The sequence below is a fragment of the Chitinophaga horti genome (assembly GCF_022867795.2).
In the GTDB taxonomy this organism is placed as follows: Bacteria; Bacteroidota; Bacteroidia; order Chitinophagales; family Chitinophagaceae; genus Chitinophaga; species Chitinophaga horti.
On record NZ_CP107006.1, the window covers coordinates 5,881,686 to 5,939,356 of the forward strand.

At 49.3% G+C, this 57,671-nt stretch carries 53 protein-coding genes and 1 pseudogene (2 of these 54 cut by a window edge); 35 read left to right on the forward strand and 19 right to left on the reverse strand.

Annotation, left to right across the window (positions count from 1 at the left end):
• A protein-coding gene (gene ileS, locus MKQ68_RS23885) for an isoleucine--tRNA ligase (protein WP_264281256.1) crosses the window boundary here: on the forward strand, positions 1-482 show its 3' end. Its footprint begins 2,848 nt before the window's first position; only the last 482 of its 3,330 coding nucleotides appear in the window; the start codon falls outside the window, past its left edge; the stop codon is at positions 480-482.
• Here ileS and MKQ68_RS23890 read toward each other — a convergent pair.
• Positions 466-1,095, reverse strand: coding sequence for a hypothetical protein (locus MKQ68_RS23890; RefSeq protein ID WP_264281257.1), 630 nt, complete (start codon positions 1,093-1,095; stop codon positions 466-468). The two genes, ileS and MKQ68_RS23890, sit on opposite strands and share 17 nt — an antisense overlap.
• Positions 1,096-1,114: 19 nt before the next feature.
• On the opposite strand from MKQ68_RS23890, the gene MKQ68_RS23895 reads away from it, so the two are divergent.
• Positions 1,115-1,558: a TraR/DksA family transcriptional regulator gene (locus tag MKQ68_RS23895; protein ID WP_244845210.1), complete on the forward strand. Its 444-nt coding sequence runs from the start codon at positions 1,115-1,117 to the stop codon at positions 1,556-1,558.
• Between the two features lie 159 nt (positions 1,559-1,717).
• On the opposite strand, the gene MKQ68_RS23900 is transcribed toward MKQ68_RS23895, so the two are convergent.
• A complete protein-coding gene (locus MKQ68_RS23900; protein WP_264281258.1) occupies positions 1,718-3,223 on the reverse strand; it encodes a glycosyltransferase in 1,506 nt (501 codons plus the stop codon).
• A gap of 108 nt (positions 3,224-3,331) precedes the next feature.
• Entirely contained in the window at positions 3,332-5,173 is a 1,842-nt protein-coding gene (locus MKQ68_RS23905; RefSeq protein WP_264281259.1) for an ABC transporter ATP-binding protein, read from the reverse strand.
• Positions 5,174-5,323: 150 nt separating this feature from the next.
• On the opposite strand from MKQ68_RS23905, the gene rbfA reads away from it, so the two are divergent.
• Positions 5,324-5,689, forward strand: coding sequence for a 30S ribosome-binding factor RbfA (rbfA, locus tag MKQ68_RS23910; RefSeq protein ID WP_244845180.1), 366 nt, complete (start codon positions 5,324-5,326; stop codon positions 5,687-5,689).
• A 15-nt stretch (positions 5,690-5,704) separates the two neighbouring features.
• Positions 5,705-6,931 (forward strand): FtsX-like permease family protein, encoded by a 1,227-nt coding sequence (locus MKQ68_RS23915; RefSeq protein WP_244845178.1) that lies wholly within the window; start codon positions 5,705-5,707, stop codon positions 6,929-6,931.
• 409 nt (positions 6,932-7,340) lie between these two features.
• On the opposite strand, the gene MKQ68_RS23920 is transcribed toward MKQ68_RS23915, so the two are convergent.
• Complete coding sequence (locus MKQ68_RS23920; RefSeq protein WP_264281260.1) at positions 7,341-8,177, reverse strand: transketolase; 837 nt, start codon at positions 8,175-8,177, stop codon at positions 7,341-7,343.
• 159 nt (positions 8,178-8,336) lie between these two features.
• On the opposite strand from MKQ68_RS23920, the gene MKQ68_RS23925 reads away from it, so the two are divergent.
• From MKQ68_RS23925 to MKQ68_RS23995, 15 genes are all read left to right on the forward strand, one after another.
• Positions 8,337-9,491: a glycosyltransferase family 4 protein gene (locus MKQ68_RS23925; protein WP_264281261.1), complete on the forward strand. Its 1,155-nt coding sequence runs from the start codon at positions 8,337-8,339 to the stop codon at positions 9,489-9,491.
• A gap of 122 nt (positions 9,492-9,613) precedes the next feature.
• On the forward strand, positions 9,614-10,177 hold the full coding sequence (gene frr, locus MKQ68_RS23930; protein ID WP_264281262.1) for a ribosome recycling factor: 564 nt from the start codon (positions 9,614-9,616) through the stop codon (positions 10,175-10,177).
• Positions 10,178-10,259: 82 nt separating this feature from the next.
• Complete coding sequence (locus MKQ68_RS23935; protein ID WP_264281263.1) at positions 10,260-11,009, forward strand: PPK2 family polyphosphate kinase; 750 nt, start codon at positions 10,260-10,262, stop codon at positions 11,007-11,009.
• Positions 11,010-11,085: 76 nt separating this feature from the next.
• Entirely contained in the window at positions 11,086-11,472 is a 387-nt protein-coding gene (mscL, locus tag MKQ68_RS23940; RefSeq protein WP_264281264.1) for a large-conductance mechanosensitive channel protein MscL, read from the forward strand.
• A 17-nt stretch (positions 11,473-11,489) separates the two neighbouring features.
• The gene (locus MKQ68_RS23945) at positions 11,490-12,428 is read left to right on the forward strand and encodes a DUF3078 domain-containing protein (protein WP_264281265.1); all 939 of its coding nucleotides are present in this window, start codon (positions 11,490-11,492) and stop codon (positions 12,426-12,428) included.
• An 84-nt stretch (positions 12,429-12,512) separates the two neighbouring features.
• Positions 12,513-13,304 carry a segregation and condensation protein A gene (locus MKQ68_RS23950; RefSeq protein WP_264281266.1) on the forward strand — a complete coding sequence of 264 codons (792 nt, stop codon included), beginning with the start codon at positions 12,513-12,515 and terminating at the stop codon, positions 13,302-13,304.
• Positions 13,297-14,217 carry an AraC family transcriptional regulator gene (locus tag MKQ68_RS23955; RefSeq protein WP_264281267.1) on the forward strand — a complete coding sequence of 307 codons (921 nt, stop codon included), beginning with the start codon at positions 13,297-13,299 and terminating at the stop codon, positions 14,215-14,217. The genes MKQ68_RS23950 and MKQ68_RS23955 overlap by 8 nt, the downstream gene beginning before the upstream one ends.
• Before the next feature lie 217 nt (positions 14,218-14,434).
• Complete coding sequence (locus tag MKQ68_RS23960) at positions 14,435-15,307, forward strand: pirin family protein (RefSeq protein WP_264281268.1); 873 nt, start codon at positions 14,435-14,437, stop codon at positions 15,305-15,307.
• Positions 15,308-15,355: 48 nt separating this feature from the next.
• The gene (locus MKQ68_RS23965; RefSeq protein WP_264281269.1) at positions 15,356-15,883 is read left to right on the forward strand and encodes a YceI family protein; all 528 of its coding nucleotides are present in this window, start codon (positions 15,356-15,358) and stop codon (positions 15,881-15,883) included.
• A gap of 11 nt (positions 15,884-15,894) precedes the next feature.
• Positions 15,895-16,524 (forward strand): NAD(P)H-dependent oxidoreductase, encoded by a 630-nt coding sequence (locus MKQ68_RS23970; protein WP_264281270.1) that lies wholly within the window; start codon positions 15,895-15,897, stop codon positions 16,522-16,524.
• 171 nt (positions 16,525-16,695) lie between these two features.
• Positions 16,696-17,106 carry an OsmC family protein gene (locus MKQ68_RS23975; protein WP_244845152.1) on the forward strand — a complete coding sequence of 137 codons (411 nt, stop codon included), beginning with the start codon at positions 16,696-16,698 and terminating at the stop codon, positions 17,104-17,106.
• A gap of 147 nt (positions 17,107-17,253) precedes the next feature.
• Positions 17,254-17,634, forward strand: a complete 381-nt coding sequence (locus tag MKQ68_RS23980) for a pirin family protein (RefSeq protein ID WP_264281271.1) — start codon at positions 17,254-17,256, stop codon at positions 17,632-17,634.
• Positions 17,607-17,975 (forward strand): pirin family protein, encoded by a 369-nt coding sequence (locus MKQ68_RS23985; RefSeq protein ID WP_264281272.1) that lies wholly within the window; start codon positions 17,607-17,609, stop codon positions 17,973-17,975. Before MKQ68_RS23980 ends, MKQ68_RS23985 begins: the two co-directional genes overlap by 28 nt.
• Before the next feature lie 16 nt (positions 17,976-17,991).
• A complete protein-coding gene (locus tag MKQ68_RS23990) occupies positions 17,992-18,468 on the forward strand; it encodes a Dps family protein (protein ID WP_264281273.1) in 477 nt (158 codons plus the stop codon).
• Positions 18,469-18,697: 229 nt separating this feature from the next.
• A complete protein-coding gene (locus MKQ68_RS23995; protein ID WP_244845142.1) occupies positions 18,698-19,066 on the forward strand; it encodes a hypothetical protein in 369 nt (122 codons plus the stop codon).
• Positions 19,067-19,069: 3 nt separating this feature from the next.
• Here the strand turns inward: MKQ68_RS23995 and MKQ68_RS24000 are convergent, their stop codons facing one another.
• From MKQ68_RS24000 to dxs, 3 genes are all read right to left on the reverse strand, one after another.
• Complete coding sequence (locus tag MKQ68_RS24000; protein ID WP_264281274.1) at positions 19,070-20,629, reverse strand: PAS domain S-box protein; 1,560 nt, start codon at positions 20,627-20,629, stop codon at positions 19,070-19,072.
• A gap of 80 nt (positions 20,630-20,709) precedes the next feature.
• Positions 20,710-21,768, reverse strand: a complete 1,059-nt coding sequence (locus tag MKQ68_RS24005; protein WP_264281275.1) for an iron-sulfur cluster-binding domain-containing protein — start codon at positions 21,766-21,768, stop codon at positions 20,710-20,712.
• Positions 21,769-21,801: 33 nt separating this feature from the next.
• Entirely contained in the window at positions 21,802-23,730 is a 1,929-nt protein-coding gene (gene dxs, locus MKQ68_RS24010; RefSeq protein ID WP_264281276.1) for a 1-deoxy-D-xylulose-5-phosphate synthase, read from the reverse strand.
• Positions 23,731-23,943: 213 nt separating this feature from the next.
• Between dxs and MKQ68_RS24015 the strand changes: the two genes are divergently transcribed.
• A complete protein-coding gene (locus MKQ68_RS24015) occupies positions 23,944-24,972 on the forward strand; it encodes a sensor histidine kinase (RefSeq protein WP_264281277.1) in 1,029 nt (342 codons plus the stop codon).
• Positions 24,973-25,112: 140 nt separating this feature from the next.
• On the forward strand, positions 25,113-25,790 hold the full coding sequence (locus MKQ68_RS24020) for a LytR/AlgR family response regulator transcription factor (RefSeq protein WP_264281278.1): 678 nt from the start codon (positions 25,113-25,115) through the stop codon (positions 25,788-25,790).
• An 86-nt stretch (positions 25,791-25,876) separates the two neighbouring features.
• On the opposite strand, the gene MKQ68_RS24025 is transcribed toward MKQ68_RS24020, so the two are convergent.
• Complete coding sequence (locus MKQ68_RS24025) at positions 25,877-26,632, reverse strand: phosphoglycerol geranylgeranyltransferase (protein WP_264281279.1); 756 nt, start codon at positions 26,630-26,632, stop codon at positions 25,877-25,879.
• 321 nt (positions 26,633-26,953) lie between these two features.
• On the opposite strand from MKQ68_RS24025, the gene MKQ68_RS24030 reads away from it, so the two are divergent.
• The 3 genes from MKQ68_RS24030 (at position 26,954) to MKQ68_RS24040 (ending at position 32,738) form a co-directional block, all read left to right on the forward strand.
• Entirely contained in the window at positions 26,954-30,274 is a 3,321-nt protein-coding gene (locus MKQ68_RS24030; RefSeq protein WP_264281280.1) for a vitamin B12-dependent ribonucleotide reductase, read from the forward strand.
• Positions 30,275-31,666: 1,392 nt separating this feature from the next.
• Positions 31,667-32,227, forward strand: coding sequence for a hypothetical protein (locus tag MKQ68_RS24035; RefSeq protein ID WP_264281281.1), 561 nt, complete (start codon positions 31,667-31,669; stop codon positions 32,225-32,227).
• Positions 32,228-32,246: 19 nt separating this feature from the next.
• Entirely contained in the window at positions 32,247-32,738 is a 492-nt protein-coding gene (locus MKQ68_RS24040) for a YcxB family protein (RefSeq protein WP_264281282.1), read from the forward strand.
• Here MKQ68_RS24040 and MKQ68_RS24045 read toward each other — a convergent pair whose 3' ends face one another.
• Both MKQ68_RS24045 and prs read right to left on the reverse strand, forming a co-directional pair.
• Positions 32,739-33,182 (reverse strand): GNAT family N-acetyltransferase, encoded by a 444-nt coding sequence (locus tag MKQ68_RS24045; RefSeq protein WP_264281283.1) that lies wholly within the window; start codon positions 33,180-33,182, stop codon positions 32,739-32,741.
• A gap of 3 nt (positions 33,183-33,185) precedes the next feature.
• A complete protein-coding gene (gene prs, locus MKQ68_RS24050; protein ID WP_264281284.1) occupies positions 33,186-34,100 on the reverse strand; it encodes a ribose-phosphate diphosphokinase in 915 nt (304 codons plus the stop codon).
• Positions 34,101-34,191: 91 nt separating this feature from the next.
• On the opposite strand from prs, the gene MKQ68_RS24055 reads away from it, so the two are divergent.
• Entirely contained in the window at positions 34,192-34,953 is a 762-nt protein-coding gene (locus MKQ68_RS24055) for a carboxypeptidase-like regulatory domain-containing protein (protein WP_264281285.1), read from the forward strand.
• 42 nt (positions 34,954-34,995) lie between these two features.
• Here the strand turns inward: MKQ68_RS24055 and MKQ68_RS24060 are convergent, their stop codons facing one another.
• From MKQ68_RS24060 to MKQ68_RS24075, 4 genes are read right to left on the reverse strand one after another with little or no spacing between them, the layout of a single operon-like run.
• Positions 34,996-35,505: a TolC family protein gene (locus MKQ68_RS24060; protein ID WP_264281286.1), complete on the reverse strand. Its 510-nt coding sequence runs from the start codon at positions 35,503-35,505 to the stop codon at positions 34,996-34,998.
• Positions 35,502-36,320, reverse strand: a complete 819-nt coding sequence (locus tag MKQ68_RS24065) for a TolC family protein (protein WP_264281287.1) — start codon at positions 36,318-36,320, stop codon at positions 35,502-35,504. The genes MKQ68_RS24060 and MKQ68_RS24065 overlap by 4 nt, the downstream gene beginning before the upstream one ends.
• A 46-nt stretch (positions 36,321-36,366) precedes the next feature.
• Complete coding sequence (locus MKQ68_RS24070; RefSeq protein WP_264281288.1) at positions 36,367-39,501, reverse strand: efflux RND transporter permease subunit; 3,135 nt, start codon at positions 39,499-39,501, stop codon at positions 36,367-36,369.
• 24 nt (positions 39,502-39,525) lie between these two features.
• Complete coding sequence (locus MKQ68_RS24075) at positions 39,526-40,602, reverse strand: efflux RND transporter periplasmic adaptor subunit (protein ID WP_255861750.1); 1,077 nt, start codon at positions 40,600-40,602, stop codon at positions 39,526-39,528.
• A gap of 475 nt (positions 40,603-41,077) precedes the next feature.
• Here MKQ68_RS24075 and MKQ68_RS24080 point away from each other — a divergent pair, with 475 nt between their 5' ends.
• From MKQ68_RS24080 to rnc, 3 genes are read left to right on the forward strand one after another with little or no spacing between them, the layout of a single operon-like run.
• A complete protein-coding gene (locus tag MKQ68_RS24080; protein WP_012788038.1) occupies positions 41,078-41,314 on the forward strand; it encodes an acyl carrier protein in 237 nt (78 codons plus the stop codon).
• Between the two features lie 24 nt (positions 41,315-41,338).
• A complete protein-coding gene (fabF, locus tag MKQ68_RS24085) occupies positions 41,339-42,592 on the forward strand; it encodes a beta-ketoacyl-ACP synthase II (protein WP_264281289.1) in 1,254 nt (417 codons plus the stop codon).
• A gap of 4 nt (positions 42,593-42,596) precedes the next feature.
• A complete protein-coding gene (gene rnc / locus MKQ68_RS24090; RefSeq protein WP_264281290.1) occupies positions 42,597-43,328 on the forward strand; it encodes a ribonuclease III in 732 nt (243 codons plus the stop codon).
• A 54-nt stretch (positions 43,329-43,382) separates the two neighbouring features.
• Here rnc and MKQ68_RS24095 read toward each other — a convergent pair whose 3' ends face one another.
• From MKQ68_RS24095 to MKQ68_RS26020, 4 genes and pseudogenes are all read right to left on the reverse strand, one after another.
• Positions 43,383-43,988 (reverse strand): GyrI-like domain-containing protein, encoded by a 606-nt coding sequence (locus MKQ68_RS24095; RefSeq protein ID WP_244845097.1) that lies wholly within the window; start codon positions 43,986-43,988, stop codon positions 43,383-43,385.
• A 66-nt stretch (positions 43,989-44,054) separates the two neighbouring features.
• Positions 44,055-45,014 (reverse strand): helix-turn-helix transcriptional regulator, encoded by a 960-nt coding sequence (locus MKQ68_RS24100; RefSeq protein ID WP_244845089.1) that lies wholly within the window; start codon positions 45,012-45,014, stop codon positions 44,055-44,057.
• A gap of 768 nt (positions 45,015-45,782) precedes the next feature.
• Complete coding sequence (locus MKQ68_RS24105) at positions 45,783-46,334, reverse strand: DMT family transporter (RefSeq protein WP_490715596.1); 552 nt, start codon at positions 46,332-46,334, stop codon at positions 45,783-45,785.
• A pseudogene (locus MKQ68_RS26020) lies at positions 46,308-46,699 on the reverse strand (EamA family transporter); the annotation flags it as partial. The gene MKQ68_RS24105 and the pseudogene MKQ68_RS26020, both read right to left, overlap by 27 nt.
• Positions 46,700-46,909: 210 nt before the next feature.
• On the opposite strand from MKQ68_RS26020, the gene MKQ68_RS24115 reads away from it, so the two are divergent.
• The 6 genes from MKQ68_RS24115 to MKQ68_RS24140 all read left to right on the forward strand — a co-directional run bounded on the left by MKQ68_RS24115 (position 46,910) and on the right by MKQ68_RS24140 (position 54,462).
• Positions 46,910-47,503, forward strand: a complete 594-nt coding sequence (locus tag MKQ68_RS24115; RefSeq protein ID WP_264281293.1) for a response regulator transcription factor — start codon at positions 46,910-46,912, stop codon at positions 47,501-47,503.
• A 4-nt stretch (positions 47,504-47,507) separates the two neighbouring features.
• Entirely contained in the window at positions 47,508-48,812 is a 1,305-nt protein-coding gene (locus tag MKQ68_RS24120; protein WP_264281294.1) for a sensor histidine kinase, read from the forward strand.
• 265 nt (positions 48,813-49,077) lie between these two features.
• Entirely contained in the window at positions 49,078-52,674 is a 3,597-nt protein-coding gene (locus MKQ68_RS24125) for a response regulator (protein WP_264281295.1), read from the forward strand.
• Between the two features lie 11 nt (positions 52,675-52,685).
• A complete protein-coding gene (locus MKQ68_RS24130; RefSeq protein WP_264281296.1) occupies positions 52,686-53,057 on the forward strand; it encodes a response regulator in 372 nt (123 codons plus the stop codon).
• A complete protein-coding gene (locus MKQ68_RS24135) occupies positions 53,057-53,887 on the forward strand; it encodes a CheR family methyltransferase (protein ID WP_264281297.1) in 831 nt (276 codons plus the stop codon). The genes MKQ68_RS24130 and MKQ68_RS24135 overlap by 1 nt, the downstream gene beginning before the upstream one ends.
• Entirely contained in the window at positions 53,866-54,462 is a 597-nt protein-coding gene (locus tag MKQ68_RS24140) for a chemotaxis protein CheB (protein WP_244845043.1), read from the forward strand. Before MKQ68_RS24135 ends, MKQ68_RS24140 begins: the two co-directional genes overlap by 22 nt.
• On the opposite strand, the gene MKQ68_RS24145 is transcribed toward MKQ68_RS24140, so the two are convergent.
• Entirely contained in the window at positions 54,459-56,078 is a 1,620-nt protein-coding gene (locus MKQ68_RS24145) for a hybrid sensor histidine kinase/response regulator (protein ID WP_264281298.1), read from the reverse strand. The two genes, MKQ68_RS24140 and MKQ68_RS24145, sit on opposite strands and share 4 nt — an antisense overlap.
• 281 nt (positions 56,079-56,359) lie before the next feature.
• Between MKQ68_RS24145 and MKQ68_RS24150 the strand changes: the two genes are divergently transcribed.
• Positions 56,360-57,671, forward strand: the 5' portion of a protein-coding gene (locus MKQ68_RS24150; protein WP_264281299.1) for a CshA/CshB family fibrillar adhesin-related protein. The gene runs 1,127 nt beyond the window's last position; the window shows 1,312 of its 2,439 coding nt (coding positions 1-1,312); its start codon is at positions 56,360-56,362; the stop codon falls past the right edge of the window.

Sequence of the window (57,671 nt, forward strand, 5' to 3'; positions counted from 1 at the left end):
TGGGCGCCAGAATGAAAGCAGTTGCAAACGCCATTGCGCAATTTTCCCAGCACGACATTGCTACTATCGAGAAAACAGGTGAATTTGGCTTAATGCTTGACAATGATAGCGTTCAGATATTGTTATCTGACGTTGAAATCATTTCCGAAGATATCCCCGGATGGACGGTAGCCAATAAAGGTCCACTGACAGTAGCCCTTGATATTACCATTACACCCGAATTACAGGACGAAGGAAATGCCCGTGAGTTGGTAAACCGGATACAAAAAATCCGGAAGGACAGTGGTTTTGAACTGACGGACAGGATAGACGTGAAGGTAGCCGCAACGGACCTGCTGCAATCGGCGATTCTTAACTTTAATAACTATATTTGCACGGAAATTTTGGCAGACAGTTTGGAAATTGTGCCGCAATTACAGGAAGGAATAGAAATTGAAGTTAACGAACTGAAATTTAATGTATTAGTTAACAAAAAAAGCTAGTCCCCATGGCAACAAAAAAGAAGGTTGCTACTAAAACTACCAAAAAGGCAGTTCCTGCTAAGAAAGCTACTGCCAAGCCAGCTCCAGTTGCTAAAAAAGCCGCTGCGAAGCCTGCTCCCGCTAAAAAGGCCGCTCCTGCGAAAGCAAAAACGGTGGCTGCGCCTAAAAAAGCGGCTGCGAAGCCGGTAGCCAAAAAGGCTGCCCCGGCAAAGGCTGCACCTGCGAAGACTGTACCTGCAAAAGCGGCTCCTAAAAAGGCGGCGGCCAAGCCTGCTCCGGTTACGAAACCTGCGGCTAAAGCAAAGTCGGCTCCAGTTGTAAAAAAAGGCCCGGTAGTTGCTAAGAAATCAGCACCTGTTGCCAAGGCACCAGCGATAAAAAAGGTTCCTGCAGTTCCGCAGAAGCCTGAAAAGAAAAGCATTCCGGCAGTGAAAACTTCAAAACCGGTAATTTCTAAACCCGTAGAAAAAGAAGATATGCCAGCAAAGAAAGTTGTACAGGAAAAAAAGGAAAAAGAAACGAGCAAGGCAAAGCCGGTAGAATCTCCTAAACCTGTTGAAAAACAACCTGTAGTACGTGCTACCGTAAGGCCTGGTAGGGCATCTGAAAGCAAACCGGCAACTAAAACCGTGATGCAGACAGTATCATACCAGCCAGAATTTACCAAGTCTGTACTCGACCAGCCTGATGCTGCAGTAGGTCCCGTTTACCGCTATAGCGATTCAGAGCTTACTGAGTTCAAAGAGATCATCCTGAAGAAACTGGATGCCGCCAAGAAAGAACTGGTGTACCTGCAAGGCCTCATTACCCGTAAAGACGAAGCGGGTACTGATGATACCGAAAACAAGTACATGAGCATGGAAGACGGCAGCGGATCGCAGGAACGTGAGCAGCTGAACCAAATGGCCAGCCGCCAGATCCAGTTCATCGATCACCTGGAAAAAGCCCTGATGCGTATTGAAAACAAAACTTACGGCATCTGTCGCGTTACCGGTAAACTGATCGACAAAGCGCGCCTGAAAGCGGTGCCGCATGCAACATTGAGCATAGAGGCGAAACTCGCCAAAAGCAAATAGACATCTGAACTTCTTCTAATAAAGAAAGGCCGCCTGATCGCAGGTGGCCTTTCTGTTTTTACTGGCTGCGGAAATAACGCGCCGAAGAGAAAAGTGAAAGTTGAAGTGAGTGACACAACGGCGGCTGCATAGCGCCACACCGCTGGTCCCCCAATGTATTTAACAAACTTGTGGCTCTGGCTCACTCTTAAGTGCACGCACGGCCAGGTATAGCAAGCCCGCAGAAGCCAGGCAAATGAGGCTGCCTACACCAATGCGGCGTGCGCGGGTTTTGACTTTCGGCTTCAACTTATCCGGCCCGGCTTGCGCTATTTCCAGTAAGGGGGCCAGGTGTTCGCCACGAATTACTTTATCGGCCACGGCTACTACTTCCTCATCCTGTGGATCAAAAGCTACACCAATGCCCGATTCGCGCAACATCTCCACATCCATCGCACCATTACCTACATAGATAATATTTTGCGGCGGAATGTGATATTTTGTTTGCACATACGTCAACAGGTGCCGCCTGTCATATACAGGCACTTCATCCTGCGAAAGGAAAAATTCGGGGACGGTCAGTTCGCCGGTGGCCACGCTGTGAAACAGATGCAGGCGATTGGCAAATGCGAAGTCCATTCCCAGTTTGTTTTTCATATGCTGCGCAACACACTCGAATCCGTCAGTCACCAATCCCACTACATAACCACGTTTCTTCAATGCTTTCACCACACTGCGAATATCGCTCGTTACGGGTATGTTGTCCGCCACTTCCAGCAGCTCTGCGAGATTCCGGTCCTGGAACAGAGCGGCACTGCGCGTAAGAATAGACATCGGGTCCTGGTAATGATGTAAGATTTGCACCAGCGATTCTTCCTTATCGAAAACAGCCGCCGCCAGGTAAAGGTAACTTTGCTGGAAAATGGTTTCGTCCAGGTTAAAGATCACCATCTTTTGCAGCTTGTCGATACTCTCCAAAATCGCGTACTCCATTTGCTCGCGGATGATGTTGATGTTGCCGAGCGTTTCGAGGTTTTGCTGCGGAATGCTTTCCGCTTTGTGTAAAATTGTACGTGATACCTCGCGCGACATTTTACTAAGTTGTTCCCACGTTTGCATCGCATTTTCCACCCGACCGATATTTACTTCCGCGATGCGCGCGCCGCTGAGATGCATATCGATCAGGATGCCGATATCCACTCCATAATCATTCTCGAATTTGATTTGCGAGAGAAACGATTTGCGGGCGGCGATCATGCCGCTGAGTGGTTGTTGAAAATGTTCAAGCTCGGGAAAGAGAATGCTTAACAATGGTTTGGCTACCAGTTTAGTTACGCGGCCTGCCTGTCGCTCGAAAAACGATTTACAAAAATCTGCTTCATCATTCACAATCGGATCGGTGAGCAGTTCAACAATGTTATCGGGATAAGTAAGAATGTCTCCATCTACATACGCTACAATGTCATGTTTCGCCGCCATCATCCCTTCGCGCATACTCACACCTTTGCCCCGCTGGCTGCTCGTAATCACCCGCACTTTTTCCTTCAGCGCTTCTTCCACCGAATTGTCGGAGGAGTTGTCGTCCACCACGATGATCTCTATCTTCCTGGATGTTTTCCTGATCGTTCTGATTACCTGCCTGATGGTACTTCCTTCATTGAGCACGGGAATTACAATTGATATCATAGGCCATACAGTTTTAGTTCGCATCAGGCGCCCAAAAATGATACCAGCAAACACAAAAAAAGGAACGGGGAGCGCCCGTTCCTGTTAAATTTATGAGGTATTTTACCGTTACTTAAATTCCTGCATTTCTACCAGTTTTTTGTAGATGCCGTTTTGTTGTAATAATGTTTCGTGCGGGCCACGTTCAACGATCTCACCTTTCTCCATGACGATAATTTCATCCGCATGCTGAATAGTAGATAAACGGTGGGCAATTACAATGCTGGTGCGGTTTTGCATGAGTTTGTTCAATGCGTCCTGCACGAGTTTTTCTGATTCGGTATCGAGTGCTGATGTGGCTTCGTCGAGAATTAAGATCGGCGGGTTTTTGAAGATCGCTCTTGCGATAGTGAGGCGCTGACGCTGACCACCACTGAGTTTCAGGCCGCGATCACCGATGTTGGTATCGTAGCCGTTTTCAAGATCTTTGATGAATTCGTGCGCATTGGCAATCTTTGCTGCCTGCATCACTGCTTCCCGATCTGCATCGGGCTGACCGAAAGCGATGTTGTTAAACACCGTTTCATTGAACAAGATCGCTTCCTGCGATACGATGCCCATCAGCTGACGTAAGTCTGTCAACTTAAGATCACGCACATCTTTTCCATCTATTTTGATGGCGCCTTCCGTTACATCATAGAAACGCGGCAAAAGGTCGACCATGGTGGATTTGCCCGCACCACTACGACCTACAAGCGCAATCATTTTTCCTTTCTTTATATCGAGATTAATGTTGCGTAATACTTCGTGCTGATCGTCGTAGCGGAACGACATGTTCTGGTAAGAAATGCTGTCGGCGAACGATTGCACCGGTTGCGCATTCGCTTTCTCTGTGATCGTAATCGGCTCGTCGAGCACTTCGTAAATACGCTCTGCTGCCACGAGGCCGCGCTGCATCGTCGTAATCGCGTTAGAAATATTTTTAGCAGGCTGCAATATCTGTGAATACAGGGCGAGGTAGGTGATAAATGCGGCCGCGCTAAGTTCACTGGTGTCGCCGGATAAGATCAGGCTACCACCGTACATCACCAATACAACTACTACACCGATGCCTAACACTTCGGACACGGGGGAGGCCATTTCGCGCTGATTGAACATCGAGCGGCTTACACGTGAAAATTGTTTGTTGATATAAGCCAGTTTGCGCTGCATGAATGATTCGGCCGTAAAGCCTTGTACGATGCGGATGCCGCCAATCGTTTCTTCTGATACGTTCAATATTTTACCCAGCATTTCCTGGCTATAACGGCTTTTATTTTTCAGTTGTTTGGATATATAACCGATCAACGCACCGGAGATAGGGAAGAAGATGATCGTGAACAGCGTAAGTTTGGTGGACAGCATAAACAATACGGCGAAGTACCCGATAATGATAAACGGATCCCGCAGGAACACCTGTATAGAGTTTACGACCGAGTTTTCTACTTCCTGTGCATCATTGGTGAGTGTTGATAAAATCTGGCCCTTCTGGCGTTTATGATAGAATGCCAGTGACTGATGAGAGAGCCGCGCGTATACATCGTTGCGCATCCTTTCCAGGATTTTCATTCTCAGCCTACCCATCACCCTCGAAGCCAGGTAACGGGATATGTTTGCGAAGATCGCTGCTACCACAATGATGGCGCATACAAAGCCCAGCGCCCATATGGAGCCATGTTCAGCAGTAATGATATTGTTATAATATTCGAACGTACCTGTGAGGAAGTCTTTGAGATCGCTGACAGAAAACTCCGGCAGCACGGTTACCGGCACCTTATCTTCTTTTGTTTTGAAGATGGCATCCAGCAAAGGGATTAACATGGTGAAGTTCAGCATGCCGAAGATGATGCCGAAAAAGGTATATATCAGGTATTCCGGTAAAAAGTGATGTAAGGGAGTGGCAAATTGCAGCAGCCGCCTGAAAACTTTCATTCTCTAAAATCTTTGTCCGCCCGCAAATTACTACATTTATCCGGTTTGGGCCCCGTGCCTGTTAATCCGCAGGAAATGGTTAATTTCGTGGCTGAACAGGCCCCGGATTGGTACGGAAGTGGGGGTGTTGTTCAGATAAAACCGACAATCATGCAAGAAACTAAAAGGCAGAAACAGGTAGCACAACTGGTACAGGAGGAAATGAGCAGCATTTTTCAACGGATGGGACTCAACGTCGTAAACGGCGGAATGATCTCTATCTCCTCCGTTAAAATGACGCCGGATCTGCTGGAAGCGCGTATCTACTTGAGCCTTTTCAAAATACCCGACCAGGTGGCCATGCTTAATTCGATCAAAGAACGTGGCGGAGAGATCCGCAAGGAATTGGGCAACCGCATGGCTAAACAGCTGCGCCGCATCCCTTACCTGGCATTTTTCGTAGACGATACGCTTGACTACGTGTTTAAGATGGAAGAAATATTCAAGAAGATCAACGACGACGAAAAGAAAGACTAACGTATAAAGCGCAACATGATCTGGCAATTCGCATCCCGTTATTTCTGGGCCAGGAAATCGACCAATGCTATTAATATCATTGCCTGGGTAAGTGTGGGCGCTATCGCCGTTGGTACGGCGGCGCTCATTATCGTGTTGAGCGTATTTAACGGCTTTGAAGGCCTCGTTAAATCCCTGTACTCCTCCTTTTATCCAACGCTGAAAGTGGTACCGGCATCCGGTAAAACGCTCGTGCTTACGCCACAGCAGCTACGGCAAGTGGCTAAAGACCCTGCTGTGGCGCATTACACGCAGGTAATTGAAGAAAAGGCCGTGTTAAGCTACGGCGGCGACCAAACGATCGCGGTGGTAAAGGGTGTGGACGATCACTACATGAAAGTAGCCAATATCCAATCCAAAGTGATCCGTGGTAAGTTCGAAACGGTAGACGATCATGGCTATCGCGCGGTCGTGGGCATTGGCTTGGAAACGGCACTGGGCGTGGATGTAGAGCACAGTGTGGTGCCTGTATCGGTATTCGTACCAAGGCGGGGCGCCGGCGCAGATTTTAGTATGCCGGAGCAGGCGCTGAACAACGGCGATTTCTATCCTGCAGGCACTTTTGCCCTGCAGCAGGATTTCGACAGCAAGTACGTACTCACCCATATCGACTTCATGCGCAGTTTGCTCGACATGAAGCCTGGCGAGATGTCTGGCCTCGAACTGGCGCTCAAGCCTGGTAACAGCGACCTCCGTGTAAAGCGCAGGCTGCAGGAGTTACTCGGCGATCGGGTAGACGTGCAGACGCGTTACGAGCAGAACAAAACCCTTTACAACATCATGCGCACCGAAAAGTGGGTGGTGTATAGTTTCCTGAGTTTTATACTCGTCGTTGCCGCCTTCAACATGCTCGGCTCCCTGTCGATGCTGGTGCTGGAAAAGCGAAAGGACATTACGATTTTAAAGGCCATGGGCAGCACGAACGGCCGCATCCTTCGTATATTCCTGGCCGAGGGGCTGATCATCGCCGTAATAGGCTCTGTTGTGGGCATAGCGCTGGCATTGATCATGCTTGTGTTGCAGCAACAGTTCGGCATCATCAAACTTGGCGGCGATTCGTTTTTGATAGATGCTTTCCCGGTAGAGATGCATGCTGAGGACTTCGGCCTGGTGGCAGGCACCGTCATCGTGATCGGCATCCTGGCGAGCTGGCTTCCTGCCAGGCGGGCCGCAGCGCAGCCGATTGATCTGAAGGCTACCTAATTTCTTCTTTTTTGATCAGCTTGGGGTAATCCTGTTCAGCCGCCGTTGTGTCACTCACTTCAGCGGCAGTTTCGCTATCAGTTAAAGCGAGCAGGAGCATTCATTTTCCTGTTTTATGTAAAAGTTGTAGAGGGGAAGTCCAATGTAAGTCCAATGTAAGTCCAATGTAAGTCCAATGAGAGAGTTATGTGACAGTTATCTGGGTGTGTCACGTCCTAAAATAGGTTTACACTCTTGTGAGATAATCCGGATTAAGGTTTACACCCGTAATCCAAGACAAGACTAAAAGGGGCTGACCAAAAAGCAAAATGAAGGCTTTGATGACGGGTCTCCATCAGGTACCCGAATAAATTAGGGCTGACCAATACTTTTTGGTCAGCCCCACTTCGTTATACGAAAGCGCTACTGGCTAGTAGTCGCCCAGTGTTTCAGGCAATTGTGCCAGGGCTTTGGCCAGCTGCTCGTCATTTGGAGCAATACCGTGCCACTCGTGGGAGCCTTCCATGAAGTCAACCCCTTTGCCCATAGCAGTTTTCATGAGGATACAGATGGGCTGGCCTTTGCCGGTAAGACCTTTCGCTTTTTCGAGCGTGGCTACCACATCGTCCATATCGTTACCGTTCATGTGCAGTACGTTCCAGCCGAAAGCTTTAAACTTCGCTTCCAGGTCGCCCAGGCTCATCACCTTGTCGGTCGGACCGTCAATCTGCTGGCCGTTCCAGTCGATCGTGGAAATGAGGTTGTCGGCCTTATGGTGTGCTGCGAACATAGCTGCTTCCCAGATCTGACCTTCGTTCAGCTCACCGTCACCGTGCAGGGAGTAAACAAGGTGAGAATCTTTGTTCATCTTTTTGCTCAGCGCGGCACCGAGGGCTACGCTCATACCCTGACCCAGTGAACCACTGGCAATACGGATGCCTGGCAGGTGTTCGTGGGTGGTAGGATGGCCTTGCAGGCGGGAGTCAATCTTACGGAAAGTGCTCAGTTCCTGGATGGGGAAGTAGCCAGACCTGGCCAGTGCACTGTAAAATACAGGAGAGATGTGTCCGTTCGAAAGGAAGAAAACATCCTCATTGGTGGCGTTCATATCGAACTTCTCGGGGCGGTGTTCCATTGCCTTGAAATACAAGGCGGTCAGGAAGTCTGTACAGCCCAAAGAGCCGCCAGGGTGGCCACTTTGAACGGCGTGCACCATCCGCACAATGTCCCTCCTGATCTGGGTAGCAATATCTTTCAGTTCTGGCATGATAATTGGCGTTTTATGAGCCGCAAATGTAACAAGTTTTATAGCAATTTTTAGTGCAAAGGGGTAAAAATGGGGGATATGTGGCGAAAGGCCATGATTTTTATAAATTGCTGATACACATTTCACTGAATTTAATATCTTTGTAAGACAACCCCCGATATGGAGAATGTAATTATCGCTACCGTACTTAGTTTTGTTATAACCTATTTTTCAGTCCCCATCCTCATCAGGGTGGCCGATTTGAAGCATCTGTATGATGAACCTGACGAGCGGAAAGCGCACAAACATCGTATTCCAGCATTGGGTGGCGTGGGATTTTTCTCAGGCTTCCTGATCTCAATTGCAGTGTGTATTCCTACGCAAAGTGCATCGCCGCTCCAATATTTCATGGCGGCTTACTTCATTATATTTATGGTTGGGCTTAAAGACGACCTGGTGGGCCTGTCTCCCTTAAAGAAAGTAATTGGCCAGATGGCCGCTTCCTTCGCGATCATTTACCTCGGTAATCTCCAGATACACAACGCTTCAGGACTGTTCGGCATCTACGATATGTCGCCGCACCTGAGTTCTCTGCTGACTTATTTCACTGTACTTGTTATCATCAACGCTTTTAACCTGATCGACGGGGTTGACGGTCAGGCTGGCAGCATCGGTATGTTAGTATCTGCTATCCTGGGTGCTTACTTCCTGCATGTGGGTGAAACAGTGTACGCAGTAATGGGATTTTCACTGGCTGCGGGTCTGGCAGGTTTTCTTATCTACAATATTTCACCAGCAAAAATATTCATGGGCGATACAGGCTCGCTGTTGATCGGCGCTGTTAATGCTATCCTCATCATCAAATTCATTGAAGTAGGTGGCAATCCGGCCAGCAAGATGCCAGTCGGATCTGTTCCTGCTGTAGCTTTCGGTATCCTTATCGTGCCTTTGTTCGATACGCTGCGCGTATTCTCGATCCGTATGATGAGAGGCCGTTCGCCCTTTTCCGCCGACCGTAACCACATTCACCACTACCTGCTTGCATTGGACCTTAACCATAGGCAAACAACCATGACCACGGTACTGGCTAATGCCGGTTTCATCGTAATGGTATTCGCTCTGCAGGGTATGGGAACTACGTCGCTGCTCATCTTCGAGCTGGGACTGGCCACTGGCCTTACTTACACTTTGTATCTCCTTAAAAAGAAACGTGCAGAAAAACTGGTGCGTGTAGCAGCGGAAGCTGCGGCCGCCGCAACAGCAGAAGTAGCGCATGTTAGCAGCAAGGCCAAAATCCTTCGCGTTAGCACCGACGGCGTGCTGGAGAACAAATAGGCTTTTACTCCGCCGAAAACATATTGTCCGCTCATCCTCACCAATTTATACGAATCATCAAACGCCTTTTGATGATTAAAATAATTCATGTAGGTTTGCAAGCACTTTAAGTTTTTATTCTTATGCAAGACGATCTTAACTTAGTTCTGGATGATGCCCGCGATACAATGGATAAAGCCATTGCACACCTCGAAACTGAACTGACGAAAATTCGCGCCGGCAAAGCCAATCCCCAGATACTGGATGGTATCACGGTTGATTATTATGGCGCTCCAACGCTTATCGGTCAGGTAGCTAACGTAAGTGTGGCCGACGCAAGAACGCTCACCATTCAGCCTTGGGAAAAGAATATGTTACAGCCCATCGAAAGGGCAATTATCGCTTCTAATATCGGCCTCAACCCGCAGAATGATGGCCTCATCATTCGCCTGTTCCTGCCGCCACTTACCGAAGAAAGAAGGAAGGAGCTCGTGAAAAGGGTGAATGCAGAAGGTGAACATGGCAAAGTAGCGGTTCGTAACATCCGCCGCGACGCCATCGAATCGATCAAAAAACTGCAGAAAGATGGTTTGAGCGAAGATATCGCGAAAGGCGCTGAAGGTGATGTGCAACAACTTACTGACAAATACATTGCGCTGGTTGATAAACATTGCGCTGCAAAAGATAAAGAGATCATGGCTATCTAAGCCCTGCTAGTCGATTTCATTGTAAGGCGGGACCAACAGGTCCCGCTTTTTTTATTACATTTATCGACATAAAAGTAACCGTATGCCCCCGTTAAAGTTGTCGAAAATAAGCACCAAGGCCCCGGCCAAGCTGGATAAAGAACATACCAAGGCCGATACGGTGAAGATATTGAACGAGTTGGACGAGCTGCAAAATCTCCTCTTCGCCGAACATAAACATTCGCTTTTGGTCGTACTGCAAGGCATGGATGCCAGTGGTAAAGATGGGGTGATCCGTAACGTGTTCGGGAAATTAAATCCGCAGGGTGTGCAGGTGCATTCCTTCAAAGCACCCACCGAAGAGGAGAAGAGCCACGACTTCCTGTGGCGCATCCACCGGGTGGCACCGGGTAAAGGCAATATTTGCCTCTTTAACCGCTCGCACTACGAAGATGTATTGATCCAGCGCGTTCACCAGTGGATCGACAAGGCTACGGTAAAAAAGCGTTTCGCTGCCATCAACGACTTCGAACGACTGCTCACACAACATAACGATACCCATATCCTCAAATTTTATCTCCATATTTCGCCGGAAGAGCAGCAGGAGCGCCTGAGTGAACGCATGCAGGACCCGCGTAAGATGTGGAAGTACAATGCGAACGATTTTGAGGAGGCAAAGCGGTGGGATGATTACCGCAAAGCTTATGAAGACGCGTTTGAACACTGCAACGACGTACCCTGGACCATCGTGCCCGCTGATCAGAACTGGTATAAAGAATATGTAATCGCCAAAGCCGTGAGAGATACCCTGGTAAAGCTGAAGATGCAATACCCTGGCCTTAAAAAGCCATAAAATAATATAGATCGCGAGAACAAAATGTTAATATCGCGTGTTTTTTCGGGAGAACACTAACCTTAAACCATACAACATGTCATTTTTTAAAGAGTTTAAAGAGTTTGCTACGAAAGGGAATGTGATTGACCTTGCAGTCGGTGTAGTAATCGGTGCTGCATTTGGTAAGATCGTAAACGCCCTTGTTGAAAATATCATTATGCCATTGGTCGGTATCCTTATCGGCGGCTTTGATTTCAAAGGCTGGATGATCAAAGTAGGATCTGCCGAAGTGAAATACGGCATCTTCATCCAGGTGTTCATCGAGTTTATCGTTATTGCCTTTGCTATATTCCTGGTAATCAAAACCATCAACAGGTTTAAAAAGAAAGAGGAAGCCGCGCCCGCAGCTCCTGCCGGTCCTACAACTGAAGAGAAATTGCTGATGGAGATCAGAGATGCCATTAAGCAGAAAAATGTTTAAATAAACCTTAAGAAACAATGAAGAAATTTGGTTTGTTCACCGCCCTGCTACTGGCGGTGAACCTGCTTTATGGGCAAGTCGAGTTAAAAAAAGCCCGGGAAGAGAACTGGAAAAAGATCAAGCGCAACGAGAGCGATACTTCACACAAATTCTGGAAAAAGGGTGGTACGTTCAACCTCAATGTTAACCAGGGTTCACTCACCAACTGGGCTGCGGGTGGTGATAAGTTCTCGCTCTCCGCCGGGGCGACCCTCTCCGTATTTGCTAACTATACTAAAGGCCGGCATGAGTGGGATAATACCCTCGATCTGGCTTACGGTTATGTAAAAACGACCAGCCTGGGTATGCGTAAAAGCGACGATCGTATTGACCTTACCACTAAATATGGCTATGATGTTGGCAACAACTGGTATGCCAGCGGCCTCTTTAACTTGCGCACACAGTTCGCCAACGGTTACCTGTACCCGACCGATAGTACGAGAGACCTGGTGTCTAAATTCTTTTCACCGGCGTACATTTTACTCTCTCCCGGTTTGGATTACAAGCCGAACAAAGAGTTTTCCCTCTTTATATCGCCGGTGACCGGCCGCTGGGTCGCCGTGCTGGACGATACACTCTCTGCCAGGGGCGCTTACGGTGTGGATACTGGTAAACACGTGAAAAGTGAGTTTGGTGCTTACCTGTCCGCTAACTGGAATAAGGAGATCGCTAAAAACATTGTATATAAAACCAAGCTGGAACTGTTTTCCAACTATAAACAGAACCCCGGTAATATAGACGTGTTCTGGACCAACGTATTGTCGATGAAGGTGAACAAATACCTGTCGGCAACGGTGAGCCTGGACATGATCTATGACGATGATGTGAAGGTGTTCGAAAACAAGGCTACTGGCGTAATGGGGCCCCGGCTACAGGTAAAACAGGTGATCGGAGTGGGCTTTGCGGCCATCTTCTGATTCCCGGAAAATTATGCTATTTTTGATAAACCTGCTGGCGTAAACAGCAGGTTTATTATTTCTAACTAACTTATATTCAACATATTGGCAGACCAGGAGATATACAAAATAAAGCTCGCCCAGTTCGAAGGTCCGTTTGACCTGCTGCTGTTCTTTATCGAGAGGGATGAGCTGGATATCTACAACATCCCCATCAGCGGTATCACCCGCGACTTCCTGGATTACATCCACCAGATGGAGTCGCTGAATATTGAGCTGGCCAGTGAGTTCATCCTGTTTGTGAGTACATTGATGCGCATCAAGGCAAAAATGTTACTGCCACGTAAGGAGCTGGACGAGCAGGGTAATGAGATCGATCCACGTATGGAGCTGGTGGACAAGATCCTGGAATACAAACGTTACAAGCAGGCTGCCATTGAGCTGGCGGAGAAGGAAGCCGAGCGTATGTTGCAGATCAAACGTGGCAACATTGCGAAGGAACTTGCGCTGATCGGTGAAATGACCAGCGAAGGTACCGAAGTGCAGACCCTCACCCTGTTCAAGCTCACCAAAACATTCGAAAAGGTGATGCAGCGGGTTAAGGAGCGCAACAATAAGCCCCAGCACGTTGTTTACAAATACGACTACACCATGGAGGGCTCGCGCCAATACATGATGGAGCTGGCGGCAGGCGAACGTACGATGGCTTTTGAAAAGATATTCGATCATTGTAAGGACAGGATACATGCCATCTTCCTGTTTCTCGGTATGCTCGAGCTGGTGCAGGCGAAGTACCTGTCTATCATGGTGGGCGAAGGCCGCAATAACTTTATTATTGATTATATAGATCCCGCTGACCGTCCGGAAGAAGCTGAGCCGGTTGTATTCGATGATTGATAAACGTGAACATATAGAGATCGTTAGCCTGCCCGATTATGGCCAGGACGAAGCGCCGTTCATCGTATCTTCCATCTGCACACTGGGTGATACTTTTTTTGAACACAACGCTTCTCCGCATCGCCACGACTTCTATTCCATCTATTGGGTGCGCACCGGGCACCTGCGTCATACTATCGATACGGTTACCCACGAAGTATCCGGCAATACGCTGTTCTTCCTCGCACCGGGGCAGGTACACAAGATGGAGTTTTCTGATAAAGCCGATGGATATATGATTGCGTTTCACGACGCTTTTATGTGCCTGAAAGATCAGGCGCAGCTTTCGTCGGGCATTAACTCCGGGTTGTTCTTCAATAACCACTTCAGTTCCGTGCTAACCATGCCGGACGAGCAGCAAGCCGATTTTGAGTGGCTGGTAAAAACCATGGTGAAAGAAATAGAGCGCAAGGATAATGATTACGAAAGCGCCTTTCACGGCCTGCTGCGTTATTTCCTGGTGCTCTCGTCCCGAATACAGAATGCGGTGGATACACTGGCACCCGACACCCACTTGTCGCACAACAGTTCTTTATTCCTGCAGTTCAAAACACTCATCGAAGAAAAGTTCCGCGACCTGAAGAACGTGTCTGACTATGCAGGTTTACTGCATATTAAACCGGTGTTGCTGAATGAGGTGAGCAAACAATTATCCGGCATCACCGCAGGGGAACATATCCGCAACCGTATCATCCTGGAGGCGCAGCGTTACCTGTACAACACCGATCTTACGGCAAAAGAAATTGCCTATAACCTGGGCTTTGAAGATCCACATTACTTCAGCAGGTTTTTTAAGAAATATACCAACCAAACTCCCTCCGAGTTTAAAGAAGCTTCGCGCGTAAACGGCGTGTTTACGCATCAGCAGGCGTGATCCCTTCACGCCTGTTTATTTCCCACTATCTGTACATGTACCCCCGTTAATCCGCCAACTTTCGCTGCTTATTACCCATTAACTTCATTATTCGTTGATAATCAATGCTGATTTTGGTCGCAGTGAAAAAGTACACCACTAACAGCAAATAGTCCATTTAAGATAGATGTTGTAACGCGTACTTTTGTGTAGTCATTAAGAAAAAAGGAGTTCGACAATGAAAACAAGCAAAGAAGTAACTCAGGTGTATAAGGGTTCTAAACCGAACATGGTCGGCGACGGCTTTAGGGTACAGAACCTGTTTCCCAGGGGTAATCGCATCGGGAAGGCCATTAGTCCGTTCTTTTTGCTTGATTATGCTGCTCCGGTTTATTTTCCGCCTACCGACAAGGCTCGTGGCGTTGACCAGCACCCGCACCGTGGGTTTGAAACTGTGACGATCGTTTACCAGGGTGCGTTGGAACACCGCGATTCAACCGGCGCATATGGAAAGCTGCGCGAAGGAGATGTACAGTGGATGACCGCTGCCTCCGGCATCGTGCACGAAGAAAAACATGAGACCGAGTTTTCCCGCAAGGGCGGCACCATTGAAATGGCACAATTGTGGGTCAATCTGCCCAAGGCACATAAAATGAACAAGCCCGGCTATCAAACGCTGCTGCGTGAAGACATACCCGTAAAGTCATGGGAAGATGGCAGCCAGTTGCGTGTGATCGCAGGCGAGTTCGAAGGCTTGTACGGTCCCGCACGTACGTTTACACCCATCAACGTGTACGACGTGCAGCTGAAGATGGGCCGCAACATCACCATCAAACTGCCGGAAGGTTATAACACCGGCATCGTTGTACTGAAGGGAGAGGCGGAGTTCAACGAAACACATATCTCCAAAGAGGTAGAGATCGTAAGTTTTGGAAATGAAGGTGAGGAAATAAACATTACCGCTGTTTCCGATGTTTCTCTCCTGGTATTAAACGGAGAGCCTATCAACGAACCGGTGTTTGCTTACGGACCTTTCCTCATGAACACGCAAGAAGAAATTACGCAGGCGATACAGGATTATAGCGAAGGCAGACTGGGACGATTAAACTAATAACAATATAACTCACATCTTATCTTAAAAAATTAAAACTTAAACACAATGGCAACCTGGAAAATTGATGCTTCACACAGCGAAATCGAATTTAAAGTAAAACACCTGATGATCACGAACGTGAATGGTTTCTTTACTGATTATGACGCTACTGTAGAAGCCGCCAATGATGATTTTACCGATGCTAAAATCACTTTCGAAGCGAAAGTGGACAGCATCAACACGAAGAACGAGCAGCGCGATGGTCACCTGAAAAGTGATGACTTCTTTAACGCCGCTGAGTTCCCGGTGATCAAATTTGAATCTACCAGCATCGTTAAGAAAGATAACGAACATTATAAACTGAACGGTAACCTTACCATCCGTGACAATACTAAACCGGTAGAACTGGATGTAGAGTACGCAGGTGTAACAGTAGACCCATGGGGTCAGACGAAAGCAGGCTTTGAGCTTTCCGGCAAAATCAGCCGTAAAGAGTTCGGTCTGAAATGGACGGCTACAACAGAAGCGGGTGGTATTGTGGTAAGTGACGACGTGAAATTGCTGGCGAACGTTCAGCTGATTAAACAAGCTTAATTCTTTGTCTTATGGATATTCTTGAAAAGCTGTCGTGGCGCTACGCTACGAAGAAGTTTGATCCGGTGAAGAGACTGAGTGCTGCGCAGTTAGATAGAATACTCAAGGCTACCAATCTCTCAGCATCCTCTTATGGATTGCAACCCTACAAGGTAATAGTGGTACAGGATCCGGTGATCAGGGAAAAATTGAAAGCAGTATCGAACAACCAGTCACAGATAACAGATGCTTCGCACCTGGTGATTTTTGCAAGAGTGGATGAACTTGCCGATACGCATGTGGATGATTATGTGAAGTTGACTGCAACCACTCGTAACGTGGAAACGGATGCCCTGGAAGGTTTTGCGGCGATGATGAAAGGACAGATTCAAAAAATGGAGCATGAGAAAGCAGCAGTGTGGACCTCCAAGCAGGCATATATCGCCCTTGGCACACTACTCACTGCCTGCGCGATCGAAGGAATCGACACCTGTCCGATGGAAGGGTTTAACGCCACCGCTTACGATGAAATTCTGGGACTGAGAGAAAGGAACCTGCGCACCGTTGTATTGGCCGCAGTAGGCTTCCGCGCCGCTGACGATATTTATCAGCATAAACAGAAAGTACGGAAACCGCTGGAAGATTTTGTAGAAGTAGTGTAAAACGGTTGTCAGGAGTTAAGTGTGGCCGGGTAATGCTTGCATTGCCCGGCTTTTTATTTATCTTTAACTTAACCCGCCGGCAATGATTAACGGCATTACGTTTGCGGGTAAGAGTCCTTCCGAAATATCAATCTTTAAATATTATTCAATCACCCAAAAAAGCAAACTTCCATGAAAAGATCTGCTACTGCCAACTGGCAGGGTACCGGCAAAGAAGGTAAAGGCAAACTGGCTACAGACAGCGGCGTTTTAAAAGACACGCAATACTCATTCAATACCCGCTTCGAAGACGGTATTGGTACAAACCCTGAAGAACTGATAGCTGCGGCCCACGCCGGCTGTTTTACCATGAAACTGAGCTTTAACATTTCAGGCGCCGGTTTCACACCAGGTAATATCGATACCAAAGCAACCGTAACGTTCGAGAATGGTGCTATTCCAAACATTCACCTGAGCGTGAAAGCTTCTGTACCCGGCCTGGAAAAGGCTAAGTTCGATGAACTGGTACTGGACGCAAAACAGAACTGCCCGATCTCGAAACTGCTGAATACAGACATTACTTTCGATGCAGAGCTGGTGTAATACACCTCCTGTTTTAAGTGATAACGCCGGTAGCAATACCGGCTTTTTTTATGCCATTAAAAAGTACACCATTTCTGCAAATTCGTCCATTGAAAAGCCTGCGTTACTGTCGGACATTTGATATGTAAAAACAAAGCATCAATAGTTATGCAAAAGATAGTTCACCGTGCAGATTCCCGTGGTTGCGCGGACCACGGTTGGTTAAAGAGTTATCACACCTTCAGCTTCGCGCAGTACTACAACGAAGAACGTATTCACTTCGGCGCATTACGTGTGTTGAACGATGATGTAGTAGCAGGAGGAATGGGCTTTGGCGCACACCCGCACGATAACATGGAGATCATCAGCATTGTGCTGAAAGGCGCGCTGGAACATAAAGATAACCTGGGCACACATGGTATCATCAACGCAAACGATGTACAGGTAATGTCGGCGGGTACAGGCGTTGTACACTCAGAGTTTAACGCCTCTAAAACAGAACCTGCAGAGTTTTTGCAGATATGGTTGTTCCCCGCGAACGAAACGTAACACCTCGTTACGATCAAAAAACATTCGACGCTGCCGGTCAGCACAACCAATTGCAATTACTGATCTCTCCCGATAAAACGGATAACGCCCTCTGGATTAATCAGGACGCCTGGTTCTCCATCGGCCAGTTCGATGCAGGAAAGGAACTTGTTTACACGCCTAAAGAAGAATACAACGGCGCTTACATTTTCGTACTGGAAGGCAGTGTGGAAATAGAAGGCGAAACCCTTCACCGTCGCGATGCGATCGGCATCAGCAACTATAGCGCAGCATCGATTAAAGCATTGGAAGCGGCAAAGTTTTTGATCATAGATATACCGTTAACACAATTTACTCACTAGTTTAACCTTTACTCATATGGCTACTAATACAGCAACAATAGGACTGGAAAAAAAGACCGCAAAAGAGCTGGCCGATAAACTGAATAACCTGCTTGCAGCCTACCAGATATTTTACCAGAACACCCGTGGTTTCCACTGGAACATCAAAGGTGATAAATTCTTTACCCTGCACGTAAAGTTCGAAGAGCTTTATACAGATGCACTGACTAAGATTGACGAGATCGCGGAGAGAATACTGACGCTGGGCTACACACCCGTACACAGTTTTTCTCAGTACGTGCAGTTATCTGCCATCAAAGAAATAACGAACGACAGTAACGCTGAAACGACCGTTAAACACGTGCTGGAGGGTTTTAAAACACTCATTCAGCTGGAAAGGGAAGTAAGCTCTGTAAGCGATGAACTGGGCGACGATGGTACCAACGACCTCATCACTACTTACATCCGCGAACAGGAAAAACAAGTGTGGATGTACAATGCATTTTTACATTAGGTTACAACAATACAATAAACAGGCTTCAGCACCCTGCCTCTGGCGGGGCGCTGGCTTTTAAGCCGGCCGTATCGCTAAAAGATCGTAACTTAGAAATGAATCCGCAATGCCTGAGCATGACGATCATTCCGTAATAATGCAGTCGCAAACCATGGAGTAATATAGATTTATAGCTGTGAATGATGTATATGCTCGTTTATCATAATTCGTAAAGCTAAATCAGTTGAACATGGAAATTCCAACACAAACCTCAGAACAGCAGGAACAGTTGCTTTCCTGGAAGCATGAAGTAGAAGATGTGCGCCAGGACGTGAAGTCGATGCGCAACCGGCTGGAGGCTATTTCGCAGCATCACAGCGGCAATGAAAGAATGGTGAAGGTCGAGCGCTTTCAAAACCAGTTTATCCGCCAGCTGGAAGTTGCCGATGAACTGTTCCACGATCTGAAACAAGCCAACCGGCGCCTGAACAACGCACTCATCGAACATACCGACCGCCCGGTTGACGATCACGATGGGTTACATGAGCGCATGGACACTTTCCATAAATTATACAACGAATTAAGAAACGACTTTCAGCAATTTGAAGCGCACCAGTAGCCGTTAACGGAGATCGTCTTCCTGCTGCTTCAACTTCTCCTGCATCCGGTGGATCATTTCATCCAGCTCGGTAACAGACTTTTGCAACATCAGCATCAACCGCAGGTTGGTGGGCTGATCGGTGCTGTCTGTGTCGATAAGGGACGTGATGGCCAGTATGGAAGATACGGGCTTGCGTAGTTCGTGTGAGTTCATCCACGCAATTTCGCGCAGGGTATTATTTTGCTCCTGCAGCAAGGTTACGAAATTCTTTTTCTCCGTAATATCTGTTTGGATAGATATGTATTTCTGTACGCTGTTCTCGTCGTCCAGTATCGGCGTTACGGACATATGCACCCAATAGGCTTCGCCGTTTTTCCTGTATTGCACCAGTTCCGCGGTAAAGGGTACACCTGTTTCCATTTGTTTCCCGATCCGGTTCATGGCCTCGATGCTGGTTTCGGGGCCTGCCATAAATTCCCGTGGATGTTTGCCGATGGCCTCTTTCAATGAGAAGCCGGTATGATGTGTAAAGCTGTCGTTCGCCCACTGTACGCGTCCCTCTGCATCCATAATAAAAACAGAGTTAGTGGTTTGACTTGCCACCAGCGACAATAAGCCAATCTGCTCCTGCTGTTTCACTTCCTTATCAATATCCTGCACGACGCCCACCATTCGCTGCGCTTCCTGTTGTTTGCTATAGATGATGCTGCCGCGTGCGTATACATGTTTGTATTGACCGTTTGTGCACAGGAAGCGGTATTTGTCCGCCCAATGTACATTGCCAAAACGGATGGCATTACGCACCGAACGAATGATGCGGTCATGATCGTCCGGGTGAACGCGCTGCTCCCACCACTGGAAGGTGGGTTCAACTTCCGACTCCTGGTAGCCGAATATGGTTGAAGGCCCGTGGTTCCAGGTTACCTGGTCAGACGACATGTCCCAGTAATAGATCGCATCGGGCGTTACTTTCGCGAGTAACTCGTAACGTGTTCCGAAATCCTTTGCCTGTATGGTCGATTTAATTTCTGCATCGATGTCAATGGCCATGACCATTCGGCCACGCTTCTGTTTATATTGGCTGGGCGTGGAGTAGATTTCTACCATGAAGTTTTCACCATTCTTTTTCCGGTGCTGCCATACGCCGCGATAAGACTTACTATTGATGCTCCGTTGCTGATCTTCCAGCAGCTTTGAAATATCGTTTTCATCCCTGATCTGCAGGATCGTCATCTTCAGAAACTCATTCCGCGTAAAGCCATACTTCTCAATCGCAGCATCGTTTACCGCGAGGAAACGCAGCGTGTCGGTATCATACACCCACATCGGCACCGGGTGGTTATAAAACATCTCCTGGTAGCCGGAAGGCCCTTCTACGGCCTGTTGAGAGGATCGTACAACGAAATAGATCAACAGGGCGGCGGTCAATATAAAAAAAGAAAGCAGAAGGAAAGATAAAGCGGCGGGACTAAATTGAGGGAACTTCAGGACGCCATACGCCAGCAGTCGGTCATTGATATTCACCCACACTAATCCCCACAAGAGGAATAAACAAGCTGCTTTTACTGCCGTATGGCGCATTCACGTACGTTTTCGCTGAAATTATATAAATAATATCAACTAACAAATCAACAATGCGTGAATGACAGGGTAAATTGTTTTTACCATTCGATTTTAACTGTCTCCGAAACAGGATAAGCCACACACGTGAGTATGAGGCCTTCTGCCACCTCTTTGTCCGTCAGTACTTCGTTTGCGGCCATCCATACTTTACCTTCTGTACACCTGGAAGTGCATGCGCCACATACGCCGCCCCTGCAGCTAAAGGGCAATGTTATTCCTTTGTTAAGGGCCGTTTGCAGTATCGTCTGGTTGCCCGGAACGGCCAGTTCCAATGTATTTTCCGCATGGGTCAACACCACTTGCTTAGGATTACTATCAATCGGCGTCCCCGCTTTCTGGATCAGGAACTGGGTGTTGACGGTGAAGTTTTCCTTATGCAATTGCTCCTCGGTAAAGCCCATGAAGGTGAGGGTGAAAATGCACATGCGCATATACTCCAACGGTCCGCAGATGAAAAACTGCGCCTGTTTGCGATCATAAGCGAGGTGTTTGGGAGTAAGCATTTCCAGTAAACCGTTGCCGATGCGGCGATAGGTAAACTCACTTTCCTCGGTAGGTTCGCTGAAGAAAAATAAGAGTGTGAAACGGCTGGCATGTTCGGCCGCCAGTGCGCGTAGCTCTTTATGAAAAGGGGTATGATGTTCGTTCTTTGCACTGTAGATCATCGTGACCTTACTACCCGGTTCATCACGCAGTACCTGGCGTAATATACCATACAATGGCGTAATGCCGCTACCGGCACCTAACAGGAAAATGTCTCTCGGCGGATGTGGTGTAACATCCAGCGTAAACCTTCCCGAGGGTGCCATGCTGGTTACTATATCGCCTATCTGCCAGTGTTTGATGATGTAACGCGATACTTCCCCGTTTTCGCGCCACTTGATGGTAACGGCAGGCCGCTCGTCCACACCCGGCGTTGAGCTAAGTGAGTACGAGCGGCGATATTCCGTATCATGAATAAAAATGATGAAGGTAAGGAACTGGCCGGCTTTGTATTCCATCGGTCCACCATCCGTTCGTTCGAAACGATAAGTGAAAGTATCAATGGTTTCCTTTTTCACTGCGGTAATACGCAGCTGCAGATAGCGTTCGTCCATGTTCCGTCCGTAGTGTCTTGTAGCAGGCGATGTTTATCCCTCGCTCACCGTAACCTGGCTGCTCATCATCTGCCGAACCGCCATGGCGATACCGGCAGCGTCGTAACCACATTCGCGATGCAGTTCCGCAGGTTTGCCATGTTCTACGAGGCGATCGGGAATGCCGAGCATTTTCACATCCGCCTTATAATTATACTCCGCCATAAATTCGAGGATGGCACTGCCGAAGCCGCCGCGGATGGCGCCGTCTTCTACCGTGATCACTTTATCGTAGCGGGAAAATACTTCGTGTAATAATTCTTTGTCCAAAGGTTTCACAAAACGAATGTCGTAATGTGCCGGCTCCAGCCCGTCGTTCATCAACTCGCGGCAGGCTTCTGTTACAAAGTTGCCAGGGTGGCCAAACGACAGTATCGCCACATCACGTCCGTCACGGATTTTACGACCTTTACCGATCGGCATTACCGCAAATGGTTTGCGCCAGTCAGACATCACCCCTTCGCCACGCGGATAGCGGATCACCACTGGTGATTTTTGTTCCGGCAGTTGTGCGGTGTACATCATGTTACGCAGCTCTTCCTCGTTCATCGGTGAAAACACGATAAGGTTGGGAATACAGCGCATGTAAGAAATATCGTAAGCGCCATGATGCGTAGCGCCATCTTCGCCTACCAGGCCGGCACGGTCCAGGCAAAGTACAACGGGCAGGTTTTGAATGGCCACGTCGTGCACCACCTGGTCGAAAGCGCGCTGCATGAAGGAGGAATAAATGTTACAGTACACACGCATACCCTGTGTGGCCAAACCGGCCGACAGTGTTACGGCGTGCTGCTCGCAAATGCCTACGTCGAATGCACGATCAGGCATTTTCTCCATCATAAATTTAAGGGAGGAGCCCGATGGCATGGCGGGAGTAATACCCATCACCTTGTCATTCTGCTCTGCCAGTTCTATCATGGTAAGGCCGAACACGTCCTGGTATTTAGGCGGCTGCGGTCCTTCGGGTATCTTTTTAAAAATCTCACCGGTAATTTTGTCGAACAGTCCGGGTGCATGCCACTTGGTCTGGTCTTTTTCGGCGAGAGAATAACCTTTACCCTTGGTTGTTACGACGTGCAACAGTTTCGGGCCCGGAATATCTTTCAGGTCCTGCAGGGTATCGGTCAGTTTGGAAATGTTATGTCCGTCGATAGGGCCGAAGTAGCGCAGGTTCAGTGATTCGAACAGGTTGCTCGACTTAGACACGAGGCCTTTGATGCTGGCTTCGAATTTAGAGGCCATGTCGCGGGTGAACTTTTTGCCTACGGGCAGTTTACCCAGCATGTTCCATACATCATCACGCAGTTTGTTATACGTGTGTGAAGTGGAAATGTCTGTCAGGTATTCCTTCAGCGCACCAACGTTCGGGTCGATGGACATGCAGTTATCGTTGAGGATAATCAGCACGTTGGCATTGGCGACACCTGCGTGGTTAAGTGCTTCGAAGGCCATACCTGCCGTCATAGAGCCGTCGCCGATAACAGCGATGTGCTGCCGGTCGTGCTCCCCTTTATATTTGGAGGCAAGTGCCATACCCAGCGCCGCGGAAATAGAGGTGCTGGAGTGGCCTACGCCAAAGGTATCGTATTCGCTTTCGCCCCTGTTAGGGAAACCGCTGATACCGTGGTACTTGCGGTTCGTATGAAAGACGCTCTTCCTGCCGGTAAGTATTTTATGGCCGTAAGCCTGGTGGCCTACGTCCCATACCAGCTGGTCGTAAGGTGTATTATACACGTAATGCAGGGCCACCGTCAATTCCACAACGCCCAGGCTGGCCGCGAAGTGCCCGCCATGTACGCTTACCTGGTCGATAATAAACTGGCGCAGTTCATCGCAAACCTGGTGCAGTTGCTCCCGGGTCAGTTTCCTCAAGTCGGAGGGATATTCGATCTGGCTCAATAGTTGACCTGCCGTAATGTCCATATCAGCTTTAGGGTTTTAAGGCTCAAAAATAGTATAATATACAATGCGGGCCAGCTTTTTATAGCGCGGCGGTGCAAAAAACGGGCTGCCGGAGTACATGAAACAAGCCATTCCCATTTAAACGGCTATACCACCATTGATCCAATTTGCTTTCAGACGGGCCTGCCCATATGGTATTTTTGATTTAATCAGAGGAGTTCCCTAATTTATACTATGCTCAGAAACTTGTCCAAATATTGGTGGTGCCAGATTTTAGGTTGGGGACTCTATTCCGTGATCTTCATTTTCTTCGCATTTTTCTTTGACAGAGTTGGGGTTGCGCTGGTATTGCATACATTGCTGGTAATGGTGTTGGGCATCTTTTTCACCCATTGCCTTCGTGCAGTCGCGCTAAAATATAAGTGGATCGAGTTGCCATTCGAACGTGCGGTGTTTCGCTTTTTCTTCGGCATTATCATTTGTGCTATTCCCGATGCCGCTATCCTGAACGCCTTCATGTTGCTGTTCGGCCCTGTGCCGGACGATCTGCTGCCGCGTTTAGCGTTTTCGTTCCTGCAGCAATCTGCGCTCATCACTTCCTGGGTAGCCATTTACTTCACCTGGCATTACGTGGAAAGAAGCCGTAACGTGCAGTTCGACCGCCTGAAGCTGGAAGCGACGGTGCGAACTTTGGAGCTTAAGACGATCAAGGCGCAGCTGAACCCGCATTTTATTTTCAATGCGTTAAACAGCATACGGGCATTGGTAGATGAAGACCCGCAGCGGGCGCGTACTGCCATTACCGAATTGTCGAATATCCTGCGCAGCTCTATGCAGGCCGAAAAGGTAGAAATGGTGAGCCTGGAAAATGAGTTGAACATCGTAAAAGATTACCTCGCCCTGGAGCACATCCGGTTCGAGGAACGGCTGAAAATACAGTACGACATCGAGGCGGATACGCTGGAGTTGCCTATCCCGCCCATGATGCTGCAAACCCTGGTCGAAAATGCCATCAAACACGGCATTTCGCGGGAAATAAGAGGTGGAACGATATCTGTAGGTTCTCATGTAAAGGAAATGCAGCACGAGCTTACGATCCGTAACACCGGGCAAATCAGGGGAGAGGCTTCCAACGGCGGTGGATTCGGCCTCCAGAGCACCCGCCAGCGGCTGGAACTGCTGTTCGGCAAGCGGGCATCATTCGAGATCCGCAACCTGGACGCACAAACAGTTGAAGCTAAAGTGTTAATGCCACTGTTCTGATCAGGAAATATTTTCTTGTTGAACCAGGTAAACCGGTTTAGCAAAGTTTTTTAATAATTTAACATCTGAATCGAAAACGCATCTGTCGCACACCAAAAGGCTCCGGCAGCTGAATTTCATCAACCAATTACAAAGACCGTATGAAAAAAGCATTGATTATTGATGATGAGCGCCTGGCCAGGAGCGAGTTAAAGAAACTGCTGGCAGACCATCCGGAAATCGTCGTGATTGGAGAGGCGGTAAATGCAAAAGACGGGGTTGAAAAGATAGAGACCTTACGCCCGGATCTCCTGTTCCTGGACATTCAAATGCCGGATAAAACGGGGTTCGACCTGCTGGCCGAACTGGAACGTACGCCACAGGTGATTTTTACCACGGCTTACGATGAGTACGCACTTAAAGCATTTGAGTATAATGCGCTCGACTACCTGCTCAAGCCGGTAGAGCCGAAAAGGCTGGCAGACGCTATCCATAAATTACATCAGCAGGAAGAAAAGGAGCGTTTGGCCGCAGCAGCCGGCCTGCGTAATATCCTCTCCGAAAACGACCAGGTGTTCGTAAAAGATGGTGATCGCTGCTGGTTCGTTAAACTTCAGGAGATAAGGCTGTTCGAAAGCGTTGGTAACTATGCCCGCGTATATTTCGAAACCAACAAGCCGCTGATCCTGAAGTCGCTGAATGCATTGGAAGAACGCCTCGACGAGCGCGTATTCTTCCGGGCAAACCGCAAACATATTGTGAATCTGAGGATGATTGAAAAGATCGACACGTACTTTAACGGTGGACTTTTGCTGGAAATGAAAGGGGGGAAAAAATAGAGGTGAGCCGCAGACAGGCCGTGAAGTTCAAAGAGATGATGAGCTTATAACAATAGAAAGGGTTTGATGATACACATCAAACCCTTTTAAATTTTAACCGGGGCAGTATGCACTGCGTCCGCAATTTCTTTTATCAGGGAAAGGTCTTTTTCGATAGCGTTACCCACCACGATAATATCCGCACCTGCTTTGCAATTGAGGTAAGCTTTCTCCGCATCACGGATACCACCACCTACAATTACCGGCACTTCTACCTGGCTGCTCACCCGGTGGATCATGCTTTCTGTAATCGGTTTGCGTGCGCCGCTGCCGGCGTCCATATATATTACCTTGTTACCCAGCATTTCGCCGGCCATCGCCGTAGCCATGGCAATATCGTCTTTATCTGCAGGGATGGGATTTGTATTGCTGATGTAGGAAACCGTAGTGGGAGCACCGCCGTCTATCACCATGTAACCGGTAGACATTACTTCCAGGCCGCTTTTTTTAACCGGAACGGCAGAAATAACATGCTGACCGATCAGTAATTCTGCATTACGACCGGAAATCACGGAAAGGTACAGTAAGGCATCCGCATAACGGGAGACTTGCGACGGGCTGCCGGGGAATAAAATAACCGGAATGTCACAGGTAGCTTTGATCTGCTGGATAACTTCGTCGAGATGGTTGGTAATCACCAGGCTGCCTCCCAGGAAGAGGTAGTCGACCTTCGCTTCCGTACATTTCGCAGTCAATTCCGAAATGCCTGAAGGGGTTACCTTATCGGGGTCCACCAGGACCGCAAAAGACTTTGTTCCCTTGGCCTTTCTCTCTAGGAATGAATTGTAAATTTTTTTCTGCATCAAATTCGCGTTGTTCCGGTTGTCGCAAATGTATAAATTTTTTGCTAATAAGCTAGTGCCTGATCCAAATATGCTTAAGCTCTCCGGTAGTCCATAACGTGTTATTCTTCAGATAATTTGCTACTCCTTATTCAAGTAATAGGAGCAACTGCTGTGCCAGACCTTAAAATATTCATAAACAAATGGTTAGTTGTGGATGTTCACAATGCACACCCTGTGCATAACAAAAGTGGGATAGGGGATATCATTGCGTTATTTTAGTAATCCTTTCCAGAATGAGAGTTTTCTATTTGCTAAATCCTCCCAAAAAATCCCAGAGGTATGAAAAATCAAGAGAAAAGAAAAACCGGTATTGCCTTTACCAGGCACTTCACCAAAGATGGCATTAGTCCCTTCGATCAGTTTGAATATGACCTGCGAACGTCGGTGATCCGTAACCCGGGCGGTGACGTGGTATTTGAGATGAACAATGTGGAAGTGCCCCGTGGGTGGTCGCAGATTGCGACCGATATCCTGGCTCAGAAATATTTCCGTAAGGCAGGCGTGCCTCAGCCAGATGGCAGCCTGGGTCGCGAAACCTCCGTGAAACAGGTTGTACACCGCATGGCTAACTGCTGGCGGGTTTGGGGCGAGCGCTCCGGCTACTTTGCCTCTAAGAACGATGCAGATGTGTTTTACGAGGAGCTGGCCTATTGTATGCTCAACCAGGCCTGTGTGCCTAACTCTCCCCAATGGTTTAACAGCGGCCTGCACGAAAGCTACGGCATCACGGGTAAACCCCAGGGTCACTATTATGTAGATAACGCCACCGGTAAACTGGAAAAGTCAACATCGGCCTACGAACGTCCGCAGCCGCACGCGTGTTTCATCCTCAGCGTGGGTGACGACCTTGTGAACGATGGCGGCATTATGGACCTTTGGGTACGCGAGGCGCGCATCTTTAAATATGGCTCCGGCGTAGGTACCAACTACTCCCAGATACGGGGTGAGAACGAGAAACTCAGTGGCGGCGGTACCTCCAGCGGTTTAATGAGTTTCCTGAAAATCGGCGACCGTGCAGCAGGGGCCATCAAGTCGGGCGGTACTACCCGCCGGGCAGCTAAAATGGTGTGCCTCGACCTCGACCATCCTGAAATTGAAAGCTTCGTGAACTGGAAGGTGGAAGAAGAAAAGAAAGTGGCAGCCCTCATTGCGGCGGGCTACTCCTCCGATTATGAAGGCGAGGCCTATCGCACCGTATCCGGACAAAACTCCAACAACTCCGTTCGTATACCCAATACCTTCTTCCACCAGTTGGAAAAAGACGGCGACTGGGATTTGATTGCCCGCACCACCGGCAAAACCATGCGCTCCATTAAGGCACGCAGCCTGTGGGACCAGATCGCCTACGCCGCCTGGCGCTGTGCAGATCCCGGCACACAATACGATACCACCATCAACGAATGGCACACCTGTCCGCAGGGCGGCCGCATTAACGCGTCCAACCCGTGCTCAGAGTACATGTTCCTCGATAATACCGCCTGTAACCTCGCATCCGTGAACCTCCGTAAGTTCTTCGACGAAGAGCGCAACGTGTTTGACGTAGCGGGTTTTGAATATACCGTAAGATTGTGGACCGTAGTATTGGAAGTATCCGTACTGATGGCGCAATTCCCGTCACCCGAAGTGGCGCAGTTAAGCTACGAGTATCGCACCCTGGGTCTTGGCTATGCCAACCTGGGTTCTATGCTCATGGTGAGTGGCATTGCGTACGACAGCGAAGAGGCGCGTGGCATTGCCGGGGCGATTACCGCGATTATGACCGGCGTGTCTTACAAAACCTCCGCAGAAATGGCCGAACATCTCGGTGCCTTCCCTAAATACGAAGAGAACCGGGTGGATATGCTGCGTGTAATGCGCAATCACCGTGCGGCTGCATACGACGCTACCGAAGCCTATGAAGGGCTGGAAATAAAGCCGCAGGGCATCAATGCAAGGTTCTGCCCCGACTACCTGTTAAAAGCGGCTACAAAGGCCTGGGACGATGCCGTGCAACTGGGCGAAAAGTTCGGTTACCGCAACGCACAGGCAACCGTGATTGCGCCTACCGGCACCATCGGCCTGGTGATGGACTGCGATACTACCGGCGTAGAGCCCGATTTTGCCCTGGTGAAGTTTAAGAAACTTTCCGGCGGCGGGTATTTCAAGATCATCAACCAAAGTATTCCCACGGCGCTGCAAAACCTCGGGTACAAACCGAACGAGGTAAAAGCCATCGTGGATTACGCTAAAGGAACGGGCTCCTTTGCCGGGGCGCCTTACATTAACCTGCAAAGCCTCAGCGAGAAAGGTTTTATTGCCGAAGAGCTGAAAAAGCTGGACGCTGCCGTGATATCCTCCTTCGACATTTCCTTTGTATTTAACGTATACACGCTGGGAGAGGAGTGCCTGCAACGGTTGGGCTTTACCCCCGAGCAGTACTTCAACTTCGAGTTCAGCCTGCTGCACGAACTGGGCTTTAGCGACGAGCAGATCGACGCGGCCAACGACTACGTTTGCGGCACCATGACCGTAGAAGGTGCGCCGTACCTCAAGGAAGCGCATCTGCCCGTATTCGACTGCGCCAACAAATGTGGTAAGAAGGGAGAGCGGTATATACACCCGCACGGCCACATCCGCATGATGGCCGCCGCACAGCCGTTTATTTCCGGCGCCATCTCCAAAACCATTAACCTGCCCCACGAGGCGGTTGTAGAGGAGATCGCGGACGCTTATAAAATGAGCTGGGAACTGGGCCTGAAGGCCTGCGCCCTGTACCGCGACGGCTCCAAACTGAGTCAGCCGCTGAGCAATAAGGCCGATAAAAAGAAGAAAACCGAAGCAGTCGAAGAAGCGCCGTTAGCCGGTAGCCAGATCATTGACCTGGACCAACTCACCGTTGACGAGCTGCTGGAAGAAGTGAATAAACGCGTACAGGCCAGTCCCGATACGCAGTTGAAACGCGCCCTGAGTCGGATCATCGAACGTAAAACCCTGCCGGCTAAACGCCGCGGCTTTACGCAAAAGGCGAAAGTGGGCGGACAGGCAGTGTTCCTCCGCACCGGCGAATACAACGACGGCACCCTGGGCGAGATCTTTATCGACCTGGCGAAAGAGGGCAGCACCTTACGCAGCCTCATGAACTGTTTCGCGATCTCCGTATCGGTGGGTCTGCAGTATGGCGTGCCGCTGGAGGAGTTTGTAGATAAGTTCGTGTTTACCCGTTTTGAGCCGGCCGGTATGGTAGACCATCCGAATATCCGCTCTGCCACCTCGCTGATCGATTATATTTTCCGGGCGCTGGGTTATGAGTACCTGGGGCGCACCGACCTCGTGCACATCCACGACGCGGTAGGCAATACCGGTGAAGATGAGTGGGATGAGCCCGTGGTGAAGCCGGAGTTGTCGAATGTGCGGATTATTGGCGCAAACCACCCGGCCCCGCAGTCCACACAAAAGGCTAAACAGGCCGTGTCGGCCGCCGGTGGAGAGAACAGCACCCAGGATTACATGCGGAGTATGCAGAGCGATGCCCCGGCCTGTAACACCTGTGGCCATATTACGGTACGTTCCGGTACCTGTTATAAATGCCTGAACTGCGGTAACAGCATGGGATGTAGCTGATCTTAGCGTTTAAAGCAGGAAGTTGTTAACAAAAGGGCGATTTCCTAACGAAGTATTAACAAAAAGTCTAATGATGCAGGTTTTGCTAAACGCCGAAACCGCCTCTGTATATGGCTTTCAAGTAAAGCTGACTTTGTTAATAATTTGTTATTCGCCCCCTAAAATTTCAAATAAAGTTAACACGTACTTACCTTTGATATTAAATAGGGTTTTCATAGGATAGTAACAAATTGAGGGCGCTTTTCTAAGTGCCCTTTTCTTTTTCCCTCAACTCCCGAAATCCCCACTGGTTACCAGCTTTCTCTCTTTTCCCGATATTCATTTCAAATACTTTGTTGCCAAATATGCCAATCCATTGCCATTTATAATGCGTCTTAAACTTCCCCTTCCACATCGGCGTACTCGGCCGTTAGCTAGTCAAATTCATCTTGTTTTGGCATGATGCCTGTAAATCGGTTTAACGAGCAGGTGTTGTAGAAAACTTCCACCATTTCCGGTCGCATTAATTCAAATTATTATATATTCTCTAAAAAGCGGGCTCTTATTTAAACGTTTCCGATTTAAAACGCCTTTTTTTCTTTTTTGGCTAATTCTCGGTCATTCGTATTACAAATATTTAAATATTAATATATTTGCCATGTATTAATTTTTATATGGTTACTGTCCTATGAAAAACCAAAAATATTCCTACACCGCGTGAATCTTCATGCACCGTAAAATGACTCTCGAAAGCAATGGTTCGCCCATTGCTTTTGTTTTTTTAGCCATCCTCATCGCACTTTCAGCCGCCGTTGTGTCACTCACTGCACCATCCGTTTTCCTACTCAGCCAACCAGCATCCCTGCTGGATCCTTGCTACATCCTTGCTACATCCCCGCTAAAACACTGGTGTTTCAGCAACATTTTAGCAACAACTTAGCAAGGATGTAGAAAGGATCTTCGGAAGATGCAGCAAAGGTGTGTCGTAAATCGACCATGACGGGCGTGATATGCCACTTGTAGCGCTGACCATACGCAAAACTTTCAGAGGGGGAGTCCAATAGGAGTCCAAAGGAGTCCAATGTGAGCCCAACGAAGTCCAATGTGAGTCCAATAAAAGCTGTCTCGTAGTGTCACGTCCTAAAATAGGTTTACACGAGGTTAGATAATCCGGATCAAGGTTTACACTTGTATTGATTAATCCGTATAAAGGTTTACAGTTCCAGAGATTAGAAAAGGCATCTTGTCACGTTGTAAAATAAGTTGACACCCAGGTTAGATAATATAAAAGCTACCTCTTGCGTTCTATCGCCGTGTAGTGGCCGTGGACTAAATAATTTGGACCAAGGGCTCCCCGAAATGTGGAAAACTTGTTTTTATTTACTATTTTTAGACCATAAAAGCATTACCCTTATGAAAAAGCTGTTGTATTTGCTGTCAATCGCACTGGTTACAGCCACATCAGCGTCAGCTAAAAGCGACTGCGAGGTTGTTGTACCGGGCCCGGGCGACGGGGCCGTTATTGCCAACAATGGCGATAAGGGTAATAATAACGACAAAGGCGGTCCTGCTACTGGTCCGACGACTTCTACCAGCACTACTACCTCCAACGCCGCCAAAACGGCTAAAGCGAGCCGTTTCCAGGACTTTATCTGGATGGTACCGGGTGAAGCGGTAAAAGTGGACGATGAGGAAATGGAAAAAGCGGTGGTGGGTCTTTACAAATGGTACCTTCAAAATGAAGTGAAGCTGAACAACAGCCAGGCTTCGCAGGTATCTCAGGGTAAAAGCATGGCTGCCCCCTTTAAGATTGATCCGAAAGCCTTACAACAATACTTTCAGTTCATTAAAAAGAACTTCCCGGGACTTAGCGAAGAAAGCCTGGGTGATAAAACATCTTCCGTACAGAAGAAGCTGGCCCCCGTTACCGCTGTGGATGACGTAGAGGCGCCAATGCCGATCACCAACAAATAAAACCTTGTGAGACACGCGAATGCATATCCAGTTCAGCTACAACCGACACGACGTTATTAATGCATTGCGTTCCCATTTCATGAGGCGGGGTGAAATCAAAGTGTTCAGAAATACCTTTGCGATCCTTTTACTGGCCACCATTGCGGGTTATGTATTTAACCTGGTGAGCGTCAGCGCGGTAATGGGCATTTTGGTCATGATCCTGTTGATCGGGAGCGTATTCTGGTTCCTGTTACCCATCTCCATCTATAACAAGTCCAACACATTTAAGGAGTCGATCCGTTTGGGTTATAACGAACACCAGATGACGATCGGTACCGAAATTGGCGACCGGCCGCTGAGCTGGAGCAACTTTTCGCAGATCGTAGAAACACCTACCTTCTTTTTCCTTTACCGGGATAAAAAGTCTTTCTTCCTCGTGCCGTTGAGCGCGTTCCGGACAGAAAACGAGATTGATGACTTCCGAGAACTGCTGAAGAATAAGTTCGATAGTTACCAGGTGGCCCGCTGATTACAGCTGCCGGCTCATCTCGTAATGCGGAATATCTACTTCGATAAATTCATCGCCATCGATCGTGTACCCCTGCCTTTCGTAAAAGCCAACGGCTTCTTTACGCGCATGCATCATTAATTTACTGAAGGAATTATTTTTAGCCTGCTGCTCCGCAAAGGTGAGAATGCTGTTGCCAATGCCTTGTCCCTGGTGGGATTTATCGACAGCCATTTGCCGCAATTGAAGCGTGGAATCGTTTACCTTACTGAGGATGCAGCAGCCGATAATACGCTCGATGCCCCTTTCGCGCGTGAAGCAACCGATGAGGGTATCGTGCATTTCCTGTTGCAGGTACTCTTCGGAGAAAGATAAGCCCAGCGGCTTGCGGAGTATCTCATCGCGCAGCGCCACCATGGCCTGGTAATCGGTGCTGCCATATTCTATGATGCGTAACGAAAACATATACTACTTAAAATAATCTGCGATCAATTTATTCACGGAGCGAACCGTTAACATCGGGTCGTTAATCTGTAGCGCATTCGGGTGCGTGTCCGTACAAACTACCCGGCTGATAAGGCCGCTTTGCCTGATCTTGTTAAAACCGTTTCCGGCGAAAATGCCATGCGTGGTGATGACCGCGATGTCTTTAGCACCGGCCTGCAGGTAAGCTTCTGCGGCGTGCAGTAAAGAACCGCCCGTCCGGATCATATCATCGTAAATGATCACCAGCATGTCCTTCACATTGGCGCTGATCGCGGTAATAGCGGTTTCTTCGCCAGACAATCGCTTCTTAAACACGAATGCCGGTTGTACATGCAAATCGTTTGCCAGCGATTCTACCCACTTTGCCCGGCCGGCATCGGTGCTGGCGAGAATGAAGGGCTGACCAGCGGCAATTTCCAGCGCAGATTCCTTTACCAGGTCTTTACCGTACAGGTGTACCGGGCGTATCTGGCTTTCGAAATAATAGGAAATACCATCGGCGTGCAGGTCGATCATAATCACTTTATTTCCGCGCGAAGTGGCCGGCAGCGAGGAGAAGAGGATGGCTCGGTTTTTGGCTTTCACGATTTCGCCATGCTTAACGGCGCGCTCCATAGTGGAGTAACCGAAGTAAGGGATCACGAGGTTGAGCGACAGGGCACCCAGCTGTACACAGCCATTGGCCAGGTCGAACAGTTCGAGGGTTTCGCAGTCGTCGATAGTGCCACCTACGATGATCACTTCCTTACCGCTAACGTCGCTGGTTATACGATGATAGTGTTCTCCGTCTGGGAAGTCGGTAATGTCCATTAGCCCGTTTTCCCAGCCGGTAACCGCCAGGATGTTTTGTTTCAGGTACTCGTACCGTTGGGTAGAAAAGATAATTTTTTGCGGCATATGTAAATGTATAAAACTCCCGCTAAACTGGCCACCGGAATAAACTTTTAACGTTTCATTTGGCAGCGGAAACCTAAATTTGAAAGATTGTATGAAGCATTTTCTGATCAGATATACGGCAGCACTATTCCTGATGTTGGCCCTGGGTATGCAGTACGCATCCGCACAGGTACGCATTTCGGGTATGATCGTAGATGCCGAATCGCAGGCGGGATTGCCGTCGGTGAGCGTTTGGGCCGTAAAGGGCAAATACGGTGCGATCAGTAATGAAACCGGCCGCTTTTTTATCCAGGCCATGCCCGGCGATACGCTGGAATTTACCATGGTGAGTTATATCAAACACGACTTCGTAGTACCTGGCATTTCGGGTACGTTCAATATCCCGTTAAAGCGACAGATATTTAATCTCGGCGGTGTGGCTGTAAGAGGTAAAAACCACCGGCAAGACTCCCTTTCCATGCGCGAAGAATATGGGAAGTACTTTGATTACAGGCGGCCTAATGCCATGGATGTGCTGAAAACATTACCTTCCAACCCGATCACTGCGTTGAGTTATATGATCCCCAACAAGGACCGCAAACGTAAAGAGGCTTTTGGTAAACAGCTGCAATATTGGGAGAAGGAAAAGTTCGTGGATTACCGTTATTCGCCCGAATTGGTAAACAGGATGACGAAGCTGGACGGGCCTGAGCTGGATACGTTCATGCAGCGTTACCGGCCGAGTTACCAGTTCCTGGAGAATGGTACGGAGTATGACCTGTTGCTGTTCATCAAAAGTTCCTTTGCTAAGTATCAGCAGGAAAAAGGAGCGGTGAGAAAAGAAGAATTGCCGGATAGTACGGCTTCCAAATAATAAAAACGTCCCGGCAGCACCGGGACGTTTTCTTTTTATCAGTTATCGTAACAAGTCGCCTCTTAAACGAAGCAGCTCTGTTTCAGAAAGCTTCGTATTGTACCGGGCCTGTATCAGCCTGTTGTAAGAATCTTCCAGGCTTTGCTGTGCCTCTTTCAATTCCAGTGTGGTGGATACGCCTTGTTTAAAACGCTCCAGTGCAACCATTACGTTTTCTTTGGCAAGGTCCAGGTTTTCTTCTTCCAGGGCGAGTGCCTGCTTGAAATATTCGTAATCTTTAAATGCATTGCTCAACGCCAGGTTTACAACAGACCGGCGGTTCTCCAACGATATTTGCTGGTAGGCAATATCGAGGCGCGCGTTCCTTATTTCGCGTTGTTTGTTAAACTGGTTAAAGATGGGCACCGTAGCGGAGAAGCCGTAGTTAAGACCGCCATTCTGGTTGAAGATGGTGCTGAACTGGTTGATAGCGGCGTTGGCGCGTGTGCGGTTAAAGTTATAGGTAGAATTGAACGCGATCACCGGGAACAACTCGCCCTTGCGTTCCTTCAACGCCAGTTCCGATATGCGATGTTTTGTTGCGCTACTTTCAGATCGGTGTTGATGGAGTCGATGCCTTGCTGCATTTCGCCGTAGTTCATCGCCAGGTTTACAGGAATGCTGTCCTGCACATCGTACCCTGTACTGTTCGCATCTACACCCATCAATTGATTCAGTGATGATTTGGCTTGCAGGATCAATGTTTGCTGGCGGAGGTGTGCAGCCTTTTGGGCGTTGTAATCCACCTTTGCCTGCAACCAATCCGTTTTTGGTGCGAGGCCTGTCTGGAACTTGGCATCCGACAGTTTTACCCTTTCATCTGAAATAGACATTTGTTCTGCCAGCGCGTGCAGTTGTTGCTTTTGCTGGGAGATATTATAGTAGCCGTTGATGACGGCGGCCATAGTATTCACGATCTGGTTCTTCACCGTGAGTTCGCCTAATACTTTGATGTGCTCCACGCGCTGCCGGGTGGCAAACATTTTAAGACCATCGAACAGTACCCATTGCAGGTTGATGCCGGCTTGCAGGTTCTGGTTTTTAATGCCGCTGGTATCACGTTTGTTGCCGTTGGCGAATTCCTGTTTAATGGCGGTGGTGGTCCAGCTTTTGGCAGCGGTTGCATTCAGCGAGGGCAGGAATGCAAAATTCCGGTAAGCGTAATCGTTCGCCGCGACCTCCGCATCGTTACGGGCCAGGCGCAGGTCGAAGTTGCTCTTCAGCGCAAGGTCCAGCGCCTGTTCCAGCGACAGCACTTCCTGGGCGCGAACGCCGGAAGTTAAGCAGAGCAGCATCAGGCCGGATAAGAATATTTTAATCAGCTTCATTTTGATATAGATGCCGGCAGGTGGACTGCCGGACTTTTTCAATTGCTTATGAATGCGCCATGGCCGCTTCGGCTTCCGACTCCTCTCTTTCTTCTGCTACGGCTTGTTCAAATTCAGTATTCTTTTTCCTTCTTGACATGATGGCGTACATCGCAGGAATGACGTACAGCGTAAGCACCAGCGAGAACATAATACCACCCACGATCACGATACCCAGCGGAATACGGCTGGTAGCGGCCGCGCCTAGCGACATCGCGATCGGCAGGGCACCTAATGCCATGGCGAGGCTCGTCATCAGGATCGGGCGTAAACGCATCGAAGCGCCTATCACTGCGGCGGTATCTTTATTGAGGCCTTCGTCTCGTTTGTGGTTGGCAAACTCCACGATGAGGATACCGTTTTTCGTTACCAGTCCAATAAGCATGATCACCCCGATCTGGGAGAAGATGTTCCAGGTTTGGCCGAAGATGGTAAGTGACAGGAACGCACCCGCGAAGGCCAGTGGTACGGTAAGCATGATGATCAGCGGATCGATCCAGCTTTCGAACTGCGCGGCCAGTACCAGGTAAATCAGCACCAGGGCAAGCGCCAGGGCGAACATCGTGTTGGAGCCGCTTTCCGCATAGTCGCGGGATGAGCCGGAAAGTGCCGTATCGAACGAATCGTCGATTACTTTTTCCTTCTGCAGTTTATCATAAATGTTATACATCTCCTGGATGCCGTCGCCGATGGTTTTGCCAGGCGCTACGTTGGCGGAGATGGTGGCCGATTTATAACGGTTGTAGTGATAAATAACGGGCGGACTGGTTTCCTCACTGATGGTTACCAGGTTGTCGAGTTGTATGGCTTCACCGGCAGCGTTGCGCACATAGATGTTCTGCAGGTCATTCGGATCGTCGCGGTTGCCGCGGAACACCTGGCCCATTACCTGGTATTGTTTACCATTTCGAACGAAGAAGCCGTAACGCTGGTTACTCAGCGCCAGTTGCAGTGTACCCGAAATATCGGCGACGGATACACCCAGTTCGGTAGCTTTTTCGCGATTGATGTGGATGCGCAGTTCCGGTTTGTTAAACTTCAGGTCAACGTCCACACCCTGGAAAACAGGATTTGCGTTTGCCTCTTCCACGAAGCGCGGAATAACGGCCGCCAGTTTATCGAAATTGATGTTCTGCAACACGAATGCTACGGGAAGGCCCTGGCGGCGCCCTACCTGTATGGTTTGCTGTTCGATCGCAAATACCTTACCCTGCGGGAACTGGTACATATTGCGGTTCACCATGTTCACGATCTCTTTTTGCGAGCGCTCCCGTTCTTTCGGATCTACCAGCGCCACGTTCGCGAACGCGGAGTTAACCGAACCGGCACCAGAGAAGCCTGGCGCGGTTACCGTAAGTACGATCCGTTTTTCCGGGATAGAGTCGGCCATGAACTGCGATAGCTTATCCACATAATTTTGCATGTAGTCGTACGAGGTGCCTTCGGGTGCGGTTACAGACAGGCGGAACGTGCTACGGTCTTCCATCGGCGCCAGTTCCGATTGTAATCCGCGGAAGAGGAAGTACATCATGGCCAGGCAGCCTACGATGATCACACCCGCTACCCATTTTACCTTCATGAATTTTTCCAGTGATGACTTATAGCCATTTTCCATTCCCTGGAAGAAAGGTTCAGTTTTAAGGTAGAATTTGGAATGCGTGTGCGTTTTACGGCCCAGCTTCACGTTAAGTACCGGCGTTAACGTCAGCGATACAAAGGCGGATATAATTACCGCGCCCGCCACCACGATACCGAACTCGCGGAACAGTTGTCCTACGAAACCCTGCAGGAAGATGATGGGCAGGAACACGAACGCCAGTGTGATGGACGTTGCGATTACCGCAAAGAATATTTCTTCTGAACCTTCTTTCGCTGCGCGCATGCGTGGCATGCCGGCCTCGATCTTTTTATAAATGTTCTCCGTTACCACGATACCGTCATCCACCACCAGGCCAATAGCCAGTACGATCGCCAGCAGGGTGAGGATATTAATCGTGAACCCGAGTACATACATAATAAAGAAGGCCCCGATGAGCGACACCGGTATATCCGCCAGCGGACGCACCGCCATCAGCCAGTCGCGGAAGAAGAGGTAAATGATGATCACCACCAGTACCAGTGATATCACCAGTGTTTCCTGCACCTCATGGATAGAGCGTGTGATGAATACCGTGTTATCGAGTGCGATGTTGATGCGAAAATCTTCGGGCAACTCCGTTTTCAGGTCTTCGTAACGTTTGTAGAATTCATCTGCAATCGCCACGTAGTTAGAGCCGGGTTGCGGAATGAGGGCGAGTGCGATCATCGGTACGCCGGATTCCTTCAGCATCGTTTCTTCGTTCTCCGGGCCTAACACCGCCTGTCCCACATCGCGCAGGCGGATCTCACTACCGTTTACGTTCTTTATAATAAGGTCGTTAAATTCTTCTTCCGTATCCAGTCGGCCGAACGTACGTACGGTGAGTTCTGTGGCATTGCCGGCGATCTTGCCGGAAGGCAGCTCCACGTTTTCACGCAACAGCGCCTGTTGCACATCACTGGGCGTGAGGCTGTACGACGACAGGCGGGCGGGATCCATCCAGATGCGCATGGCGTATTTTTTCTCCCCCCAGATCTGGATAGTGGATACGCCCGGAATTGTTTGGAGGCGTTCGAGCAGTACGTTCGTGGCGTACTCGGTAATCTCGAGCTGGTTGCGCGTATCGCTCTGCACCGTCATAGAAATAATCGCATCCGAGTTGGCATCCGCTTTACTTACCACGGGTGGTGCGTCGAGGTCGTCGGGCAGCGAACGTTGCGCCTGCGACACCTTATCACGCACGTCGTTGGTGGCAGCTTCCAGGTCTTCGCCCAATTCAAACTCCACCGTAATATTACTGCTACCCTGGCTGCTGAGTGAGGATATGTTTTTAATACCGGCCACACCGTTGATCGCTTTTTCGAGCGGTTCGGTGATCTGTGTTTCGATAATGTCCGAGTTAGCACCCGGGTAGGAAGTACGCACGTTCACCACCGGCGGGTCAATGGCCGGGAAGTCGCGCACCCCCAGGAACGTATAGCCCACCACGCCGAAGATCACGATAATGATATTGATCACGATCGCGAAAACAGGGCGTTTGAGGGACAATGAAGGTAAACTCATAATAAAGCTTTTTACGGGTGACGCTTACTGCACTTTGTTAAACTTGATCGCACTACCCGGCTTCAATTGCTGAATGCCGCTGATGATTACTGTATCGCCCGTTTCCAGGCCGCTGGTGATCTGTACATTGTCTTTATCCCGGATACCGGTTTCTACGACTACGAACTTTGCCTTTCCGCTATCGGCCACGATCACCTTTTTATCGCGGGTGCCGGGGATGATCGCCTGTGAAGGGATCATGATAGCATTAGGAATATCTTTCAGAGAGATGGTTGTTTTTACGAAAGAGCCGGGGAATAGTTTGCCGTTGCGGTTAGGCAGGATGGCGCGGATCTTAACCGTACGCGTGGCCAGGTCGATCTTTGGATCGATGGCATAAATGCTGCCCTGGTAATCGTCCGGGTCGCCGGATGCTTTGAAGGTAACGATGTCGCCTTTCTTTACCGCATTGCGGTATTTTTCCGGTACGGCGAAGTCGATCTTTAACGGATCGAGCTGTTGGAGGGTGGTCATGATCGTGGTGGGTGAAACGATGGCGCCTTCACTCACGTTGCGGAGGCCGATCGTGCCGCCGAAGGGCGCGCGGATCTCCGTTTTCTGTAATTGTACCTTATTAAATTCGATATCTGCCTGGTAAGCGCTTACCTGGTTCGCCGTCACGTCTACATCCTGCTGGCTGATACCATTGATCTTCAAGAGGTTTTCCTGTCGTTTGAGCGTGGTTTTGGACAAGTCCTGCTGTAACTGCAATTTCCGGATCTGTGCTTTGATGTCGCCATCGAACAGTTTGATGAGCAAGGTGCCTTTGCTGACCGTGGTGCCTTCTTTAAAATAGATATTGGTGATGCGTCCGCTGATCTCGGGTTGTAACTGCACCTCTTCATTGCTCTGTAATGTTCCGCTGGCCTCGATCGTTTGGTCCAGTTTACTGGTTCTGGCGATTACCGCGTCGGAAAGTACCGGGCGTGCGGCGGCGCGTGGTGCGGAGGCGGCAGCTGCGGGATCTTTCTTTTTGTTACCGGTAGTGAGCCGGATCACAACGAACGCTGCAACAGCCACTGCTGCTATCAGTAATACTGTTCTTAGAGTCTTATTACGCATGTGTGGTTCTAATATGAATTAATCTGTCAGGTATTGGTTATCGTGTGTACCAGGTTAAATGGCGTGGATCGTGTCGTTTGCTGTTCTTTTCATAAACGGGCTTCGATACTGCAAGTTACTGCTTTTCCCATCTGGACAAATTTAGTAAATGAGGTTGACCGCGTCCATTATAAACGGGTTAATATGGTTAAGTGGTTGTAATTACGGGTGAATGGGATGGAGGAGGGGGAGGAGGTGCCGGCCGGTATTTGTGGTATGTAAAAGGAGTGCGGGCGGGCTATGCTGTTAAGATATGTGGAAAAAAGCCTTGTGGAGAACTGGGAGTCATCGGCTGGAGTGCTTGATGGTATTGGCTTTTCGCTTTAAAACGATTTGAACTGAAGCAAAATCTCGGTTAAAATTTGCTGCGAGCCTTGGCAATTCAATAAAAAGTATATTTTTGCAGTCAAGTTTTAAACCAAAAACACTTAAAATTATGTCAGACATTGCATCAAGAGTTAAAAAGATCATCATTGACAAATTAGGCGTTGACGAGGCCGAGGTAACTCCTGAAGCCAGCTTCACCAATGACTTAGGCGCAGACTCTTTGGATACGGTAGAACTGATCATGGAATTCGAGAAAGAATTCAACATTTCCATTCCTGACGAACAAGCTGAAACTATCACTACTGTTGGCCAGGCCGTAGCTTACCTGGAAGAACATGTAAAATAATCCAACTAACTCAGAACTGTTTTAATGCAACCAAGACGAGTAGTCGTTACAGGTTTAGGTGCGCTTACACCGCTCGGCAATTCCGTAGATTCTTTTTGGCAGGGATTGGCGAGCGGTGTTTCCGGCGCCGACTTTATCAAGCAGTTTGATCCTTCCAAGTTCAAGACCCGCTTTGCATGCGAGCTGAAAGACTTCGATCCGACCAACTACATGGATAAGAAGGACGCCCGCAAGATGGACCCGTTCACACAAACCGCCGTTATTGCTGCCGACCAGGCAGTAGCAGATGCTAAGATCGACCGTGCTACGGTGGACCTTGATCGCGTTGGTGTGATCTGGGGTACCGGGGTTGGGGGAATGATCAACTTCACCCAGGAACTGAAGGAGTTTCACCAGGGAGACGGAACGCCACGTTTCAGCCCGTTCCTTATCCCAAGGCTCATACTTGACATTGCGGCAGGATATATATCTATCCGCAATGGCTTCCGTGGGCCCAACTTCTCTTGTGTTTCCGCCTGTGCTTCTGCCACTAACGCCATTATCGAGGCCATGAACCACATCCGCTATAATAAGGCGGACGTAATCGTGACCGGAGGATCCGAAAACATCATCAACGAACCTTGTGTTGGCGGTTTTAACGCCATGAAGGCTTTGTCGGAGAGAAACGACGATCCCAAGACCGCTTCGCGTCCATTTGACCTGGACCGTGACGGCTTTGTAATGGGTGAGGGTGCTGGTGCGCTGGTACTGGAATCATATGAGCATGCCATGGCACGCGGGGCTAACATCCTCGTGGAGATCATGGGCGGCGGCGCTACTGCCGACGCACACCACCTTACAGCGCCACATCCGGAAGGATTGGGTGCCAGGAATGTAATGAAGGCCGCCCTGGCTGATGCAAATATGCAGCCGGAGGAGATCGATTACATCAATGTTCACGGTACTTCTACCCCTTTGGGCGACATTGCAGAAGTAAAAGCCATCCAGGCGGTATTTGGAGATGCAGCTTACAAGCTGAACATCAGCAGTACCAAATCGATGACTGGTCACCTACTGGGTGCAGCAGGTGCCGTTGAGTCTATTGCAGCTATCAAGTCCATTTTACACGGACTGGTTCCGCCTACCATCAACCACTTTACGGACGATCCCCAGCTGGATGCTAAACTGAACTTTACTTTTAACGTAGCACAGCAACGTGAGGTTCGGGCAGCTTTAAGTAATACCTTTGGGTTCGGTGGGCACAATGCCTCGGTTATTTTCAAAAAATTTGTTCCTTGATTGTGTGAAAATACTTCCAGGTTTTCTATATCGTATTGTTTACAGGAAAAAGCAACTCCATAAAGAGCTCTATAATTTATTAGGCTTTGCGCCGGGTAACTATGCGCTTTATGAAGTGGCCCTCAGCCACCGCTCCAGCAAAGAGAAATTTCTCGAAAGCAATGAGCGGCTGGAGTACCTCGGCGATGCCATATTGGGAGCAATCATAGGAGATTATCTTTTTAAAAAATACCCCTACAAAACCGAAGGCTACCTCACCGAAATGCGTTCCAAAATCGTGAACCGTCAGCAATTGAACGACATCGCGATTAAAATGGGACTGCGAAAACTGACCATCTACGACAAGTATAACAGCTTTCTGAAAATCAGCCAGATTTTCGGGAATACCCTAGAAGCACTGGTGGGCGCGGTTTACCTGGACAAGGGGTATAACCGTACCAAACAGTTTGTGCACAAACGTATACTGGTACCTTACATCGACCTCGAAGCGCTGGAAACAGTGGAAATGAACCACAAGAACAAACTATATGGCTGGGCCAATAAAAATGGCAAAACGCTGGAGTTTGAATTGCTGGAAGAGCAGATGGATAACGGTCGCCGGATTTTTACCGTGGGTGCTATGATTGACGGGCAGCTGGTTTGCAGCGGCAAAGCCTTTAATAAAAAGGATGCCAGCCAGATCGCGGCGCAGCAGGCTATTGAGCAGCTGGGAATCGCCGATGGCAATAAAGATTAAATTCTGCGTTAAAAGATAGTAGTAGCCGGTCCCCGCAGGGGCCGGCTGTTTTATTTATGCCTTCTTCACCGGAAAGCGTAAGATCGTCCTCATCTTTTCAGGTGCTGCCTTTCCCGGCTGCGTAAGGTATATTTCGTGGTGCAGGCCGTGTTGTACAACATTATGCGCATCCATATACTCCCGCATTTTCGCAACCGTCGCCGGCTCGTCGGCATATGGTCCTACGTGCAGCATTTGAACGGAAAGTCCCTCTTCGATCGTTTCGAACTGCACTTCGGCGATCTTTAACTGGGGCTTCTTTTGGGTGGCCAGGGCTGCCGCCTGGCGAAAGTCGGCCGGGCTTACGAACGGCGGCATCTGTATCAGCAATTTCCAGTACCATTCATCGCGGCTTACCGTTTCGAAAGGGCGGTTCACGTTAATCCACCACAGCCCTTCGAGCTTAGGTACTGTGAAAAGCTGGCCCTGTAGTTTATGTAGCGCGCGGATGCTGTAAGCGACCGTATATAGTGCAGATACAGTAGGAGGAAAAGAGGGTCCGTCCGGGTCGCCCTGCCCGTTGATCGTCAGGAAGCGGCCAGTGGGGATGGTTACCAGTTCGGGCCTGGCGGCTGCTTTGTAATAGCGTTGATTCGTTTTTACAAGATCGAGGTTTGTCATGTCCGTCGGGTTTTAAGGCAAATAACCGATGGGGGACTGACAACCTTATGTCAGCAGTCGCTTAAATTATTTGCTGTAATGTGCCTGAACGGCGCGTACCAGTGAGCGCATCACCTCGTGTAATGGCTCTGGCGACAGTATTTCTACCTCGTTCGTGAAGCTGAGCAGCCACTGTCCGAAGTACTCCAGCGAGCTGGTGACAAAGGTCATCTCCACATGGTCACCTGCGTCCTTTTCTTCCACGAAGCCGGCGTAATACTTACGCTCCTGGATGAAGCGGGCTACATTCTTCGTGAAACGCACCCGTGTTTCGAAGGGGCGTTCGTGGTTATGGTTTTGGTCGAGGTATTCGCGCAGCGTGAGGTGGGCAGCCCTGTTATATTTCAGTTCGAGTAAGTTAAGCGATTTAATACGGTCGATGCGGAAGTCGCGGTAGTCTTTGCGCAACCGGCAGTATGCGATGAGGTGCCAGCTATTGGCTGCATGAAATACCCCAATGGGCTCTGCTTCGCGGCGATTGGTGGTGCTGTTGTGGTAAGCGTAATAATCCATCGCGATCACCCGCTGCATGGCTATGGCCTGTTGTACATCACTGAGGAAGCGGTTGGGAAAGCCCTGTTCCGGTTCATTGCTGCGACCGTAACTGAACACCTCGATATTAGCATCCAGCGATTCGAGGTAGTCTTTATCACTGCTGCGTAACACCGCCCGTATCTTTTGCATGGCACTGCTGAAAAGTCGTTCGCTGGAGCGATCGCCGAATTTTTCCATGAGCTTTTCGCCTGTAAGCAGGGCTGCAGCTTCTTCCTTATTGAACATTACCGGGGGCAGGTGGTAGCCGTCAACAATGTAGTAGCCCGTACCTGCTTCCGCACCGATGGGCACGCCGGATTCCTGTAAAGCCTTTACATCGCGGTATACCGTGCGTAAACTGATGTTGAACCGCTCGGCAATTTCGGCGGCTTTTACAACCCGTTTACCCTGGAGCTGGATGAGGATGGCAGTAAGGCGATCAATGCGGTTCATGCTACCAAGTTAGTTTGCCCGGCTGAATAATCCGGAAAAAAATATTGGGAAGGATTAAACCTTGGTGGGAAAAGATGGTCTCAATAACTGGCAACGTTGGTATTAGCGTGCTCGTATTAGCTTAAGACGATTGCTTTCGGGCATAAAGATACTAGTTGCTGTTACAGCATATAGTTAGGTTAAATGGTAAATCCCTGGTAACTCATTACCGGGGTTTTTTTATGCGCCTACTTAAATGAATATAACATCTTAGTGTGATAACAATAGATTAACACAGCTGTGGGGGCATTCGGACTAACTTGCTGTTACTTAACTGATTTATTATTTATTTATTCTCTGCAAGTTGAATGTTCAAGTTAAATTGATTACAAGCGGCCGGTATTCCACCGGCCGTTTTGTATTTGGTGATAACATGTTAGTGTGATAACGAATGTTTAACAGTTAGCTGTCTCATCAGCCTATAATTTAGCGGCTCGACCCTCGGAAATCATTATTCGGTTCATAGCATGATCATCTAACAACGTAAAACGCGAAACGGGCGCCTGATTTTTATCGGGGGCATTTAAACGATGCGCGGGGGAGCAAAGCCATACCATGACACTGCTTCGACCGCCATGACGAAATGTATTGTTATCGTGCTTAACCAGCCAGGACGAATAGCGTGATTGCGTACAAGGGAGAGAAATGTGGTGTTATCGTGTTTAACCAGCCAGGGGGAATAGCGCGATGGCTTGCAAGAGAGTGACACAACGGCGGTCGAAAAGAGGTCTATTGCTGGTCCAACACTTTTACTTTTTGTGCGATGTAAAGTCCGCCGATTACCAGGGCCGTGCCTGCGAACGTGAAGATCGTGATCGGTTCGTCGAGCAGGAAGTAGGCGTAAACAAAGCCGAAGATCGGGCAGAGGAATAGCCATACGGATGCCTTTACGGCATCGATGCGCACGAGGTGAAACCAGAGTTGCATCGATACGATCGATACGGGGCCGATAAGCCAGAATACGCTGCCCCAGAAAGTAGCGTTCCATTGCGTTTGCTGCGGATCTGTGCTGAGCCATGTAAAAGGCAGCAGGCAAATGCCACCCAGCAATACCTGCCAGGCATTGATCACCACATTTCGCAATTCCCATTTTACCCGTGCATAAAATACCGTGGCAACAGATACGGACACCATACCGGCGAGCAGTATGAGTAAGCCTTTGAGTGTGGCATGGCTGTTTTGCAGTAGTGGGTAAGTGGCGATCGCAACACCGATAAAGCCAGCGGCGATACCGGTGATTTCCTGCCATCGCAGTTTGCGGCGCATCCAGATGGCCGACATGAGCAGGATGAACAATGGGCTGGTGGCGGTGGAGAGGCTGCCAATACCGGCCGAAACCTCTTTCATAGCGGTTACATAAGCACCGAGATAAATGGTGGTATTAAGCAAGGCGAAGATGAGCAGGTTGCGCCATTCCACCCCCTGGGCAAGCGGTTTTTGGCGCCTTGTATGATGTAAGCGAAGCATAACATCAGCACACCGGCGATGAAGAAGCGTACATTCGCCAGCAGCAGGGGATGCGTTACCTGGATGCCGATTTTGGTGGCAGCGGCGGCGGAGGCCCATAACATGGCGAAAAGGATGCCCGGTAAAATCTGGCGCATGGCTCTAAATATTGCGGCCACAAAGCTACACATCGCGCGCATTATTTGAAAGCGCCATTGCCTGCACTTGCCGGATCGGCTGCCGGAAACTGCGGGTATTTCATATCAATAAACTATGATTTAAGATTTTTTAAATGTGTGTGCTGTAAGTAAAACCCCGTACAGTGGGGAGTCCTGATAAATAACCGGCTTCACATTTGGTTTTAAGTTGAAAATATAGCTATATTGACCAATGCTAACCAATCTTTTAGTATGCAGAATCCTTATATCCTGGTGGTAGAAGATGAGCGGCTGGTGGCGGAGAACGTAGCGTCAATTCTGGCGCAGGCGGGATATCCCAAGGTTTGGCTGGCAGATTCCCCGGAGGTGGCGATCGATTACGCGCAGAAGTACCCGGTAAACCTCGTGATTTGTGATATACAATTGCACGGGCATCATGTGGGTACCTCCATCGTACAAAAGATCAAAACGATGCGGCAGGTGGCGGTAATTTACCTTACTGCCCATTCGGACCAGCAAACGCTGGACATGGCCTTAGCAACGGAGCCGGTGGCTTACCTGTTAAAGCCTTTTACGGACAGGCAGTTGCTGGTGGCGGTAAATATGGGATTGCGCTCGCAGGTAGCAGCACCCGGTATTGAAGTTTTTCCGCGACCGTCTGCCCGCGAAATCGAGATCATCCAATGCCTGGCGGAGGGAATGAGCAGCAGCGCCATCGCTCACAAGTTAAACATCAGCGAAAACACAGTGAACACGCACCGGCGTAACCTTTTGAAGAAGTACGACCTGGAACGAACTTCGGAAATGGTGGCCATTGCCATCAAACAAAAATGGATCAAACTGTAGCGTTATGATGCAGCGGGTCAGAGAGCTTACGGCACTTATCGCCGGAGATGACGAGTACTTTTCGTTTGAGCACCGCATTTTCAACCTCATCAGCTTTTTCATCTTCCTGTTCACCATTATTGGCGGCACATGTAACTACCTTATCGGGCTTCACCCGATGACGGTGTACCTGTCTGTTGCCGGCTGGGCCATTTCGGGCTACCTGTATTACCGCTCCCGCATCCGCAGGGTGTTTAACCTGCTGTCCATCTGGCTGTACACAATAGGCACTATGCTGTGCCTGGGCGGTATGTACTTTTTTAATGCAGGGGTGCAGGGTACGACGGTGTACCTGATCATCATGTTGCTGAATGTGCTGCTGATTATCGTGCCGCCCGCCCGACGAAACTATTACTGGCTGTGCGCCGCGTTATACTTCACCATCCTGGCAGACTTGCTGCTGGAATACGCGTTCCCGGAATGGGTGGCCGCGTACCATACCGAAAGTGAGCAGTTGCTCGATCATATCATTACCCTCGCTTACTCCATGATCACCACGATGATCGTAATTATCGCTTTTCGCCGTAGTTACGAACGGGAGCGGGAGGCGGCTATTCGCCATAACCATGAACTGAGCCTGTTGAACGAGCGCTTTGCGCAGCAGCAGGAAGAGATGATGGTACAGGCGGTAGCGCTGGAGCAATCGTACCAGTCGGCTATGGAACGTAATGAAACGATCCAGATACTGCTGAAAGAACTGAACCACCGGGTGAAGAACAACCTGCAGGTCGTATCGAGCCTGTTAAGCTTGCAGGGCAGCCGCCTGGAAGATGATGCGGCCAAACAGATTTTACTCGAAAGCAAAAACCGCCTGGTGTCCCTGTTGCTCGTGCACCAACGCCTGTATGGCGACGACCATGCAACGGATGTTCCTATGCATGAATACTTGCCCGAGCTGGTGGAAACGGTCCGTTACTCGTATGCAGGCGGCTTTCCGGAAGATATGATGGAATACGAGGTGGCACCTGTATCGCTGCATGTAGAAAAGGCAATACCCCTCGCGTTGATCGCCAATGAACTGATCACCAACAGCTTTAAGCATGCTTTTGCAGCAACACCTAATCCTTTGCTCAAGGTGCGTTTTAAGCCGCTCGAAGCGCAATATATGTTAGAGATCACCGATAATGGTTGCGGTTTACCGGCCGATGTTCACGCTGCCGGGCATACGTTTGGCCTGCGTTTGGTAGAATCGTTGGTGCGACAGTTAAACGGTTCCTTACAAATGGAATCGCGTGGAGGCACCACGATGGTCGTATTGTTCCCTCGCTGATATTGTAGAAAAATATCCCCACTATCCAAGTCGTGCTTACAATCAATATTCATGCTACCGCAGCGGGTTTCAGGCATTTTTGTAACTATATTTTTTTGTTGATGTACAGGCCGTTCAAGGCTATTATATTTGCGTGCGTCAGGCCTTTGCGAAGGTCTGGCATACTGATGCCAAAACCGTAAGGGAGTGCGTTGGCCGCCTTTGTCAACCCGGGCTCCCGCGTTTTTTTGCAGCCTGTACCAGAAAAAAATAAAGCTTACGTTCCATGAATTCTTCTTTTAAACGCAACCTGTTGATCGGTTTCGGGCTTTCGCTCCTGCTGCTGATCATTAGTTCCGTAGCGTCTTACAACAGTATTCAGAACCTGTTACAAAGCGCCAGCCTGGTGGACCATACCAATTCGGTTATCCAGAAACTGGAGGGGGTAATGTCAATGATGAAAGACGCGGAAACCGGCCAGCGGGGCTACCTGCTTACGGAGGACGAGACCTTTCTTGACCCATATTACGGCGCTGCAGATAGCGCGTTGTCGCAATTGCGTGAGGTAGAAGTACTCACGAAAGACAACGAGTTGCAGCAGGCGAGTGTGAAAGCACTTGGGGTGGTGATCAACCAGCGCTTGTCTATGTTGAAAAGCCTTGCAGACCTGAAGCGTAACCGGCAGGCCATTAACGCTGACTCGCTGCGTATAGGGAAGTATCATATGGATGAAATACGTGGTATTGTTAAACAGATGTCGGAGCGCGAACGTACCCTTTTGCGCGAACGTACAGAGGAGCTGAACGAGGTGTCTGGTTTTACGCCGGTGCTGATCATCATAACAGCGTTGCTATCGTTAATCATCACTTCTGTATTCTATATGCGGGTGAAAACCGATTTCGACGACCGCTCGCGGTTGCACATGGCATTGCAACAGAAGGATGCAGACATCAGCCGGCGCATCGGAATTATACAGGAGATTGCAGGGCAGATATCCAGCGGCGATTACGCCGTGCGCGCCAAGGATGAAGGTAGCGACGGGTTGGGCAACCTGGCCTACGCAATTAACCGGATGGCAAATTCCCTCGAAACATCATTCACACAATTGTCGGAGAATGAGTGGCTGCAAACCGGTATGGCCGGCCTGAATGATAAGATGGTAGGCGAGAAGGAAAAGGATACGTTGGCCGGATACATACTTGACTATGTGGCGACTTATACGAACAGCCAGGTAGGCGCACTGTATCTTGCAGAAAGTGAAAAATTGTTACGCCTGTACAGCAGTTACGCATTATCATCCAAAGATCGTAAGGAGTTTCTTGCCAGCGGCGAGGGCCTGGCCGGACAATGTATGCAGAGTGGCCGTATGATCTTACTGAAAGACATTCCGGCCGATGCCATGATGATCAGTTATGCTGCCGGTGAAATTAAGCCAGTAAACATCATCGCACTGCCGATCCTGTATGAACAGCGCATCGTAGCGGTCATAGAACTGGCGTCGATACATGAATACAGTAAACACGAGGTCGCGTTCTTAAGCAACGTGGCGCACAATATTGGTATCGCTATCACCTCCGCCGAAAGCCGCCGTCGCCTGCAGGAGCTGCTGGAAGAAACACAGGCGCAAAGCGAAGAGTTGCAAACGCAGCACGGGGAACTGGAGAACCTGAACATGGAGCTGGAAGCACAAACGCAGAAGCTGCAGGTATCGGAAGAAGAACTGAAAGTACAGCAGGAAGAACTGATGCAATCCAACGCCGAGTTGGAAGAACGCAGCAGGCTGCTGGAAGAAAAGAATCAAATTATCATCAACCGTAACCTTGAAATCCAACAGAAAGCAGAAGAACTGGAGATCAGTACAAAGTACAAATCGGAGTTTCTGGCAAACATGTCGCACGAGCTTCGTACGCCGCTGAACTCCATTCTGCTGCTAAGCCGGTTGATGTCGGAAAATAATGATAAGAACCTGCTGCCCGACCAGATCGAATACGCGCAGGTAATATTCAGCTCCGGTAAAGGGCTGCTTACGCTGGTAGATGAAATACTAGACCTGTCAAAGATCGAAGCAGGCAAAATGGAACTGGAGTTCCAGCACGTGCATCTTTCTTCGGTAATATCCAACCTGCAGTCGATGTTCGAGCCCATGGCGAAGGACAAAGGCCTGGAGCTGAAGATCGGCACTGCATCTGGCTTACCGGCCACTATCGAAACCGATCATTTGCGCCTGGAGCAGGTGTTGAAAAACCTTTTGTCAAATGCATTGAAGTTCACCTCCGCCGGGTCTGTAAGCTTGTTGGTAGATATGGCGGCTGGCAAACAAGCGGTAACCTTCAAAGTAAAAGACACCGGTATTGGCATTTCGGAAGATAAACAACAGGTGATTTTCGAAGCCTTCCAGCAAGCGGATGGATCTACCCGCCGCAAATACGGAGGCACTGGCCTTGGACTCTCCATCAGCCGCGAGCTGGTGAAACTACTGGGTGGCTCCCTGGCGCTGCACAGTGTACCGGGTGAGGGTAGCGAGTTTATTGTTACTGTTCCGCTGGCACCTGCCGAAAAAGAAGAACAGCCGGTAGTAACGCCACCACCACGACCCAAAACATCGTTTAATACGCAATATACTGAGACCCCTAAGCCGCAATACACCACTGATGTTATCCCGCAGGCCATCAGCGACGATCGCGACGATGTTCGTCCGGGCGACCGCGTGATCCTGATCGTAGAGGATGACACCCATTTCGCGAAGGCACTGCTCAACTTTACCCGCTCGCGCGGTTACAGGGGAGTAGTGTCTGTTCGCGGGGACGAGGCATTGCCGCTGGCATTACAGTTTAAACCGATCGGAATTTTGCTCGATATAATGCTGCCCGTAAAAGACGGCTGGCAGGTCATGGAGGAACTGAAACAGGAACCACGCACCAAGTCCATCCCTGTACACATTATGTCGTCGATGGAAGTGAAGCGCGAGAGCCTGATGAAAGGTGCAATCGACTTTATCAGCAAACCCGTGGCCGCCGAAGGCATGCAGGTGATATTTGAGAAGATGGAATTTGTGCTGAACCGCTCCGCGAAAAAAGTATTGATCGTTGAGGAGAACAGCAAACATGCAAAAGCACTTTCGTATTTCCTCGGCACCTATAATGTGAGTTCTGAGATAGGCGATAGCGTACAGAAAAGCATCGAACTGCTGAAGCAGCAAGACGTTGACTGTGTGATCCTCGACATGGGCATACCCGACCAGGCCGCCTACGCCACGCTGGAAGCCGTGAAAGAAACAGAAGGGATGGAGAAGCTGCCGATCATCATTTTCACCGGTAAAAGCCTGAGCAAAACCGAAGAACAGCGCATTCGCCAGTATGCCGATTCTATCGTGGTGAAAACTGCGCATTCGTACCAGCGTATCCTGGACGAGGTGTCGCTCTTCCTTCACCTGGTGGAAGAGAATGGCAAGCTGCCGGAAGATGCGGGACAAAAAGTGTCGGTGCTGAACGAGGTGTTAAAAGACAAGGTAGTACTGGTGGCGGACGATGATGTGCGCAACATTTTCTCCCTCACAAAAGCGCTGGAAAAGCATAACATGAACGTAATCAGCGCGACGGATGGTAAAGAGGCGTTGGAGCAATTGAAAGAAGGGCCTGTACCGGACATTGTGCTGATGGATATGATGATGCCCGAAATGGATGGCTACGAAACCATTGCCAAAATGCGTCAGGACCCCCGCTTCATGAACCTGCCGATTATTGCTGTAACGGCCAAGGCCATGATGGGTGATAGAGAGAAGTGTATACAGGCAGGCGCATCCGACTATATTTCTAAACCGGTTGATATTGACCAGCTGTTGTCGTTGCTGCGTGTGTGGCTGTACGATAGAGCTTTCAGATAATAATTGACATGATGGAAAAAGACCTCCTGATAGTTGATGACGATGCCCGTAACATATTTGCGCTAAGAGCAGTGTTGAAAAGCCGGGGCATCAACTGCGTGACTGCCGGCAGCGCGGCGGAAGCGATGAGTATGTTGACAAATAACCACAACGTAGGTGTGGTACTAATGGACGTAATGATGCCGGATATGGACGGCTTTGAGGCATTACAGCTAATACGGAGCATTGAGGCCGTAAAATTGCTACCTGTAATTGCTGTCACCGCTAAAGCCATGAAAGGCGACCGCGAAAGATGCCTTTCTGCCGGTTTCGATGATTATGTGTCAAAACCCATCGACGTGGACGAACTGTTGGTTAAAATAAAAGAACACTTTACCGCATAATGTTGCGAACCCATTATATAAGCGAAGACGAAGTAAGCATGTTGCTGAACGATGTGCTGGAGCTGTACGGTTACGACTTTACCGACTACGCCCATGCATCTATCAACCGGCGTGTGAACTACCTGTTTAAAAAAGACAGGTTCACCAGTTTCGCTGAGTTCAGGTTCCGCGTTAAAAATGACAAGAATTATGTGACGCGTTTCGTGGAAGAGATCACCGTGAACGTAACAGAAATGTTCCGCGATCCTTTTTTCTACACCGCATTACAAAAGCAGGTGCTGCCCGTACTGGCCACGTACCCGTTCATCAGGATATGGCATGCCGGCTGCTCCACCGGCGAAGAAGTATATTCGCTCGCGATTATGCTGCAAGAGGCAAACATGTTACACAAGGCAAAGATCTATGCGACAGATATTAATAATACTGTGCTGGACAAAGCCCGCAAAGGAATTTTTCCCCTGGCGCATATGCAGCAGTATTCGCGCAACTACATCCAGATGGGTGGTACACAGGATTTTTCGCAATACTATACCGCCAATTACGAGTATGCCAAGTTCTCCGAAACCCTTTCAAAACAAATTGTATTTGCCGCACATAACCTGGTCACCGATCATTCGTTCAACGAGTTTCAGCTGATCGTTTGCCGTAATGTGCTCATCTACTTCAATAAAACTTTACAGGATAAGATCCTGCATCTTTTCGACGATAGCCTGGAAACCTTTGGCTTCCTTGCGCTGGGATCGAAAGAAACCCTGAACTTTACCAGCATATCGCACAAGTTCAGGCAGCTGGAAAACAGGCAGAAGATATGGAGGAAAACAATCGTGTAACACATCCGCGAATCGTAGTGATTGGTGGTTCTGCAGGCAGCCTGCGTACCATCCTGGAAATATTGCCCAACCTCGAGCCTAAACTACAGGCGGCGATCATTATTGTACTGCACCGTCATCACGTATATGACTCTACGCTTACAGATCTGTTGGCGATTAAAACAACGTTACCGGTAAAAGAGGCGGAGGAAAAGGAAGACATTCAGCCCGGAACGATCTACATAGCCCCATCCGACTACCATTTACTGGTGGAATCCGATTATTCTTTATCGCTCGATTATTCCGAAAAGGTGAACTACAGCCGGCCGAGCATCGACGTTACGCTCAGTTCTGCCGCGCCGGTATGCGGTGCGCGCATGGCGGCCCTGCTGTTAAGTGGTGGTAACAACGATGGTACCGATGGATTGGATGAGGTGCAGTCTTTCGGTGGTACTATTGCCGTGCAGGACCCGATCGATGCTGAGGTGGACTATATGCCCAAACACGCCTTGCAAACCTTACAGGTGCCTTTTGTATTGAAGAACCATGAGATGGCCGACTTCATTAATCGCTTTGCTGCAGAAGACCTGGTTTAACCGTTCTGAAAGCTTTCGCGCCAGGCGCCTTCCTGTTGTTTTTTACTTTCCGTTTGTCGCAGTGGCAATACAAAAATGAAGGATGACCCTTCGTTCAGCCGGCTCTTGGCCGTCAATGTACCATCGTGCCGCTCAATCACCTTTTTGGCGATGGCCAGTCCTATGCCGGTACCTTCGTAACGGTCCATTGTATGCAGGCGTTGGAAGATCGTAAATATCTTGGGAAGGTATTGCTCGTCAAACCCGATCCCGTTATCGCTGATGGTAATACGGCAGTACTGGCCGTCTGCGTCGGTGGGCGCGTTAACGTCACAATAAGCTACTAATTCCGTGTTAATATGGATTTCAGGCGGCGTATCGTTCTTACTGAACTTTAAGGCGTTGCTGATAATGTTCTGAAACACCTGCCTGATCTGGCCGGGCACTACCTCAATTTGTGGAATTTCTGACACAACGAAGCGCGCCTTCTTCTCTTCGATCGTGAGTTCCAGGTCGCTGAGTATTTCGTTGATCAGTTGATTGATGTCCGTTATCTCAAAGCCATTCGAAACCGACAGGCGGGAGAAGTTCAGCAGGTCGTTGATCAGCCTCGTCATCCGGTTGGATGAATACACGATACGATTCAGGAACGGGCGTATATCTTCGTTATCGTCCGGGAACTTGTCACGCAGCATGGCGCCGAAAAGGTGGATCTTGCGTAACGGTTCTTTTAAATCGTGCGAAGCTACGGAGGCAAATTGTTGCAGGTCGTGGTTACTTTCTTCCAGCGATTTGTTGATCAGCGAAAGTTCTTCCGTACGTTCCTGTACTTTTTGTTCCAGTATTTCGTTCGCCTGTTTCTGGTGAGAGATGTCTGTAAAAGTGCCGATCCATTTCACCGTTTGGCCGTCTTCATGCATGGGGGTTACCCTTAGCAGGTGACAGCGGTACTTACCTTCCCGCAAGTCTTTGATGTACGTTTCTTTTTCCAGCAATTTGCCGGAACGAAACGCCAGTTGCAGGTCTTCGTCCAGCGAACTTTCGCCGGCGGCAGTTTGCGGCATTACCGACATATTGGGCGAGTAGCGGAACCAGTGCTGGTTCGCATATTCGATCCGCCCATCTGCCGTAGCGGTAAAAGCAATCTGCGGAAGCGATTCAAGGATGGTGTGCAGCTCTTTCACTTTTTTGTCCAACGCCTGCTGTGCCTGTTTACGCACCTCTACTTCGTCCCTTAGTGATTGCTGAACAATATTCAGCTCCTGTGTTTGCTGGTACATCCGGTAGAAGGATTTCACCTTCATGATAAGGATGTCCGGATCGACCGGTTTTGTGATATAGTCTACACCGCCCGAGTCGTAGCCACGAGTGATGAACTTTTTATCTTTATTTACTGCGGATAGAAAAATGATGGGAATATCGCGCGCCTTGCTGTAGCCAGATAGCGCCTCTGCCACCTCGAAACCATCCATACTGGGCATCTGCACGTCCAGGATGATCAGCGTGTAACTCGTTTTCAGTATTTTTTTGAGCGCTTCTTCACCGGAGCTGGCGCTGTCTACCTGGAACTTGTACAGTTCCAGCGTTTTCTTTAATGACAGTATATTCTCTGGCTTGTCATCAACTATCAGAATCATACGGTGGTCGTTTCGCTGGCGTTGAAAGGCGGTTAAAAATTATTTGTCGGTCTAAGTATAGGAAAAATTCCTTTTCAATCGCAGCAGGAGAGACAGCAAAATTCTTGCCGTTATCATTACCTGTCAAGGATTTGGCGTATTAATCCCGTAAATTTATTAAATTTTAATGGCTGATATACAGTCGGTTAAGCGATGGGCCGCTATTTTACTCGATTGAGGAGTAAAAAGGGCCATCTGGTTTGGTATATTTATGCGCCTTTTGACCCCCGCCGGAAACAGCTATGACGAAAAAACTCCTGACAATACTGCTACTCCTTTGCAGCCAACTGGCCTCTGCGCAATTCGCAGACAGGGGTACAGGGGCATTGCGCGACCAGATATGGTGGCTGGATTGGAGTAACATTGCGCTTACTGCCAGCCATAGCATGGTTACGCCTGATGGCATGACACTCACCTTTTCAATTTCAAATGTAACTGGTTTTACACCAGCGCCCAGTGGTATGCGTACCTGGGGTGCGGCCATGTTACATTCCCTATACGACTTTTCTGATCCTGCGTTGATGCCTGCGCTCTATTCGTATGGTAACAACCAGAACACTAATTTCCGGCTGAATATTACGGCGCGGCGGAACGGGCAGCCCGTTGCCTTTACCGTCGTAACTGCAGATGCGGAAGCCAGTGCACCGAATGAAGTGACGACCATTACCACTAACAAAGGTGCCTGGAGTACCATTGACTTCTTCCGGAATTCCACCCAAACCTCGAATCCTGCACAGGGATGTGGCACCCGGCAGGTGCGCATTACCGATACCTACGGGATGGTATTAGGGCAAGTGTACGGACAAATGCCTGTACTGGCCACCACCTCCACCGACGGATCGATTGCGCTGGATGTAGAATATAATAAGGGCGGCGCCTATGGCGGGATGGCGCTTGCCTTTGGCGTGTACTCGCCGATAGACCGCGGCGATTTGCCTGCGAGTTATGGTTTTGCACAACACCGGCTTACCTACCAGGTGTTGAACAGCTGCAATTTTAACCCGCCATATCCATCACAGGTGCCATCTGTTTCGCTTACGCTCGGCAGCATGCCCGGCGATGCGGACGGACAGCAAACGTTGAATGATAATGCGCTGGTGGCAGATGAAGACGCGATCAGTTCTTTTCCGGCGTATAACGGCTCGGGTACTTATAGCCTTGCCGTTCCGCTGGTGAACACGACAGGCGCTGCCGCCTACCTGGCTGGCTGGTTCGACTTTAACGGGGATAAACAGTTTACCTTGGCCGAGCGGGCCGTTGCCACCATTGCCACCGGCAGCACCAGCGCTACACTCACGTGGGCGGGGCTGCCAGCAGAGTTGCCGGCCCCTACGGCTGCGGACTACCACGACTTTGGCCTGCGGCTTCGCTTATCCTCCGACCAGGCAGATGCCCAACAGCCTGCTGGTCCTGCCCGGGATGGGGAGGTAGAGGATTATCTCGTACCGTTTTACATTCCCTGTAAGTTCGCGCTGCCTGCAGATAAAGTACTTGATCTTTGCTCCGGCGAAACCGTACAATTGAATGCCAGCCAGGCTGATGCAGTGTCGTACC

What these genes read in the sequence shown, in the direction of transcription:
- MKQ68_RS23895 (WP_244845210.1), top strand. Translation starts at nt 1,115, where the DNA reads ATGCAGACAGTATCATACCAGCCAGAATTTACCAAGTCTGTACTCGAC.
- MKQ68_RS23900 (WP_264281258.1), bottom strand. Translation starts at nt 3,223, where the DNA reads ATGATATCAATTGTAATTCCCGTGCTCAATGAAGGAAGTACCATCAGG.
- MKQ68_RS23905 (WP_264281259.1), bottom strand. Translation starts at nt 5,173, where the DNA reads ATGAAAGTTTTCAGGCGGCTGCTGCAATTTGCCACTCCCTTACATCAC.
- rbfA (WP_244845180.1), top strand. Translation starts at nt 5,324, where the DNA reads ATGCAAGAAACTAAAAGGCAGAAACAGGTAGCACAACTGGTACAGGAG.
- MKQ68_RS23915 (WP_244845178.1), top strand. Translation starts at nt 5,705, where the DNA reads ATGATCTGGCAATTCGCATCCCGTTATTTCTGGGCCAGGAAATCGACC.
- MKQ68_RS23920 (WP_264281260.1), bottom strand. Translation starts at nt 8,177, where the DNA reads ATGCCAGAACTGAAAGATATTGCTACCCAGATCAGGAGGGACATTGTG.
- MKQ68_RS23925 (WP_264281261.1), top strand. Translation starts at nt 8,337, where the DNA reads ATGGAGAATGTAATTATCGCTACCGTACTTAGTTTTGTTATAACCTAT.
- frr (WP_264281262.1), top strand. Translation starts at nt 9,614, where the DNA reads ATGCAAGACGATCTTAACTTAGTTCTGGATGATGCCCGCGATACAATG.
- MKQ68_RS23935 (WP_264281263.1), top strand. Translation starts at nt 10,260, where the DNA reads ATGCCCCCGTTAAAGTTGTCGAAAATAAGCACCAAGGCCCCGGCCAAG.
- mscL (WP_264281264.1), top strand. Translation starts at nt 11,086, where the DNA reads ATGTCATTTTTTAAAGAGTTTAAAGAGTTTGCTACGAAAGGGAATGTG.
- MKQ68_RS23945 (WP_264281265.1), top strand. Translation starts at nt 11,490, where the DNA reads ATGAAGAAATTTGGTTTGTTCACCGCCCTGCTACTGGCGGTGAACCTG.
- MKQ68_RS23955 (WP_264281267.1), top strand. Translation starts at nt 13,297, where the DNA reads ATGATTGATAAACGTGAACATATAGAGATCGTTAGCCTGCCCGATTAT.
- MKQ68_RS23960 (WP_264281268.1), top strand. Translation starts at nt 14,435, where the DNA reads ATGAAAACAAGCAAAGAAGTAACTCAGGTGTATAAGGGTTCTAAACCG.
- MKQ68_RS23965 (WP_264281269.1), top strand. Translation starts at nt 15,356, where the DNA reads ATGGCAACCTGGAAAATTGATGCTTCACACAGCGAAATCGAATTTAAA.
- MKQ68_RS23970 (WP_264281270.1), top strand. Translation starts at nt 15,895, where the DNA reads ATGGATATTCTTGAAAAGCTGTCGTGGCGCTACGCTACGAAGAAGTTT.
- MKQ68_RS23975 (WP_244845152.1), top strand. Translation starts at nt 16,696, where the DNA reads ATGAAAAGATCTGCTACTGCCAACTGGCAGGGTACCGGCAAAGAAGGT.
- MKQ68_RS23980 (WP_264281271.1), top strand. Translation starts at nt 17,254, where the DNA reads ATGCAAAAGATAGTTCACCGTGCAGATTCCCGTGGTTGCGCGGACCAC.
- MKQ68_RS23985 (WP_264281272.1), top strand. Translation starts at nt 17,607, where the DNA reads ATGGTTGTTCCCCGCGAACGAAACGTAACACCTCGTTACGATCAAAAA.
- MKQ68_RS23990 (WP_264281273.1), top strand. Translation starts at nt 17,992, where the DNA reads ATGGCTACTAATACAGCAACAATAGGACTGGAAAAAAAGACCGCAAAA.
- MKQ68_RS23995 (WP_244845142.1), top strand. Translation starts at nt 18,698, where the DNA reads ATGGAAATTCCAACACAAACCTCAGAACAGCAGGAACAGTTGCTTTCC.
- MKQ68_RS24000 (WP_264281274.1), bottom strand. Translation starts at nt 20,629, where the DNA reads ATGCGCCATACGGCAGTAAAAGCAGCTTGTTTATTCCTCTTGTGGGGA.
- MKQ68_RS24005 (WP_264281275.1), bottom strand. Translation starts at nt 21,768, where the DNA reads ATGGACGAACGCTATCTGCAGCTGCGTATTACCGCAGTGAAAAAGGAA.
- dxs (WP_264281276.1), bottom strand. Translation starts at nt 23,730, where the DNA reads ATGGACATTACGGCAGGTCAACTATTGAGCCAGATCGAATATCCCTCC.
- MKQ68_RS24015 (WP_264281277.1), top strand. Translation starts at nt 23,944, where the DNA reads ATGCTCAGAAACTTGTCCAAATATTGGTGGTGCCAGATTTTAGGTTGG.
- MKQ68_RS24020 (WP_264281278.1), top strand. Translation starts at nt 25,113, where the DNA reads ATGAAAAAAGCATTGATTATTGATGATGAGCGCCTGGCCAGGAGCGAG.
- MKQ68_RS24025 (WP_264281279.1), bottom strand. Translation starts at nt 26,632, where the DNA reads ATGCAGAAAAAAATTTACAATTCATTCCTAGAGAGAAAGGCCAAGGGA.
- MKQ68_RS24030 (WP_264281280.1), top strand. Translation starts at nt 26,954, where the DNA reads ATGAAAAATCAAGAGAAAAGAAAAACCGGTATTGCCTTTACCAGGCAC.
- MKQ68_RS24035 (WP_264281281.1), top strand. Translation starts at nt 31,667, where the DNA reads ATGAAAAAGCTGTTGTATTTGCTGTCAATCGCACTGGTTACAGCCACA.
- MKQ68_RS24040 (WP_264281282.1), top strand. Translation starts at nt 32,247, where the DNA reads ATGCATATCCAGTTCAGCTACAACCGACACGACGTTATTAATGCATTG.
- MKQ68_RS24045 (WP_264281283.1), bottom strand. Translation starts at nt 33,182, where the DNA reads ATGTTTTCGTTACGCATCATAGAATATGGCAGCACCGATTACCAGGCC.
- prs (WP_264281284.1), bottom strand. Translation starts at nt 34,100, where the DNA reads ATGCCGCAAAAAATTATCTTTTCTACCCAACGGTACGAGTACCTGAAA.
- MKQ68_RS24055 (WP_264281285.1), top strand. Translation starts at nt 34,192, where the DNA reads ATGAAGCATTTTCTGATCAGATATACGGCAGCACTATTCCTGATGTTG.
- MKQ68_RS24065 (WP_264281287.1), bottom strand. Translation starts at nt 36,320, where the DNA reads ATGAAGCTGATTAAAATATTCTTATCCGGCCTGATGCTGCTCTGCTTA.
- MKQ68_RS24070 (WP_264281288.1), bottom strand. Translation starts at nt 39,501, where the DNA reads ATGAGTTTACCTTCATTGTCCCTCAAACGCCCTGTTTTCGCGATCGTG.
- MKQ68_RS24075 (WP_255861750.1), bottom strand. Translation starts at nt 40,602, where the DNA reads ATGCGTAATAAGACTCTAAGAACAGTATTACTGATAGCAGCAGTGGCT.
- MKQ68_RS24080 (WP_012788038.1), top strand. Translation starts at nt 41,078, where the DNA reads ATGTCAGACATTGCATCAAGAGTTAAAAAGATCATCATTGACAAATTA.
- fabF (WP_264281289.1), top strand. Translation starts at nt 41,339, where the DNA reads ATGCAACCAAGACGAGTAGTCGTTACAGGTTTAGGTGCGCTTACACCG.
- MKQ68_RS24095 (WP_244845097.1), bottom strand. Translation starts at nt 43,988, where the DNA reads ATGACAAACCTCGATCTTGTAAAAACGAATCAACGCTATTACAAAGCA.
- MKQ68_RS24100 (WP_244845089.1), bottom strand. Translation starts at nt 45,014, where the DNA reads ATGAACCGCATTGATCGCCTTACTGCCATCCTCATCCAGCTCCAGGGT.
- MKQ68_RS24105 (WP_490715596.1), bottom strand. Translation starts at nt 46,334, where the DNA reads ATGTCGGCCATCTGGATGCGCCGCAAACTGCGATGGCAGGAAATCACC.
- MKQ68_RS24115 (WP_264281293.1), top strand. Translation starts at nt 46,910, where the DNA reads ATGCAGAATCCTTATATCCTGGTGGTAGAAGATGAGCGGCTGGTGGCG.
- MKQ68_RS24120 (WP_264281294.1), top strand. Translation starts at nt 47,508, where the DNA reads ATGATGCAGCGGGTCAGAGAGCTTACGGCACTTATCGCCGGAGATGAC.
- MKQ68_RS24125 (WP_264281295.1), top strand. Translation starts at nt 49,078, where the DNA reads ATGAATTCTTCTTTTAAACGCAACCTGTTGATCGGTTTCGGGCTTTCG.
- MKQ68_RS24130 (WP_264281296.1), top strand. Translation starts at nt 52,686, where the DNA reads ATGGAAAAAGACCTCCTGATAGTTGATGACGATGCCCGTAACATATTT.
- MKQ68_RS24135 (WP_264281297.1), top strand. Translation starts at nt 53,057, where the DNA reads ATGTTGCGAACCCATTATATAAGCGAAGACGAAGTAAGCATGTTGCTG.
- MKQ68_RS24140 (WP_244845043.1), top strand. Translation starts at nt 53,866, where the DNA reads ATGGAGGAAAACAATCGTGTAACACATCCGCGAATCGTAGTGATTGGT.
- MKQ68_RS24145 (WP_264281298.1), bottom strand. Translation starts at nt 56,078, where the DNA reads ATGATTCTGATAGTTGATGACAAGCCAGAGAATATACTGTCATTAAAG.